At 69.0% G+C, this 43678-nt stretch carries 30 protein-coding genes and 3 pseudogenes; 19 read left to right on the top strand and 14 right to left on the bottom strand.

Annotation, left to right across the window (positions count from 1 at the left end; genetic code table 11):
• Positions 1-272 precede the first annotated feature (272 nt).
• Positions 273-1391 carry a hypothetical protein gene (locus GFH49_RS01155; protein WP_155053833.1) on the bottom strand — a complete coding sequence of 373 codons (1119 nt, stop codon included), beginning with the start codon at positions 1389-1391 and terminating at the stop codon, positions 273-275.
• A 143-nt stretch (positions 1392-1534) separates the two neighbouring features.
• Here GFH49_RS01155 and GFH49_RS01150 point away from each other — a divergent pair, with 143 nt between their 5' ends.
• Complete coding sequence (locus tag GFH49_RS01150) at positions 1535-2692, top strand: cystathionine gamma-synthase (protein WP_155053832.1); 1158 nt, start codon at positions 1535-1537, stop codon at positions 2690-2692.
• A 16-nt stretch (positions 2693-2708) separates the two neighbouring features.
• Here the strand turns inward: GFH49_RS01150 and GFH49_RS01145 are convergent, their stop codons facing one another.
• The 3 genes from GFH49_RS01145 to GFH49_RS01135 all read right to left on the bottom strand — a co-directional run bounded on the left by GFH49_RS01145 (position 2709) and on the right by GFH49_RS01135 (position 4150).
• Positions 2709-2957 (bottom strand): hypothetical protein, encoded by a 249-nt coding sequence (locus GFH49_RS01145; RefSeq protein ID WP_155053831.1) that lies wholly within the window; start codon positions 2955-2957, stop codon positions 2709-2711.
• A complete protein-coding gene (locus GFH49_RS01140; RefSeq protein WP_155053830.1) occupies positions 2954-3457 on the bottom strand; it encodes a sigma factor-like helix-turn-helix DNA-binding protein in 504 nt (167 codons plus the stop codon). The genes GFH49_RS01145 and GFH49_RS01140 overlap by 4 nt, the downstream gene beginning before the upstream one ends.
• Before the next feature lie 168 nt (positions 3458-3625).
• Positions 3626-4150 (bottom strand): MarR family winged helix-turn-helix transcriptional regulator, encoded by a 525-nt coding sequence (locus GFH49_RS01135; RefSeq protein WP_155053829.1) that lies wholly within the window; start codon positions 4148-4150, stop codon positions 3626-3628.
• Positions 4151-4294: 144 nt separating this feature from the next.
• On the opposite strand from GFH49_RS01135, the gene ilvA reads away from it, so the two are divergent.
• The 3 genes from ilvA (at position 4295) to GFH49_RS01120 (ending at position 7583) form a co-directional block, all read left to right on the top strand.
• Positions 4295-5524, top strand: coding sequence for a threonine ammonia-lyase (gene ilvA / locus GFH49_RS01130; RefSeq protein WP_155053828.1), 1230 nt, complete (start codon positions 4295-4297; stop codon positions 5522-5524).
• A gap of 194 nt (positions 5525-5718) precedes the next feature.
• Positions 5719-6729 (top strand): efflux ABC transporter ATPase subunit, DrrA-related, encoded by a 1011-nt coding sequence (locus GFH49_RS01125; RefSeq protein ID WP_155053827.1) that lies wholly within the window; start codon positions 5719-5721, stop codon positions 6727-6729.
• Positions 6726-7583: an ABC transporter permease gene (locus GFH49_RS01120; protein ID WP_155053826.1), complete on the top strand. Its 858-nt coding sequence runs from the start codon at positions 6726-6728 to the stop codon at positions 7581-7583. The genes GFH49_RS01125 and GFH49_RS01120 overlap by 4 nt, the downstream gene beginning before the upstream one ends.
• Positions 7584-7755: 172 nt before the next feature.
• On the opposite strand, the gene greA is transcribed toward GFH49_RS01120, so the two are convergent.
• Entirely contained in the window at positions 7756-8256 is a 501-nt protein-coding gene (gene greA / locus GFH49_RS01115) for a transcription elongation factor GreA (protein ID WP_155053825.1), read from the bottom strand.
• Between the two features lie 168 nt (positions 8257-8424).
• Positions 8425-8823 carry a DUF4307 domain-containing protein gene (locus GFH49_RS01110; RefSeq protein ID WP_155053824.1) on the bottom strand — a complete coding sequence of 133 codons (399 nt, stop codon included), beginning with the start codon at positions 8821-8823 and terminating at the stop codon, positions 8425-8427.
• Between the two features lie 171 nt (positions 8824-8994).
• Here GFH49_RS01110 and mca point away from each other — a divergent pair, with 171 nt between their 5' ends.
• A complete protein-coding gene (mca, locus tag GFH49_RS01105; protein ID WP_196217818.1) occupies positions 8995-9855 on the top strand; it encodes a mycothiol conjugate amidase Mca in 861 nt (286 codons plus the stop codon).
• Positions 9848-10114, top strand: coding sequence for a hypothetical protein (locus GFH49_RS01100; protein WP_196217815.1), 267 nt, complete (start codon positions 9848-9850; stop codon positions 10112-10114). Before mca ends, GFH49_RS01100 begins: the two co-directional genes overlap by 8 nt.
• A 64-nt stretch (positions 10115-10178) precedes the next feature.
• On the opposite strand, the gene GFH49_RS01095 is transcribed toward GFH49_RS01100, so the two are convergent.
• Complete coding sequence (locus GFH49_RS01095; RefSeq protein ID WP_155053821.1) at positions 10179-13379, bottom strand: ATP-binding protein; 3201 nt, start codon at positions 13377-13379, stop codon at positions 10179-10181.
• Between the two features lie 135 nt (positions 13380-13514).
• On the opposite strand from GFH49_RS01095, the pseudogene GFH49_RS01090 reads away from it, so the two are divergent.
• The 7 genes and pseudogenes from GFH49_RS01090 to GFH49_RS01060 all read left to right on the top strand — a co-directional run.
• Positions 13515-14315, top strand: a pseudogene (locus GFH49_RS01090) (thioredoxin domain-containing protein); the annotation flags it as partial.
• Positions 14316-14368: 53 nt separating this feature from the next.
• Positions 14369-16030 carry a recombinase family protein gene (locus tag GFH49_RS01085; protein ID WP_155053820.1) on the top strand — a complete coding sequence of 554 codons (1662 nt, stop codon included), beginning with the start codon at positions 14369-14371 and terminating at the stop codon, positions 16028-16030.
• A gap of 411 nt (positions 16031-16441) precedes the next feature.
• Positions 16442-16705, top strand: coding sequence for a hypothetical protein (locus GFH49_RS01080; RefSeq protein WP_155053819.1), 264 nt, complete (start codon positions 16442-16444; stop codon positions 16703-16705).
• Positions 16686-17207, top strand: coding sequence for a DUF6879 family protein (locus GFH49_RS01075; RefSeq protein ID WP_155053818.1), 522 nt, complete (start codon positions 16686-16688; stop codon positions 17205-17207). The genes GFH49_RS01080 and GFH49_RS01075 overlap by 20 nt, the downstream gene beginning before the upstream one ends.
• Positions 17208-17210: 3 nt before the next feature.
• Positions 17211-18065: a helix-turn-helix domain-containing protein gene (locus tag GFH49_RS01070; protein WP_155053817.1), complete on the top strand. Its 855-nt coding sequence runs from the start codon at positions 17211-17213 to the stop codon at positions 18063-18065.
• Positions 18066-18355: 290 nt separating this feature from the next.
• Positions 18356-18601 (top strand): DUF7848 domain-containing protein, encoded by a 246-nt coding sequence (locus GFH49_RS01065; RefSeq protein WP_155053816.1) that lies wholly within the window; start codon positions 18356-18358, stop codon positions 18599-18601.
• Positions 18602-18702: 101 nt separating this feature from the next.
• Positions 18703-20742 carry a thioredoxin domain-containing protein gene (locus GFH49_RS01060; protein ID WP_196217814.1) on the top strand — a complete coding sequence of 680 codons (2040 nt, stop codon included), beginning with the start codon at positions 18703-18705 and terminating at the stop codon, positions 20740-20742.
• Positions 20743-20896: 154 nt separating this feature from the next.
• On the opposite strand, the gene GFH49_RS01055 is transcribed toward GFH49_RS01060, so the two are convergent.
• The 3 genes and pseudogenes from GFH49_RS01055 to trhA form a co-directional block, all read right to left on the bottom strand.
• Positions 20897-21628 (bottom strand): Mut7-C RNAse domain-containing protein, encoded by a 732-nt coding sequence (locus GFH49_RS01055; RefSeq protein ID WP_155053814.1) that lies wholly within the window; start codon positions 21626-21628, stop codon positions 20897-20899.
• A gap of 202 nt (positions 21629-21830) precedes the next feature.
• Positions 21831-22545: pseudogene (locus GFH49_RS01050) on the bottom strand (MFS transporter); the annotation flags it as partial.
• A gap of 58 nt (positions 22546-22603) precedes the next feature.
• On the bottom strand, positions 22604-23317 hold the full coding sequence (trhA, locus tag GFH49_RS01045) for a PAQR family membrane homeostasis protein TrhA (RefSeq protein WP_155053813.1): 714 nt from the start codon (positions 23315-23317) through the stop codon (positions 22604-22606).
• Positions 23318-23749: 432 nt separating this feature from the next.
• On the opposite strand from trhA, the gene GFH49_RS01040 reads away from it, so the two are divergent.
• On the top strand, positions 23750-25573 hold the full coding sequence (locus GFH49_RS01040; RefSeq protein ID WP_155053812.1) for a phosphoenolpyruvate carboxykinase (GTP): 1824 nt from the start codon (positions 23750-23752) through the stop codon (positions 25571-25573).
• Between the two features lie 119 nt (positions 25574-25692).
• On the opposite strand, the pseudogene GFH49_RS39700 reads toward GFH49_RS01040, so the two are convergent.
• The 3 genes and pseudogenes from GFH49_RS39700 to GFH49_RS01025 form a co-directional block, all read right to left on the bottom strand.
• Positions 25693-25845: pseudogene (locus tag GFH49_RS39700) on the bottom strand (toxic anion resistance protein); the annotation flags it as partial.
• A 190-nt stretch (positions 25846-26035) separates the two neighbouring features.
• Positions 26036-26458: an SCO4983 family protein gene (locus tag GFH49_RS01030; protein WP_155053811.1), complete on the bottom strand. Its 423-nt coding sequence runs from the start codon at positions 26456-26458 to the stop codon at positions 26036-26038.
• 101 nt (positions 26459-26559) lie between these two features.
• A complete protein-coding gene (locus GFH49_RS01025; RefSeq protein ID WP_155053810.1) occupies positions 26560-27771 on the bottom strand; it encodes a pyridoxal phosphate-dependent aminotransferase in 1212 nt (403 codons plus the stop codon).
• Between the two features lie 126 nt (positions 27772-27897).
• Here GFH49_RS01025 and GFH49_RS01020 point away from each other — a divergent pair, with 126 nt between their 5' ends.
• On the top strand, positions 27898-28548 hold the full coding sequence (locus tag GFH49_RS01020) for a hypothetical protein (RefSeq protein ID WP_230396097.1): 651 nt from the start codon (positions 27898-27900) through the stop codon (positions 28546-28548).
• Positions 28549-28559: 11 nt separating this feature from the next.
• Here the strand turns inward: GFH49_RS01020 and GFH49_RS01015 are convergent, their stop codons facing one another.
• Positions 28560-30551: a glycosyltransferase family 2 protein gene (locus tag GFH49_RS01015; RefSeq protein WP_155053809.1), complete on the bottom strand. Its 1992-nt coding sequence runs from the start codon at positions 30549-30551 to the stop codon at positions 28560-28562.
• A gap of 395 nt (positions 30552-30946) precedes the next feature.
• On the opposite strand from GFH49_RS01015, the gene GFH49_RS01010 reads away from it, so the two are divergent.
• From GFH49_RS01010 to GFH49_RS00995, 4 genes are all read left to right on the top strand, one after another.
• Complete coding sequence (locus GFH49_RS01010; RefSeq protein WP_155053808.1) at positions 30947-32449, top strand: FG-GAP repeat domain-containing protein; 1503 nt, start codon at positions 30947-30949, stop codon at positions 32447-32449.
• Positions 32446-36126 (top strand): LamG-like jellyroll fold domain-containing protein, encoded by a 3681-nt coding sequence (locus GFH49_RS01005; RefSeq protein ID WP_230396096.1) that lies wholly within the window; start codon positions 32446-32448, stop codon positions 36124-36126. The genes GFH49_RS01010 and GFH49_RS01005 overlap by 4 nt, the downstream gene beginning before the upstream one ends.
• A gap of 86 nt (positions 36127-36212) precedes the next feature.
• Positions 36213-43100: a polymorphic toxin-type HINT domain-containing protein gene (locus GFH49_RS01000; protein WP_155053807.1), complete on the top strand. Its 6888-nt coding sequence runs from the start codon at positions 36213-36215 to the stop codon at positions 43098-43100.
• Complete coding sequence (locus GFH49_RS00995; RefSeq protein WP_155053806.1) at positions 43057-43467, top strand: hypothetical protein; 411 nt, start codon at positions 43057-43059, stop codon at positions 43465-43467. The genes GFH49_RS01000 and GFH49_RS00995 overlap by 44 nt, the downstream gene beginning before the upstream one ends.
• Positions 43468-43678: the final 211 nt, after the last annotated feature.

Genomic DNA, 43678 nt, shown 5'->3' with positions numbered 1-43678 from the left:
GTGCCGGGCCCTCCGGGAATTCCGTGCCGGGCCCTCCGGGAATTCCGTGCCGGGCCCTCCGGGGTTCCGTGTTGGGCCCGTCCGGGGTCCGTGTTGGGCCCGTCCGGGTTCCGTGTTGGGCCCGTCCGGGGTCCGTGTTGGGCCCGTCCGGGGTCCGTGTTGGGCCCGTCCGGGGTTCCGTGCCCGGCCCCGCCGGGGTTCCGTGCTGGCTCGGCCGGGGTTCCGTACCGGCCCTGCCGGGAATTCCGTGTCGGGCCCGCCCGGGAATTCCGTCAGTGCCGCAGTGTCGCCGGGCTGCCGCCGTTCGCCTCGTATCCCGCCACCGCCAGCGCGCGGTACACCGCGAACTCGGCCGCCGGGTCGGTGGAGAGGGTCCAGGGCAGGGCGCCCACGTGGCCGTCGACGTGTATGAGCTGGTTCATGGCCTCGGCCCAGCGCTCGGAGCGGACCAGGAAGAAGACCAGGAGATGGCGGACGTGGGCCAGCATCGGGTCGTCGGGGCGGGCCGCGTGGACGGCGAAGAGCGCGCCGTGGACCGCCTTCGTCACGACCTCGCTCTGGTAGAAGCCGCTGACCAGGTTCACCTCGGGGAGGTGCTCGAAGACCGCGAAGAGCGGCATCGCGGCGAGGAGCGATCCTTGCGGCGCCCGGGCCGCAGCCGCCTCCGCGAAGGACATCGCCAGCTCGCGCGAGCCGTGCCACTTCTCGCACCAGTAGTGCAGGGCGGCGAGGTGCGCCCCCATGTGGGCCGGCGCGCGGTCCAGGATCTTCAGCCAGAGCTGCTCGAACTCCGCCCGCGGGTAAGCCAGTCCACGGGCCACCGACAACTCGACGATGTACGGGACCGGGTCACCGGGAGCCAGCAGTGCGGCCGCGCCGCACGCCGCCTTCGCCTCCTCCATGATGATCCGGAACTCGTCGGTGCCGGGCGTCGACGTCCGCCACGCCTGTTGCGTCAGGAACTCCGCCTGGACCGCCGCGCCGCCCGCGTCCTTGGGGTTTTCGGCCCGCCACACCCGCAGCCACTGCCCGCCCGGCGTCTCGCCGACCCCGCCCGGCCGCTGGGCGAGCTCCAGCGACGCGGCGCCCGCGAAGGCCTGCACGCGCTGCCAGCGCCGCTCGCCCTCCGCCTCCGTGCCCGCGAGGAGCTGCGCTGCCGCCCGGTAGTCCTGAGTTCGCTGCACGAGGTCCAGGACGTCCAGCAGGTCCTGGTCGGGGCCGGGCATACGGATGTCCAGCTCCTCCTGCAACACGAACCCGTAGTCCGCGGGGTCCGCCGCGTCCGGGTGGCCCGGCGCGACCTGTTCGATCATGCCGCGCCTGCGCCGCAGGAAGGGCAGCAGCACGAAGCCGAGCAGGACCAGCGACATCAGGACCCAGAGAATCTCCATGCCTCCAGCGTTCCAGACGCCGCCGACAATTGGCCAACGTGGTTTCCGGCCCTGTGGAAAACCCCGCGATGCCCCCGCACCCGGTGCCTGCGAACGCCCGCTCACCCCGCACCCGCCCGGCGGGCCCACTACGCTCGGTGCCCATGAGCGACAGGCACATCAGTCAGCACTTCGAGACCCTCGCGATCCACGCGGGCAACACCGCCGATCCCCTCACCGGCGCGGTCGTCCCGCCGATCTACCAGGTCTCGACCTACAAGCAGGACGGCGTGGGCGGCCTGCGCGGCGGCTACGAGTACAGCCGCAGCGCCAACCCGACCAGGACCGCCCTGGAAGAGAACCTCGCCGCGCTGGAGGGCGGCCGCCGAGGCCTCGCGTTCGCGTCCGGACTGGCGGCCGAGGACTGCCTGTTGCGTACGCTGCTCAGCCCCGGCGACCACGTGGTCATCCCCGACGACGCGTACGGCGGCACGTTCCGCCTCTTCGCGAAGGTCGCCACCCGGTGGGGGGTGGAGTGGTCGGTCGCCGACACCAGCGACCCGGCCGCCGTACGAGCCGCGATCACCCCCAAGACCAAGGCCGTGTGGGTGGAGACCCCCTCCAACCCGCTGCTCGGCATCACCGACATCGCCGCCGTCGCCCAGATCGCCCACGACGCGGGCGCCCGGCTCGTCGTCGACAACACCTTCGCCACGCCCTACCTTCAGCAGCCGCTGTCCCTCGGCGCCGACGTCGTGGTGCACTCGCTGACCAAGTACATGGGCGGCCACTCGGACGTCGTAGGCGGTGCGCTGATCGTCGGTGACACCGACCTGGGGGACGAGCTGGCGTTCCACCAGAACGCGATGGGCGCGGTCGCCGGTCCCTTCGACTCCTGGCTGGTGCTGCGCGGCGCCAAGACGCTGCCGGTGCGCATGGACCGGCACAGCGAGAACGCCGCCAAGGTCGCCGAGATGCTGACCCGGCACGCGCGCGTGACGCGCGTCCTCTACCCGGGCCTGGAGGACCACCCCGGTCACGAGGTCGCCGCCAAGCAGATGCGGGCGTTCGGCGGCATGGTCTCCTTCCAGGTCGAGGGCGGGGAGGAGGCGGCCGTCGAGGTCTGCAACCGCGCCACGGTGTTCACGCTCGGCGAGTCGCTGGGCGGCGTCGAGTCGCTGATCGAGCACCCGGGCCGGATGACGCACGCGTCCGTCGCCGGCTCGGCACTGGAGGTCCCCGCCGACCTCGTACGCCTCTCCGTGGGCATCGAGAACGCCGACGACCTCCTGGACGACCTCCAGCAGGCGCTGGGCCGGTAGACCAGGTCAGACCAGGTCACCAGCCCGTGAGCGGTGGAGTCGTCTCCGACGGCGGCTCCACCCATGGGCGGGCCGTCAGGGCCCACACCAGGAAGGCCACCGACGCCGCGAACAGCAGCAGCCACAGCATCCGGCGGGCCGCTGTCCTGCGGCGCACCAGGCGGTCGCCGCGGCGCACCACATCCGCATGGAGGTCGGGCGGCACGGGCGGCGGGGTCTGCTCCAGGAGCTGCCGTACGCGCGCTTCACGATCGGGTCGGCTCATGACGGCGCCACCTTCGCCCCCACGACGGCCGGTGCCGGCCCCCGCGGCGGATGCAGCAGGGTCGTCGTGGCGCGGTTGCAGATGGCGCGGACCCGCTCCGTGGACAGGCCGAGCAGCGCCGCCGTCTGCTCCTCGGCGACCCCCTCGTACAGCCTGAGCACCAGGATCAGCCGCTCCTGCGGCGAGAGCCGGGCCAGCGGGCTGCCGGGCTGCGGGCGGGCGCGGCCGAGTCCGCCGTACCGGTGCCAGGCGTCGCGGGCGAAACGGGTGGCCAGGTACTGGCGGGTGCGGTCGTACGGGTCCTCGCCGCGCAGCCGGTTCCAGGACGCGTAGGTGTGGGCGAGGGCCAGGGTGAGCAGGCGTCGCGCGCGCGGGTTGTCGCCCGGGGCCTCCGCCGTCAGGAGCGTGGCGGCATGCAGCAGCCGCCCTGCCGCGCCCGCCACGAACGCCTCGAACTCCCGGGCCCGGCGGGCGCCCTGGGACGCCTGCCGACTGCGCACCACGCCTCCTGCCCCTGAGGTGATGACAGGGTCCGGGCCGCGTACGGCGGACGAAGCCGGGTACGACGACTGGCCCCGGTCTCATATGAGGCCAGGCGCGGCCCCACGGTCAAGACCCGGGCGGCACGCGCGCGTGCGTCGTGGTGCGGCAGCAGGTGCGTACGCGGCTCAGGAGGCCGTCGGCGGCTCGGCGCCCGGCAGGTCCTGTGCGGCCATGCGCGCGGAGAGCGCGGTGTTGAAGCGTGTGAGCAGCTCGCAGAACGCCTCACGCTCCTCCGGTGCCCAGTCGTGTGTCAGCTCGGCCATCAGCTGACGTCGCGACGAGCGCACTTCCTCCAGCCGCGACAGCCCGCGCGGGGACAACTGGAGCACCACGGCCCGCCCGTCCTCCGGATGCGAGGTGCGCTTGACGAGACCGGTGTCCACGAGCGGGGCGACCTGTCGGGTGACCGTGGACGAGTCGATCCCCATGCTCGCGGCGAGCGCCTTGACGCCCATCGGGCCTTCCTTGTCGAGGCGGTTGAGCAGCAGGTATGCGGCGCGGTCCATGGAGTTGCGCACCTGCCCGACGCCGCCGAGCCGGGTCTGTTCGGCACGGCGGGCGAACACCGCCACCTCGTGCTGCAGCGCGTCGAGAAGACCGCTGTCACCGATGGTCGTCATGTCCATCGACGTTTCAGGTGCTGTGGGCATGGCCGGGGGCTCACTTCATGAAGGGGTGCTGGGTTGGGGGACAGGGTACGCGGCCGGGAGGCGGGCCGTACCGGCGCTGCGTAAACCGGTCTCGGAGGTTGGTCACAGCGGCGTCCGGCGGCTGTGAACTGCGATGCTTGAGTCATGAGCTACAGCACGGCCGACGCCCTGCGGCCGGTCACCCTCGACGACGTACGCGGCGCCCAGAAGATGCTCACCGGCGTGGCGCGGATGACCGCGATGGAGGGCAGCAGGCACCTGACCCAGCTGGTCGGCGCTCCGGTGCACTTCAAGTGCGAGAACCTCCAGCGCACCGGGTCGTTCAAACTGCGCGGCGCGTACGTCCGTATCGCCGGACTGCTGCCGGAGGAGCGGGCCGCCGGTGTCGTCGCCGCGAGTGCGGGCAACCACGCGCAGGGTGTCGCCCTGGCGTCCTCGCTCCTCGGCGTGGGCTCGACGGTGTTCATGCCGAAGGGCGCCCCGCTGCCGAAGATCAGCGCCACCCGGGAGTACGGCGCCGAGGTGCGGCTGCACGGTCAGGTCGTCGACGAGACGCTGGCCGCCGCTCAGCGGCACGCGGCCGAGACGGGCGCGGTGTTCATCCACCCCTTCGACCACGCGGACATCATCGCGGGCCAGGGCACGGTCGGGCTGGAGATCCTGGAGCAGTGCCCCGAGGTGCGCACCATCGTCGTCGGGATCGGCGGCGGTGGGCTCGCGGCCGGTATCGCGGTCGCGGTGAAGGCGCTCCGGCCCGACGTACGGATCGTGGGTGTGCAGGCGGCGGGCGCGGCGGCGTATCCGCCCTCGCTGGCGGCCGGGCGGCCGGTGGCGGTGCAAAACCCGGTGACGATGGCCGACGGCATCAAGGTGGGGCGGCCCGGCGACGTGCCGTTCGGCATCATCGGAAATCTGGTGGACGAAGTCCGCACGGTCACCGAGGATGAACTCGCCACCGCGCTGCTGCTGTGCCTGGAGCGGGCCAAGCTGGTCGTCGAGCCGGCCGGGGCCAGCCCGGTCGCGGCGCTGCTGAGCGATCCCGGGGCCTTCGAGGGCCCGGTCGTCGCGGTGCTGTCCGGGGGGAATGTGGACCCGCTGCTGCTGCAGCGCGTGCTGCGGCACGGCATGGCGGCGCAGGGCCGCTACCTGGCCGTACGGCTGCGGTTGACGGACCGGCCGGGGGCGCTGGCGACGCTGCTGGGGGTGTTGTCAGTGGTGGACGCTAACGTCCTCGATGTGAGCCACGCACGGACCGATCCACGGCTCGGGCTCACGGAGGCGGAGGTCGAACTGCATTTGGAGACGAAGGGCACGGCGCACTGCACCGAGGTCGGCCAGGCCCTGCGTGAGGCGGGCTACACGGTCATCGACTGAGGTCGGAGCGTTCGCTCACTCGTCCGAGTCAATCCTCTTGAGAGACGCGATACATCGCGTTATGGTGTGTCTCGGGTCACTCGCCGGTGCCTGTCAGTCATCCATCAGGCCGAACAAAAGGCGTGAACCTGGTCTTCTCGAAGAACTCGAACTGACGATTTCCTGACCTGTCCCCAACGACGTGGAGAACTCACATGCCAGGCGCCATCTATGCCGAAGGCCTGGTGAAGACCTTCGGTGACGTAAGGGCACTGGACGGCGTCGACCTCGATGTCCCCGAGGGCACGGTGCTGGGCCTGCTCGGGCCGAACGGCGCGGGCAAGACGACGACCGTCCGCTGTCTGACGACCCTGCTGCGACCCGACAGCGGCTCGGCGGTCGTCGCGGGCATCGACGTGCTCAGGCACCCGGACGCCGTACGCCGCTCGATCGGCCTGTCCGGCCAGTTCGCGGCGGTCGACGAATACCTGACCGGCCGCGAGAACCTCCAGATGGTCGGCCAGCTCTACCAGATGAAGGCCCGGGCCGCGAAGGTCCGGGCCGCCGAACTGCTTGAGCAGTTCAACCTCGCGGACGCTGCCGACCGGACCGCGAAGACCTACTCCGGAGGCATGCGCCGCCGGCTCGACCTCGCGGCCGCCCTGGTCGTCTCGCCGCCCGTGATGTTCATGGACGAGCCGACGACCGGCCTCGACCCGCGCAACCGCCAGCAGCTGTGGGAGGTCATCAAGCAGCTCGTCTCCGGCGGTACGACACTGCTGCTGACCACCCAGTATCTGGAGGAGGCCGACCACCTCGCGCATGACATCGCGGTGGTCGACCACGGGCGGGTCATCGCCACCGGCACCTCCGACCAGCTCAAGGCCCGCACCGGCGGCGAGCGCGTCGAGGTGGTGGTGCACGAGCGCGAGGACATTCAGGCCGCCGTGGCGGTGCTGAGCGGCTTCGGAAAGGGCGACACCACGGTCGAGGAGCACATGCGCAAGCTCACCGTCCCCGTGACCGGTGGAGCCAAGCTGCTGGCCGAGGTGATCCGCGAGCTGGACACTCGCGGCATCGAGATCGACGACATCGGCCTGCGCCGCCCGACCCTCGACGACGTCTTCCTGTCCCTCACCGGACACGTGGCGGAGGCCGAGGACGAGGAGAACGGCGCGCAGGCGGACACCCAAGGACACCAGCGCAGCAAGGAGGCCGCTAAGTGAGCGCCGTCACCGACACCGTCCGGGTGGCACCGGCCACGAACGCGGTCAGCCAGTCCCTGCGGGACTCGATGGTCGTTGCGAAACGCAACCTGATTCGCATGTCCCGAATCCCCGAGATGATCATTTATGGGCTGATTCAGCCGATTATGTTCGTGGTGCTGTTCACGTACGTCTTCGGCGGCTCCATGCAGATCGGCGGCAGCACCAGCGCCACCGACTACAAGAACTTCCTGATGGCCGGCATCTTCGCGCAGACCGTCACATTCGCCACCGCCAGCTCCGGCGCGGGCATCGCCGACGATATGCACAAGGGCCTCATCGACCGCTTCCGCTCCCTGCCGATGGCGCGCGGCGCGGTGCTGACCGGGCGCACGCTCGCGGACCTCGTGCAGACCGCCCTGACCCTGGTCGTCCTCGCCGTGGTCGCCGTGCTGGTCGGCTGGCGCGTCGGGTCGGACGGCGACACAAACGTGGGCAAGGTACTCGCCGCCTTCGGCCTGCTGCTCCTGCTCGGCTACGCGTTCACCTGGATCGGCGCCCTGATCGGCATGTCGGTCAAAACGCCCGAGGCTGCCACGTCCAGCGGACTGATCTGGCTCTTCCCGGTCACCTTCATCTCGAACGCGTTCGTCGACACCAGCAATATGACCCCCTGGCTGCGACACGTCGCCGACTGGAACCCATTCAGCGCCACGGTCCAGGCCAGCCGTGAGTTGTTCGGCAACCCCGGGGTCTCCCCGTCGGACGCCTGGCCCATGCAGCACCCGGTGTGGGCCTCGCTGATCTACTCGGTCCTGATCATCGTCGTCTTCCGGACCCTGGCGGTGCGCAAGTACCGCTCGGCCACGGCCTGAGGCAGACGGGATGAATCCGGCCGGGCATGACGACGAACCCGTCGGGATGACGAGACCCATGACGGTGAACCCGTCGGTATGACGAGACCTCGCCGGGCAAGACGAGGCCCCCGGTGCCACAGGGCAGCCGGGGGCTCGTCGGAAATCCGGTCCTGAGGGTGATCCGGCCGGGTCAGCCGTTGTACGGCTCGGCCTTGAGGATCTTCACGGAGGCCTTCTTGCCGTTCGGCAGCTCGTACTCCGCGTCCTCGCCGACCTTGTGGCCGATCACACCGGAACCCAGCGGGGACTGCGGGGAGTACGTCTCGATGTCGGCGCTGGCGTATTCACGTGAGGCGAGCAGGAAGCTGAGCGTGTCGTCCTCGTCGCCGTCGAAGGCGATCGTCACGACCATGCCGGGCGCCACCGCACCGTCCGCCGAGGCCGGTGCCTCGCCGACCTTGGCGTTCTCCAGGAGCTGGGTCAGCTGGCGCACGCGGAGCTCCTGCTTGCCCTGCTCCTCCTTGGCCGCGTGGTACCCGCCGTTCTCACGCAGGTCGCCCTCCTCGCGCGCGGCCGCGATCTTGGCGGCGATCTCCGTGCGCGCAGGACCAGACAGGTACTCCAGCTCTGCCTTGAGCTGGTTGTACGCCTCCTGGGTCAGCCAGGTGACGTTCTCGCTGGTCTGGGTCACAGGTGCTCCTCGTCGGTACTGGGAATACAAAGCATCGCCCTACCCAGAAGAATGTTCCTTCACGGATGGGCGAAACCACGAGCCTAACAATTCAGCGGCGGAAGGGGGAGGACATAAGCCATCAGATTCACGTCAACGCAGGTCAGCCGCTACGTATTCCGGCTGACGTCAGTCGGCGTGGCAGCCCAGCAGCTCCGCCGTGGTGCCCGGCGAGGTGGTGCGGAGCGTGACGACCTTGTCGATGCGTGTGGCGTCCCCGTCGAAGTGGAAGTCCTTCCGGCCGACCTCGGCGCCGTTCTCCGCCTGGGAGCGCACCGTGCAGTAGCCGCTGGCGCCGGCGTCCTTGCGGACCTCCAGATGCACCTGCACCGTGTTCTTCGTGTGCTCGAACTCGATCACTTCAGCGCTGATCTTGTTCTGGCCGATGTAGTAGTAGGCGAAATACCCGATCACGGCGACCAGCACCGCCCCGAGCACGATGGCGGCGATCCTCAGCCTGCTGTCGGCACGCTCGTCCGAGGAGCGGCCGTAACGGCCCTCGGGCAGCCGCGTGCTCGCCGTACTCATGATCGTCCTCTCCGGCAGGGGACGGGACAAGAGTCCCGCACGGGGCGCCGGGACAGGGCCCCGGAATTTTTCGCCCCCCGATTCGGTCACTATAGAAGCCGCCGATCGCGCCTCACACACAGGGCGCCGACATGACTTGAGGATTGAGTCTTGACTGACCAGTTGCGACTGATGGCCGTCCACGCCCACCCCGACGACGAGTCGAGCAAGGGCGCGGCCACCATGGCGAAGTACGTGTCCGAGGGGGTGGACGTGCTGGTCGTGACCTGCACGGGCGGGGAGCGCGGCTCCATCCTCAATCCGAAGCTCCAGGGGGACAAGTACATCGAGGAGCACATCCACGAGGTACGCAAGAAGGAGATGGACGAGGCCCGCGAGATCCTCGGCGTGAAGCAGGAGTGGCTCGGCTTCGTCGACTCCGGCCTGCCCGAGGGCGACCCGCTGCCGCCCCTCCCCGAGGGCTGCTTCGCCCTGGAGGACGTCGACAAGGCGGCCGGTGAGCTGGTGAAGCAGATCCGTCGCTTCCGTCCGCAGGTCATCACGACGTACGACGAGAACGGCGGCTATCCGCACCCCGACCACATCATGACCTACAAGATCTCGATGGTGGCGTTCGAGGATGCGGCGGACACCGAGAAGTACCCGGAGCAGGAGTTCGGACCGGCGTACCAGCCGCTGAAGCTCTACTACAACCAGGGCTTCAACCGCCCCCGCACCGAGGCCCTGCACCAGGCCATGCTCGACCGCGGCATGGAGTCCCCATACGGGGACTGGCTCAAGCGCTGGGACGAGTTCGGTATGAAGCAGCGCACGATCACCACGCACGTCCCGTGCGGCGACTTCTTCGAGATCCGTGACAAGGCGCTGATCGCGCACGCCACGCAGATCGATCCCGACGGCGGCTGGTTCAAGGTGCCGCTGGAGTTCCAGAAGGAGGTCTGGCCGACGGAGGAGTACGAGCTGGCGAAGTCCCTCGTCGATACCTCCCTCCCCGAGGACGACCTCTTCGCGGGCATCCGCGACAATGCCTGACATGAGCGCAAGCGCAAGCCTGGCAATGACACAGCTCGCCACCTTCGCCGCCCAGGAGGTGGACGAGGACAGGGTCACACCCGGCGTCCTCGGGTTCATCGTCTTCGCGGCGATGGCGGTGGCGGTGTGGGCCCTGATGAAGTCCATGAACCGCCACATGGGCAAGGTCGACTTCAAGGAGTCGGAGGAGGCGGGGGCCCCGGGGGCCTCCCCGGAGAGCGCCGCCTCCTCGGGGTCCAAGGCCAAGCAGCAGGGCTGAGGTCACGAGCGGGGAGGGCTCCGCTGGAGTGGCGCCCCACGAGGGCACGCCCTGGCGGGGCGCCTTACTGGGGCGCTGCCACGGACACCCCCATCACCTCCCGCGCGTGCCTGCCCGGCACCATGCCCAGCCGCCAGGCCTGCCAGCCCGCTTCGAGGTTCACACCCCGCTCCAGCAGCAGGGCGTACGCCTCGACGTAGTCGTCGAGCTTCTCGTCCCGCGCGGTATGCCCCGACCGCGACAACTGCGCCAGCTCCTCCTGAGCCACCGCGGTGCCGATCTCGACACCCCCTGGGGCGGCGTACGGCAGCAGCGTGCAGCGCAGGAAGCGGGCCCAGTCCTCGCCGCGGCGGTCGCCGTACGACGTGAACAGACCCGCCGCCTCGTCGCACAGGGCCAGCGCCTGCTGGGTACGGGTGTTGCCCGCGTCCACCACCGCCAGCTCCAGGCAGGTCCACGCCTCCCCGTGTGCCACGCCGATGCGCTGGAAGTCGGCGCGGGCGTCCACCAGCAGCTGACGGGCGAACCCCGAGTTCCTGAGCGACCCGGTCTGCGCGGCCCGCTGATCCCGGGTGGCCCGCGCCGAGTGGTGCCGGGCGCAGGCGAGCCCGTACACGTCCCGCATCCGGGAGAACATCGTCCGGGAGCGCTCCAGTTCGCGGACCGCGAGGTCCAGGTTGCCGGTCTCCTCCAGGGCCTGGCCGAGGTAGTACACCGACCAGGCCTCGCCCCGGGCGTCCTCGTTGTCCCGGTGCCGGGCCGCCGCCTGGCGGAGACGGTCCACCGCCTGCGACGGGTCGCCGGCGACGAGACGGGCGCGGGCCAGCTGGGTCAGGGCCCAGGCCTCGCCGCGGGCGTCGCGGGTGCGGCCGTAGAGATCCAGGGCCGTGCGCAGTTCCGACTCCGCGCGCGGTACGTCGCCCATGCGCAGCGCCAGCTGGCCGAGCTGGAAGTGGGCCCACGCCTCGCCGTGCACCGACTCGCCGGCGCGGTGCAGGACGAGGGATTCGTTCAGCAGCTCCATGGCCTGGGACAGATGTGCCCGGTCCCGTTCCACCGCCGCCAGCGCGTGCATCGTCCACGCCCGGTCCGTCGCCAGTTCGGGAGAGGCCTGGAGATCCAGGGCCTCCTGGAGCTTGGCCGCGGCCTCGATGAGGTTGCCCTGGTGGTGCAGGGTGATGCCCAGGGAGCACAGGGCGCGGGCCGCGCCCGCGTCGTGATGCGCCTCCATGTACAGGTCGACGACTGAGGCGAGGGTGGTGCGCGCCTTGTCGAGTTCGCCCAGATGACGGGCCGCGATACCCGTACGCCACTGCACCGAGCGGACCAGCAGGCCCTGGTCGACAGCCTGTGCCAGCTCGCTGATCTCGCCCAGGCGGTAGAGGTCGCCGCGCAGCAGGCAGTAGTCGCACAGGGCGCCCAGCAGATTGAGCACCGCGGCCTGGTTGACGCCCTCCGCGTGCCGCAGCGCCGCCGTGATGAAGCTCGACTCGTCGTCCAGCCAGCGCAGCGCCTCGTCGAGGGAGGTGAAACCGTGCGGGCTGAAACGGTCCGAGCGGGTCGACATGTTGCCGTCGACCAGGCGCAGCACCGAGTCGGCGAGGTCGGCGTAGTTCGCGATCAGCCGTTCCTGTGCCGCCGTGCGCTCCGCGGGTTCCTCCTCGTCCAGGAGCCGGGCATGGGCGAAGGCGCGGACCAGGTCGTGCAGGCGGTAGCGGTTGCCGCGTACATGGTCGATGAGGCCCGCGTCGGAGAGCGTGACCAGGTGCCGGGTCGCCTCCGCCTCGTCCGTGGCCAGCAGCGCCGCGGCCGCCGCCGCGCCCAGCGAGGCCCGGCCCGCCAGCGCCAGCCGGCGCAGCAGCCGGCGTGCCGTCTCGGGCTGGTCGGTGTAGCGCAGCCACAGCACGCGCTCGACCGGTTCCACCGGGCCGTACGCCCCCAGGTCCGCCGCCAGCCGGCGCGGTGAGCGCGGGCCGAGCGAGGAGCCCGCGATCCGCAGCGCGAGCGGCAGCCCGCCGCACAACTCCCGGACTTCGTCGGTGGCTTCGGCGTCGTACGGACCCGACGCGTCCTGCGCCGTCGCGCCCAGCAATTCCTCCGCGCCCGCCGCGTCCAGCGCCTCCACCGGCAGCTGATGCACCCAGGCCGGAAGGTCCGCGGGCAGGTCGAGGGAGGTGCGGGCGGTGACCAGGACCAGGCTGTCGGAGCGTTCCGGGACCAGCGTGCGGACCTGTTCGGCGTCCGAGGCGTCATCGAGTACGACGGTGACGGGCAGGCCCGTCAGATGCTGGTGGTACAGCTCGGTCAGCCGCTTGAGGTGCTGGTCGGCTGAGGAGCGCTCGCGGAACAGCAGCTGCTCGCGCGGGGCGCCGAGACGATTGAGGAGGTGCAGCAGGGCGTCCCGGGTGGACAGCGGGGGCTCCTCCCGGCTGTCGCCCCGCAGATCCACCACGCACGCCCCGCGGAACTGGTCCTTCAGGTCGTGTGCCGCGCGGATGGCGAGGGCGGTGCGGCCGCTGCCGGGCGTCCCGTACAGCACGACCACCGTCGGCCGGGTCTGCGTACTCGCGCGAGCCGCCTGCACCCACTGCCGGATCCGCGCCATCTCCGCCCGCCGCCCGGCGAACGGGCCCTCCGGCTCCGGCAGTTGACCGAAGGACTGCTCCAGCACGCTCCGCCCGCGCGCCGCCGCGCTCTTGTCCGTGCCGCGCAGCTGCGGCCCCTTCTTCTTCGGGCCCGTGGACGCGGTGATCACCCGCTGCTGATCGAGCCACGGGCGGATACCGCGCACCTCCAGCGCCGTCAGCCACTGCAGCCGCAGCTGCTCGGGCCCGCCGGGCTGAGCGACCTCACCGGCGCGACGATGGGCGGCGGGCAGATGCGACCCGGCGACCTTCACGACGGTGGCCGCCGCGCCGACGACCCCCACGGCCACGCCCGCGCCCACCGCGGTCCCCGTGTCGGTGCCGAGCGCCAGGTCGGCCACCGCGGCGGCGACCGCGGCGACCCCGGCCACCATCAGCGGCGTACCGCCGCCCTCCCGCGCGTACCGCTGGCCGAACCCGATCTGCCCGGCCTCCGCCTCGTCCAGCGCACGCGTATAGGCCTCGTACTCCTCCGCGGCCTTCTGCGCCATGGCATCCAGCGCCGCACGCGCCCGCGTCAGCAGCACCTGACCATCGGTACGACCACCCGACCGCCGTACCTCTTCCTCCACGGCCCTGGCCAACAGCCGCTCGGCTTCCGCCCGATGGCTGTCCCGCATGTCATGTCCCCCTCCGACAGCAATGGTTCGTGACCAAGTGTGCTGCGGACCGGGCTCCCTGGGGAGGGGGCCGGGAGATCAAGCTCAGGTTGTGTGCTGTCCGGCGTTCCCCGGGTACTGCGGCAGGATGGAGGTATGCCCAACCGACTGGCCCAAGAGACGTCCCCCTACCTCCTCCAGCACGCCGAGAACCCCGTCGACTGGCGGCCCTGGTCGGCCGAGGCCTTCGACGAGGCCAGGAAGAGCGGCAAACCGGTCCTGCTGAGTGTCGGCTACAGCAGCTGCCACTGGTGCCATGTCATGGCGCACGAGTCCTTCGAGGACCAGACCACCGCCGACTATCTCAATGCCCATTTCGTCAACATCAAGGTCGACCGCGAGGAACGCCCCGACGTGGACGCCGTCTACATGGAGGCGGTCCAGGCGGCCACGGGGCAGGGCGGGTGGCCCATGACCGTGTTTCTCACGCCGGATGCGGAGCCGTTCTACTTCGGAACCTACTTCCCGCCGGCGCCGCGGCACGGGATGCCGTCGTTCCGGCAGGTGCTGGAGGGGGTGCGCGGCGCGTGGGCGGACCGGCGGGAGGAGGTGGCCGAGGTCGCGGGGAAGATCGTGCGGGATCTCGCCGGGCGGGAGATTTCCTACGGCGGCCCTGAGGCGCCGGGGGAGGAGGAGCTCGCGCAGGCGCTGCTCGGGCTGACGCGGGAGTACGACGCCGGGCGCGGCGGGTTCGGCGGTGCGCCGAAGTTTCCGCCCTCCATGGTCATCGAGTTCCTGCTGCGGCATTCGGCCCGCACCGGGTCGGAGGGCGCGCTGCAGATGGCCGCCGACACCTGCGAGCGGATGGCCCGGGGCGGGATCTATGACCAGCTCGGCGGGGGCTTCGCCCGGTACTCCGTGGACCGTGAGTGGGTCGTGCCCCACTTCGAGAAAGTGGCTGCCTAAGGTCCATCACTTCCGTACCATTTCCCCTGAGAACAGAGGGGGTTGTGGTGCGCGAGGATCACGCGACGCTCGTCGGGTTGGGGCTCGGCCCTGAGGAACTGGAGACCCTGGGATTGGACAAGCCTGCTACGGCGGAACCGTCCGGCCTCATGGATGCCTACCTGCGGCGGAGTAACAAAAAGGAAGACCTGGCCACGCTGCGGGGGCATCTGCGAGACGTGGTGCGCTGGGCGCAGGCGAACGGGCTTCAGATCCGGCACGTCTGGTTTGAACAACTCTCGGCCTCCAAGACCTACGTGCGGCGCAGGGAGTTCGAGAAGGCCACACAAGCGATCATGGACGGCAAGTCCAAGACGCTCGGCGTGTGGAAGACGGACCGCTTCGACCGGCGCGGCATGGGGGCGGTGGGCCGGATGCTCGACGAGTTCGACCGTCGGCAATCGCGGCTCGTTTCCGTTTCCGAGGGGCTGGACTCATCACAGGGCGGCCGCATGGTCTTCGCGATCCTGAGCGAACGCGCCAGGGAGGAAGCGAAGGACATAGCGAAGCGCGTGAAGATCGGCCATGACTCGCACAAGGCGGAAGGTCGAAGAGGAACGGGCAGGCCACCGTTCGGGCTCTACAGCGCCCCTGGAAGCGGCAAGGTCGAACCCCATCCCGACGAGTACGGCACAGCTCGCAGGCTGGCGGATCTCTTGCTCGACAAGAAGACGACCAAGGACACGGCCCACCAACTCAATGAGGAGGGGTACCGGACCCGGAGCGGTGCCACCTGGTCGCCCACGGCGGTGAGCAAGCTGGCTCAGTCCCCTCTCTTCGCGGGCATGGTCCCGGTCCGGCGGCGCAAGACGGACGAGCACGGCAACCCCTTGGACAGTTGGGAAGGGTACGGCGAGCCCCTGCGCAACGAGAAGGGCGAAGTCGTCATGTGTGGCAAGGGGGTTGTGACGCCCGGCGAGTGGTTCAAGATCAAGGCCCTCATCGCAGAACGGACCGATGACCGGTGGGCGAAGGGGAAGCCGGAAGCGAAGTACCTGGGGACGGGAAGCTACCGATGCGGGCGGCTGCGGGACAAGAAGGGCACGGGCGAGCTTGAACCGTGTGGCGGCTCGATGAGCCATCGTGGCGGACGCTACCGGTGCGAGGTCCGGCAGACGCGGGGCAAGTCGATCTGCGAGGGAGTGGTGACACTCGCCGACCGCATCGACCACGCGGTCGGACAGGCTTGGATCCACCACATCACAGCCCTTGAGCCCGGTGACCCGGTGGTCATCGAGATAGCCCGCCGGTGGCTCGCCTTCGCGGACCCCGAAACGCAGGCGAAGAAGGACGAGGCCCAGAAGGCCCTTGAGGCGGCCCAGCGTCGCGTGAAGAAGCTCGAAGACGACTTCTACGTGTACGGGAAGATGGACGAAGAGCGCTTCGAGGAACTGAGCGAAGGGCAGCGCGCCGTCATCGAGAGCACCACCGCGACGCTTGAGGCGTTGGACGCGGAGGCAGACCTATCGCCGCTTACCCAGGTTGCCACCCTGCGTGAGGCATGGGACGCGGCGGACATGGCGGACAAGCGGATGCTCCTGAAGTGCGCCCTTGGAAAGAAGGGCATCACGGTCAAGCCCGCCGCACGGCAGGGGGATCACACCCCGATCTTGGAACGGCTTGAGTTCGACTGGCTTTCGAAGAAGGACACAGCGACCGAGAAGTGAGTTCGGAGCAAGGCTGGGCCTTCGGGCCCGGCCATGCTCTCTTCTCCGGTAGGCAATCTGCTCACCAGTCTCCGAGTGAGGGCGTCTACGCCTCTCAAGACCCGGTTAGGAGGGTGTCAGGTGTCGCGAGCGAAGAGCCCAGCCCAGCGAACGGCAACCCGAACGGAGCGGCTACTCCGGACCCTGCCCCCGTGGTCTACGAGGGGCGTGCCCCTCGCGGCACATTCCGGCCGTCATGGGCATGGTCTGCTGTCCAGGGCACCTCCGACCCCTGCCCCCGACGGCTGCCCGCGCTGGGTGGTCGTCGGGGGCTTTCCCTGTTGGCCGAACAGGCGGTCTTGACCGGCTCGCCCTGGCGGCTGAAGGTCAAGCAATCGGCCGCAATCGGATCGACACAGGGAGAGGGCAGGCATGAAGCTCAGGTTCCTCGGGATCATCCCGAACACGCCCGTGGACGACTCGCCGACCATTTGGTTGGACGAGGAGACGGGAGACTTGCTGATCCAGTCCTACAGGGCCACCGAGGATGAGGTGAAGGCGTGTCAGGAGATCGGCTCCATCCCCGGTCACAGCACGGACGTGCCGGATCACGAGACGATCATTCGGCTCCCCGCCGTGATGCTGAAGTACATCCCGCGACCGGAGGACGGCAACGGTGAAGTACCCCGTACGTGAAGGGATCTCCAAGGCGCGGCACTCGGCCGTACACCTGGAGATGCGCGACAGCTACACGCCGGACGATCCGGAGTTTGACCGCTGGCGTGATGGCCACAGGTACAACAGCGACCCGGCCAAGCTGCCGGACTGGTGGGGCACCTGGCGTGACCTAGTGCAGGAGACGACAGCGCGCGGGGTCGTCATGCGGCGGGCCCGGATCGTTTCGGAGCCGGTCACGGACTACATCAGGTATGAGCACGACATGACGTTCGCCAATGTCGCGGCGGGGGAGCTGGTTCGCTGGCTCCCTCGGCGTCGGGCCGCTGACATCCCCTTGCCGGGTACTGACCTTTGGATGTTCGACAGCGAGGCCGTGTTGTTCACGTACTTCTCTGGCGTCGGGGAAGTCGTTGACCGGGAGTGGCGGACAGAACCGGAAGTCGTTCAACTTGTCGCGTCTGCCTTCGAGATGGTGTGGGAGCGGGCAACGCCCCACGGGGAGTACAAGCCGGTCCACTGAGTCATGCCTCAATCAGCATCATCTAGTGTCCAGCAAGCCCGGCAACTCCTTGCCGACCGCCTACGCGAGTTGGTCAAGGATGCCGGGCTTGACGGCAAAGACCTGGCCGCGCTGTGCGGCTGGCACCCGTCCAAGGTGTCTCGGATCTCGACAGCCAAGATGCAGCCCAGCGAGGACGACATTCGCGTGTGGTGCGCAGCTTGCGGCGCTCAGGACCAGACGGAGGACCTGATTGCCTCTCTACGGGCCGTTGAGGGCATGTGGGTCTCCTGGCGTCGGATGGAGCGCGCCGGCCTACGACGGGCGCAAGAGTCCGTGCGGCCACTGTTCGAGCGCACCCGTTGGTTTCGGGCCTACTCCTCCTGGCTCGTGCCCGGCCTGATCCAGACGTATGGCTACACCGAAGCTGTCTTGCGTGCTGTCCAGCGACGCCGGGTGCCAGTCGATGATGTGGCCGACGCTGTGGCCGTCCGCATGGAACGACAGCGAGTGCTCACCGAGGGGCAACGCCGGTTCGCGTTCCTGGTGGAGGAGTCCGTGTTGAGGAACGGCTACGGCGACGCCGACACCCAAGCGGAACAGCTAGAGCGCCTGCGCTCCCTCGCTGAGGGCGAGTTGCCCAACGTGACCTTGGGTGTGGTCCCGGCGCGGCTTGAGCGGGCACGTATGCCCGTTGAAGGGTTCTGGATCTACGACAAGGCGCAAGTGAGCGTTGAGCTTGTGTCTGGCTACCTCACGATCACTCAGCCCAGTGAGGTGAAGGCGTACGCCGACACGTTCGCCACGCTGGCCGACATGGCCGCTTACGGCGACAAGGCCCGTGCGCTGCTGGCCAAGGCGCGTGACTCCCTCGCGTAGTTGGCTCGCAATCGTGTGCAATCGCCTGTGAGTTGGGGTTCCGGTCTTCCTAGCGTGTTGGGTATCGGACCACGTGAGGGGACACCAGCGATGGCGAGTAGCACCAGCGATACCGACGCACGCAGGGACGAGTACGCGACGTTCGCCCCGACCGGCGAGACGTGCCCTGAGTGCGACCAGCCGATCGGACCTCTTGAAATCTGCCGCCGGGGCACCGCGGAACGGCACTCTGGTCCGCCCGCCGTGGTCTACCGGCACACCAAGTGTGCCGAGAAGTACCGGCGGCGCTGATGTCCCGCGCTGTCTACCGCTACGTGGCCCACACGATCCAGCACGCGCCTGAGGGCGGCATTACGGCGGAACTGTTCTGCACGTCCATCGGGTGCGGCGAGTCGTCCGGGCCGCAGGGTGATCCCGAGACCCCCCAAGACTGGGCGCTGAGGCATACGGGCCTGTACCCCGGCCACAACCTCTTCCGACGTGAGTACACCGACCATGCGCGCGTGACCCGCGCTGACCCGACCCCGGCCCGCTGAGCGACGGCGAGCAAGACAGTCCAGCGGTTCGGCCCGGCCCTGTTCGTACGCTGCCCCGTGGCGCATGGGCGGGGCGGTGGCGGGTGCGCAAGGATGGGGGTATGCCCAACCGACTCGCGCAGGCCACATCCCCGTACCTCCTCCAGCACGCGGACAACCCCGTTGACTGGTGGCCCTGGGAGACCGACGCGTTCGAAGAAGCCCGGCGGCGTGATGTCCCCGTGTTCTTGAGCGTCGGCTACAGCGCGTGCCACTGGTGTCACGTCATGGCGCACGAGTCCTTTGAGGATGACGACACCGCTGCGTACATGAACGAGCACTTTGTGTCCGTGAAGGTGGATCGCGAGGAGCGGCCGGACGTGGACGCTGTCTACATGGAGGCCGTTCAGGCCGCCACTGGGCAGGGCGGCTGGCCCATGTCCGTGTTCATGACCCCAGACGGGGAGCCGTTCTACTTCGGCACTTACTTCCCGCCCGACGCTCGCCATGGCATGGCGTCCTTCCGCCAGGTGCTCGAAGGCGTGCACAACGCATGGACGAGCCGGAGGGACGAGGTGGGGGAAGTCGCGGGGAAGATCACTCGGGACCTTGCCGCGCGGGAGCTGAGCACCGGGGATGCCGGGACGCCCACCGAGGAGACTCAGGCCCTGGCGCTCCTCCAGTTGACCCGGGATATCGATCCCGCGAGCGGGTGGTTCAAGGGAGACACCAAGTTCCCGCCGTCGATGGTGATCGAGTTCCTGTTGCGCCACCACGCGCGGGCCGGCTCCGTAGCCGCGCTGGAAATGGCGGAAGGGCTGTGCGGTGCGATGGCGCGTTCGAGCCTGTACGACCAGGTGGGAGGCGGGTTCCATCGGTACGTGCTCACACCTCGGGCTGGTGGACCTTTGGTACCCCACTTCGAGAAGATGCTGTACGACAACGCCCTGCTCTGCCGCGTCTACGCCCATCTCTGGCGCGCTACCGGCTCCGAGTTCGCCCGGCGCGTCGCCCTCGAAACCGCCGACTTCATGGTGCGTGAACTCCGTACCGGCGAAGGCGGGTTCGCCTCCGCGCTGGACGCCGACAGTGACGACGGGAGCGGGAGGCATGTCGAGGGGGCGTACTACGTCTGGACGCCGGAGCAGTTGCGCGATGTGCTCGGTGACGATGCCGAGCGGGCCGCCCACTACTTCGGCGTGACCGCCGAGGGCACCTTCGAGCAGGGCGCCTCGGTGCTTCAACTCCCGCAGCACGAGGGCGTGTTCGGCGCCGAGCAGGTGGAGTCCGTCAAGCGGCGGCTGCTGGCCGCCCGGGACGCCCGTCCCGCCCCCGGCCGTGACGACAAGGTGGTCGCCGCCTGGAACGGGCTCGCGATCGCCGCGCTCGCCGAGACCGGCGCGTACTTCGACCGTCCCGATCTGGTCGAGGCGGCGGTCGGCGCCGCCGATCTCCTCGTACGGCTGCATCTGGACGACCGTGCGCAGCTCGCCCGTACCAGCAAGGACGGGCAGGCCGGGGCGAATGCGGGGGTGCTGGAGGACTATGCGGACGTGGCTGAGGGGTTCCTCGCGCTCGCGTCCGTCACGGGGGAAGGGGTGTGGCTGGAGTTCGCCGGGTTCCTGCTCGATCATGTCCTCGCCCGGTTCGTCGACGAGGAGTCCGGCGCCCTCTACGACACCGCCTCCGACGCCGAGCGGCTGATCCGCCGTCCGCAGGATCCGACCGACAATGCCGCTCCCTCCGGCTGGACCGCCGCCGCCGGTGCCCTGCTGAGCTATGCCGCGCAGACCGGTGCCGAGCCCCATCGCACGGCCGCCGAGCGGGCGTTGGGGGTCGTGAAGGCGCTGGGGCCGCGGGTGCCGCGGTTCATCGGGTGGGGGCTCGCCGTCGCCGAGGCGCTGCTCGACGGGCCGAAGGAGGTCGCGATCGTGGGGCCGTCCCTTGACGACAAGGCGACACAGGCCTTGCACCGTACGGCACTTCTCGGCACCGCCCCGGGCGCCGTCGTCGCCGTGGGGACCCCGGACAGCGATGAACTCCCGCTGCTGGCCGGCCGGCCGCTCGTCCAGGGTGAACCGGCGGCGTACGTCTGCCGCAACTTCACGTGTGACGCCCCGACGACCGACCCGGAGCGGTTGCGCACCGCACTGCACGGCTGACGCAGCGGCAGAGCGGCGGATGTGGGTCTGCCTGTGTTGCGCGGGTGTTCGGTGTGCCCCGCTGGTCGACGATGCGTCAGGAGCGCCCCCGGAGGGGCGCGGGGAACTGCGCGACCAGTCACAGACGGCCCGCGGCTTCCTCACAGCCCTTCCGTCAACCGTGCTGCGAGCGCAGCGCCACCGCGCGTTCCACGATCTGCTCCAGCTGGTCGTGGTGCGCGCCCTTCCAGTACGCCCGCCCGCACTCCTCGCACCGGGCGAAGACGTCGTACGACCGATGCGTGCCGTGCTGCAGCTGGTCCGCGACCTCGGCCTTGGTGGCCTCCTGCAGCAGGCCGTTGCAGGCGGTGCACCGGGTCCAGGGCCGCAGCTCGGGGCGGAACCGGTCGAGGATGTCGGGGAGTTGTTCGGCGGGGCGGGTGCTGTAGACGAACGCGCCGGCCCACAGCTCGCGGCGCCGCAGCAGACCCCGGTCACGGCTCAGCATGACCCGCTTCTCGGCGGCCGAGCGCGCGGCCAGCGCGGGGTCGCCGATGTCCGTCGACTCGTACGCCGTGTCCACGCCGAGCAGACGGAGCCGGCGCGCGAGGGTGCCGAGATGGACGTCGAGGAGGAAGCGCAGGGGAGCGCCGGGGACCTGCTGGGGGCGTTCGACGGGCAGGACCTCCACCGAGTCGCCGGCCTTCGGGACGTACGACACCGGCACCGCACGCCCGTCCACGAGGAGTGCACCGACCTCGGTCAGCGGGACGCCGAGGGACTCGACGACGTGGCCGAGGGTGGAGACGCCGTCGGTACCGAGCGGGGTGGCGCCGCGGCGTCGGGCGTGCGGGACGAAGACGGCCAGTCCGGGGGCGAATCCGACCTGGATCTCGGGACCGTTCACCTGGCCAGGATGGCACGGCCGGGGGATCGGGCCTCAGGCGTTTTTCGTGGGGAGGCCGTGCTCGATGGCGTTCAGGGTGCGGTCGAGAAGGTCGTGGAGGTCGTCCTTGCGGCCACGGGCGGCGTCGGCACTTCCTCGGCGCCGGGGGTGCCGGGCAGGAACGCGGCGGCCGGCAGAGCCGATACGAGGGCGACGATCCCGCAATGTCGAGCACCGGCCGCTCCGCCCGCCGCTCGCGCACCACCAGACCGGCGATGAGCAGCAGGGCCGCGCCGGACATGCCCAGCTCCAGAGGGTCGCCCCAGCCGCGCGTCGGGGCCTCGGTGATCGCGTGGATGAGGGCGCCGAGCCCGGCCGCGGTGAGCGCGGTGGAGACTGCGTCGACCTTGGGGGAGGAGGGGTGCCGGGTCTCCGGGAGCAGGAAGACGCAGGCGGCGATGCCGATCGCGGCCATCGGGACGTTGACGAGGAAGACCGAGCCCCACCAGAAGTGGTCGAGCAGCCAGCCGCCGATGATCGGCCCGAGCGGCAGGCCGAGCGCGGACGCGGCGGACATGATGCCGACGTCCCTGGTGCGCTCCTGCGGCGCGGGCAGCACGGACAGCGCGAACAGCGCGAGCGGCGTGACCAGCGCGGCGCCCACGCCCATCACCGCCCCGCGCGATGATCACGGCGTCGATGTCGTCGACCAGCGCGCCGGCCAGTGACCCGGCCAGGAAGATCCCCAGCCCGGTGATCAGCATCAGCCGCCGCCCGAACCGGTCGCCGAGCATTCCGGCGGGGAGCATCAGCGCCGCGAAGACGACCACGTACGCGTCCGCCATCCACTGTTGCTCACCGGTGCCGGCGCCGAGGTCGGCGGCCGTCGTGGGCGGCGCCACGTTCAGGATCGTCGTGTCGAAGCCGAGCGTGAGCATGCGAACAAGAAGGCCGCGGCTCGGAAGCCGCGGCCATCGCGATGAACGTCCCGAAGGGCTACGCGTGCTGGTACGCCACCATCGAGATCCCCACGTAGTGCACGACGAACGCCGCCAGCGTGAAGGAGTGGAACACCTCGTGGAAGCCGAACCACCGCGGTGACGGGTTGGGGCGCTTGATGCCGTAGATCACGCCGCCCGCGCTGTAGAGGACCCCGCCCACGATCACCAGGACCAGTACGGCGATACCGCCGGTGCGCAGGAAGTCCGGGAGGTAGAAGACCGCCGCCCAGCCCATCGCGATGTAGCAGGGCGTGTAGAGCCAGCGCGGGGCGCCGACCCAGAACACCCGGAAGAGGATGCCCGCGAGCGCGGCCGCCCAGATGCCCCACAGCAGCCACTGGCCCTTGGCGCCGGGGAGCAGCAGCAGCGTCAGCGGGGTGTAGGTGCCCGCGATGATCAGGAAGATGTTGGCGTGATCCAGTCGGCGCAGGATGCCGTCCATGCGGGGGCTCCAGTCGCCCCGGTGGTACAGCGCGCTGACGCCGAACAGCAGGCAGGCCGTGAGGACGTAGATCCCGCAGGCGACGCGGCCCCGGGGGGATTCGGCGAGCGCGGTGAGCACCAGACCCGCTATGAGCGCGGCCGGAAACATGCCGAGATGCAGCCAACCCCGTAGCTTGGGTTTGATCGGGTGCGGCAGTGCGAGCGCATGGGGACGACTGCCGGTGACCGGCGGGTCCAGGGGCGCGTCGGAGGCGGACGCAGTCATGAGCGGCATCGTACCTACGCAACCGTAAGTTACATATCAGTCTGCCCGGATGACCGGTGCGGAGTGGCCATCGTCTCACGGGAGTTGGCGCCTCCCGTCTTCGACAAGGGCGCATGGCCACGCAAAGAGACCGTCTGCTGAACCCAGCGTGCACACAACCTGCACGCAAAGCGATGGTTCCAAGCGTGGCGATGCTCACTTCGCTCACCTGTGACGCCCTCTGGACAGATGGGCGCTACCGTCGGATGATCAAATGAGTGCGGTCGGCACCGGATGAGCGCAAGGCAGCCCGCTGAGATGCATGGGAAGCATGAGATGCATGAGATGCATGAGATGCATGAGATGCATGAGATGCGCGGGACTGCATGGGAAGCATCCGGGTCGCAGCCCCCACGGGGCCTCCAACCAAAAATCCCTCACCTAGGAGCAATCGTGGCGCGCGACATCGCGGCTCCCCCCGTCGTTCCCACCAACCACAAGGAACTGGTCTCGTGGGTGAACGAGATCGCTGAACTGACGCAGCCGGACAGCGTGGTCTGGTGTGACGGATCCGAAGCCGAGTACGAGCGACTGTGCGAGGAGCTCGTGGCCAAGGGCACGTTCAAGAAGCTCGACCCGATCAAGCGCCCCAACTCGTACTACGCGGCCTCCGACCCGACCGATGTCGCCCGGGTCGAGGACCGCACCTTCATCTGCTCCGAGCAGGCAGCGGACGCGGGCCCGACCAACCACTGGAAGGCCCCCGCCGAGATGCGGGACATCTTCGCCGGTGAGAAGGGCCTGTTCCGCGGTTCCATGCGCGGCCGGACCATGTACGTCGTGCCCTTCTGCATGGGTCCGCTCGGCTCGCCGCTGTCCGCGATCGGTGTCGAGATCACCGATTCGGCGTACGTCGCCGTCTCCATGCGCACGATGACCCGCATGGGGCAGCCGGTCCTCGACGAGCTGGGCTCCGAGGGCTTCTTCGTGAAGGCCGTCCACTCGCTGGGCGCCCCGCTGGCCGAGGGGGAGGCGGACGTGGCCTGGCCGTGCAACCAGACCAAGTACATCTCCCACTTCCCGGAGTCCCGCGAGATCTGGTCCTACGGTTCCGGCTACGGCGGCAACGCCCTGCTCGGCAAGAAGTGCTACGCCCTGCGCATCGCCTCCGTCATGGCCCGCGACGAGGGCTGGCTCGCCGAGCACATGCTGATCCTGAAGCTCACCCCGCCGCAGGGCCCGTCCAAGTACGTCGCCGCCGCGTTCCCGAGCGCCTGCGGCAAGACCAACCTCGCCATGCTGGAGCCGACGGTCTCCGGCTGGACGGTCGAGACGATCGGCGACGACATCGCGTGGATGCGGTTCGGTGAGGACGGCCGGCTGTACGCCATCAACCCCGAGGCCGGTTTCTTCGGCGTCGCGCCCGGCACCGGTGAGCACACCAACGCCAACGCGATGAAGACGCTGTGGGGCAACTCCGTCTTCACGAACGTCGCCCTCACCGACGACAACGACATCTGGTGGGAGGGCATGACGGAGGAGACCCCGGCCCACCTCACGGACTGGAAGGGCAACGACTGGACGCCGGGGTCCGAGACGCCCGCCGCCCACCCCAATGCCCGCTTCACCGTCCCCGCCGCGCAGTGCCCGATCATCGCGCCCGAGTGGGAGGACCCCAAGGGCGTGCCGATCTCCGCGATACTCTTCGGCGGGCGGCGTGCCACCGCCGTACCCCTCGTGACCGAGTCCTTCGACTGGAACCACGGTGTGTTCCTGGGCGCGAACGTGGCCTCCGAGAAGACCGCCGCCGCCGAGGGCAAGGTCGGTGAGCTGCGCCGCGACCCGTTCGCCATGCTGCCGTTCTGCGGTTACAACATGGGCGACTACATGGGTCACTGGGTCGATGTCGCCAAGGACAAGGACCCGGCGAAGCTCCCGAAGATCTACTACGTCAACTGGTTCCGCAAGAACGACGAGGGCAAGTTCGTCTGGCCCGGCTTCGGGGAGAACAGCCGCGTCCTGAAGTGGATCGTGGAGCGGCTGGAGGGCAGGGCCGAGGGTGTCGAGACGCCCATCGGCATCCTTCCGGCGAAGGGCGCGCTGGACACGGACGGCCTCGAACTGGCCGACGAGGAGCTGGACTTCCTGCTCACCGTCGACAAGGAGGTCTGGCGCGAGGAGGCGGCGCTGGTCCCCGAGCACCTGGAGACCTTCGGTGAGCACACGCCGGAGGAACTGTGGGACGAGTACCGGGCGCTGGTGCGGCGCCTGGGGTGATCCCGCCGTGAAGGCCGCGCACAATGGGGTGCGCGGCCTTCGCCGGGGACCCCCATCGCGGCGGAGCCGCACATCGACACAGCCGTGCGTCCTCTGAGGTGGCACGCCGCCGCCGGCCAGCACACCGCGAGCTGGGCGAGCAGGTCCTGCTGCTTCTGCCGGACGGGGAAGAGCACATCGGCACGGAGACTGCCGGCCTGCTGCGGATCGGTCACTTCCACCCCGCCGGTGTGCTGCTCGACGGCGGTGTCCAGCGCCTCGGTGAGGACGACACCCGCAGCCGCCCACCACCGGGCGTCCCACGGTCCCTCGGTCCCACGGCGAATCGCACCCCGCCCATGGCACTTGAACAACCCGGCGAGCCAACAACCCCGGCTCAAGCCAACGCAGTGCCATGGCGCCCGGTCCGCGCGTCGCTGCGGGTGCACGCGGACCGGGGCCGTTCGGGGGACCCGGTGAGGGTCAGCCGGCGGGGCTCAGCTCCGGCTCCTCCACCAGACGGGCGGCGTGCGCGTCCATCCGCTCGGCCGCCAGGATGGCCGCACCCGTGTCGGCGCGGGCCGCGGCGACGACCAGTGCGCGGCCGGCGAGCGCGTGCGCCCGCTCGTGCAGCGTCGTGACCTGGCGTCGGGCGCCGGAGGAGACCGCACGGACCGGCGGCCTGCCTCCCCGCAGCCGGGCCACCTGCTCCACGAGCCGTTCGGCAGCCGCGGTCAGATCGCCGGACGGCGTCTGCGCCCGCAGTTCGTCGGTGATCGCGAGGAGCGCGGCGAGATGGCCGGCGAGCTGGATGTCCAGCTCCTCCTCGCGGGACCGGTGGGGGAAGTCCGAGGAGGCGCCGGCCATCGAGTTGTGGACCGACTTGGTGCGGATCGGTTCGTACATGGGATGGCCTCCTGTGCTCTGACAGAAGTCATCCTAGCTTAGATTTCGTCTAAAGTTGCGCACTTCGCAGAACCGGACCGTACGCCCACGCGGCGTGACCGTCAGGTCTGGCTGTAGCCGTCCAGGAAGTTCCCGATCCGTCCCACCGCATCCCGCAGATCCCCGACCGTCGGCAGCGTCACCACCCGGAAGTGGTCCTGCTCGGGCCAGTTGAAGCCGGTGCCCTGGACGACCATGATCTTCTCGCGCCGGAGCAGGTCAAGCACCATCCGCCGGTCGTCCTTGACCTTGAACGCCTTGGGGTCGAGCCGTGGGAACAGATACAGCGCCCCCTTCGGCTTCACGCACGTCACCCCCGGAATCTGCGTCAGCAGCTCATACGCCACATCCCGCTGCTCGCGCAGCCGCCCGCCCGGCAGCACCAGGTCGTTGATGGTCTGCCGCCCGCTCAGCGCGGCGACCACACCGTGCTGCCCCGGCATGTTCGCGCACAGCCGCATGTTCGCCAGGATCGTCAGACCCTCGATATAGGAGTCGGCGTGTGCGCGCGGACCTGAGATCGACATCCAGCCGACCCGGTAGCCGGCCACCCGGTACGCCTTCGACATGCCGTTGAAGGTGAGGGTCAGCAGATCCGGGGCCACGGCCGCGGTCGGCGTGTGCGTGGCATCGTCGTAGAGGATCTTGTCGTAGATCTCGTCGGAGCAGATCAGCAGATTGTGCCGGCGGGCGATGTCGGTCAGGCCCTTGAGCATGGCCTCGTCGTAGACCGCGCCCGTCGGGTTGTTCGGGTTGATGATCACGAGCGCCTTGGTGCGGTCGGTGACCTTCCGTTCCACGTCCGCGAGGTCGGGCATCCAGTCGGACTGCTCGTCGCAGCGGTAGTGCACGGCCGTACCGCCCGACAGCGACACCGCCGCCGTCCACAGCGGATAGTCGGGCGCGGGCACGAGCACCTCGTCCCCGTCGTCCAGCAGCCCCTGCATCGCCATCACGATCAGCTCGGAGACGCCGTTGCCGATGAAGACGTGCTCGACGTCCGTCTCGATGCCGAGGGTCTGGTTGTGCATCACGACGGCCCGGCGTGCGGCGAGCAGCCCCTTCGCGTCGCCGTACCCATGTGCCGTGGACACATTCCGGAGGATGTCCTCCAGGATCTCGGGCGGACACTCGAAGCCGAAAGCAGCCGGATTGCCGGTGTTCAGCTTGAGGATCCGATGCCCGGCCGCCTCAAGCCGCATCGCCTCTTCAAGCACCGGCCCCCGGATCTCGTAACAGACGTTGGCGAGCTTGGTCGACTGGATCACCTGCATGTCAGGGAGCTTACGGCCCGGTAACGCGGTCCGGGCCGTGTTTTCCGCCACGTGAGACGCGGTGGTTTGGGCTGTTATCGCCGGTAGCTGTCCCAGGGGTCACATGCGTCCCTAGAATCCACGGTCATGTCCAGGCCATCGGAGTACGGCAGCGCGCAGAGCGCCCATCCGGAGGGCGGGGACCTTCAGGGCCCGCCGAACGTGTACCACCCGCAGGAACCGGCGACCCCGGCGTACGACGGGTACGCCGACCCGGCTGCCGCGCACGGGTGGCAGGACACCGCCTACGACGAGACCGCCCAGTTGCCTCCGGTGGCGGACGGCGTGTCCGCGACCCGGTCGGGTCACCGCGGCCGGCACCGGCCGCTCGGCCTCCGCTCGCGCCGCGTGCTGGTCGCCGCCGGTGCGGCAGGCGTCGTCTCCGCGGCTGCCGTGATCGCCGCGTTCTCCTTCTCCGGGTCGGGCGGGACGCAGGGCAAGCCGGAGCGGACAGGTCCCACGGCCGATGACTCCGCGGCGCCCACGGACACGGAGTCCTCCCCGGGGACGCTCGCAGACCGGCCGGGATCCTCGGCCGCGCCCGCCTCCCCGGCTACGAGCGCTCCACCAAGCCCCACCGCGACCGCGGACGCCACCGACGGCACGCGGGAACCGTCGGCCTCCGCCACGAGCACGCCTCCCACAAACCCCACCCCCACGAGCACCTCGGCCACCGCCCCCGGCAACTCCGACGAGCATCCGGGGCAGGGACAGGGCAGCACCAAGAAACCCAGGTAGCGACCGCGCGCTCAGGACCTGACTCGCCGGGCCACCGCGCGCACGAGGTCGGTCCTCGCGACCTCCAGGGCGAAGGCCTCGCCGGCGGCAGGGGCGGGCTTGGCGTACCAGGGCAGGGCGCGACGGCGCCACTTGGCCGGGGGAAGGTTCCTGGGCAGGCCCGGGAGGGGCAGCGACCAGGAGCCGAGCCGGAGAGCGCCGTGCCAGACGCCGGCGCTGAGTTCGGTGACGGGCACGCGTACGACGAAGCCGTCGCCGCTCACCGAGACCGGGAAGGCGGCGCTGCCGCCCCGCCCGTCGTCCAGGGTCACGGTGAGGGCGCCCTCCGGAACGGCGGCGAGCTTGCAGCGACCGGTGAACTGCAGTTCCGTAGGCGCCTCGGGGGCCCACCGGACCTCGTCCTGAAGGCTGAGACGGTCCAGCACTTCGTGCTTGCGCTCACCGATGTCCAGCGTGAGGTTGCCGTGCGGGCTGGTGGTGTAGAGAGTGACGGCACGTATGCCCTCGGCGGTCTCCACGACGTGCGTTGTGGACTTGCCGGATATGCCGGCGGCCCGCTTGCTGCCGACCCGGACCTCGCGGGTGATGCCCTGGGCGCCGATGGCGAGCGAGATGTCCCACAGCCCGTCGTCGAGCGGCCCGCCGTCGGCGGCGGTGGTGATGTCGACCACGGCTTCGAATCCGGCCTTGTCGTACGTGTACCGGCCCTCGTCCTCGTGCGCACCGACGCCGGGCGACCCGGTGTGCGTGACGGGCAGCCGGAACTCCGTCCCGCTGTCGCGCTCACGCAGGACGAGTCCGGTGGTGACGTCGTGGGTCTCGATGCGGTGGAGGTAGCCGTGCCCGGCGAGGTGCAGCGTGGTGCCGTGCACTTCGGCCCGGCTGACGTGGTGGCGTACGCCGAGTTGGTCGGTGACGTCGTAGCAGTTGTCGGGGACGGCGTGGGCGGGGTCGCGGAGGAAGGGGTAGCGGGCGAGGGCCCGGCCTTGGTCGACGACGACCGGGGTGGACACCTTGCTCTGGGCCAGTTCCTCCTCGAACCGCACAAGTTCGAGGAGTTCGTCGAGCATCCGATGGCGTATGAGATGCAGCCGCAGCCGGGCCATCGCGGAGAGCCGGTCGTTCAACCCCGCATGCCAGAGCGGGGCGATGATCTCGGCGAGGCGGGCGAGGGCTTTCTCCTGCTGTGGCTGGGTTTCGCACACCAGGTGGTCGAGGAATTGCTGCACTTCAACGGTCAGATGCCGGTGTGCCAGGTGATCGCGGCCCGGACCGGGCGGCACGTTCTCCAGGATCATGTCGACCACGCGGGGCAGGAACTTCAGCCGGGGCTCGGTGCCCCCCGTCCGCAGGGTGATGTTGCCGTCGTCCTCCCGTCGCACCCAGTACAGGCAGTCGTAATCGGCCAGGACGGAGACGCCGGCCGCGTGGAGGTAGGCGGGGCCCACAAAAAGCTGGTCCTCGCCGATGGACAGATCGGTGGGGAACCGCAGGCTGTGACGCTCCAGCAGCTCCCGGCGGAACAGTTTCATCGGGCTGAGCGTCCAGTACACACGGGATGAGAAGACGTCGGTCTTCGGCTGGTTCCGCTGGAACATCGAGGCAGGCGCCCCCCGCCCGCCGACGCCGACCATCTTGCCGAGCACGATGTCGGTGTCGTTCTTCTCGGCCATCGCCACCATGCGCTCCAGAGCCTCGGGCCCCAGATGGTCGTCGGCATCGAGGAAGAAGACGAATGTGCCTTGAGCATGATCGAGACCGGCATTGCGGGGTGCTGAAGGGCCGCCGGAATTCTCCTGGTGGATGATGCGCAGGAAGTCCGGATAGAGGTCGGAAATGCGGTCGAGTTCCTTTTCCGTGTCGTCAGTTGATCCGTCGTTTATGACAATGAGTTCAATCGCATCCCGGCCGATGCTCTGTTCGGCGACAGAGGTAATGCACCGCGTTAGATACGGCATGGCGTTGTACGCGGCGATAATCACCGAAACCGCAGGGCCAGTCATTTCTCGCGTTCTCCAGGTGCTGCAGTGGCAAATGAGGTGTGAAGATACCATGACCTGTTCACGGCTATGCCGAGAACAGGTCATGAAGTACCAGCTCGGAGGGGTGAGTCGGGTCACTTGACACATGAGTCAGACTGTCCACTTTGACGTTAATGTTGGATTTCTCTCTATTGTGAAGCTGATGGCGAAGTGGGTAAGTGCCTTCATGTTTGCCTTGTGTAATCGGGTGGGGCGGTGGGGTTGACACCGTTTATCTCGGCCGTATTTAGTCTGCGCTTATAAATTCAGCAGGGTGGGCTGGGGAGGTCCGTCCGAGGTGTGATCGAGGGGTGGGGTGTGCGCACGCGTGCACGACTGACCAGGGCGCTGGCTGTGTCACAGTGAGTTCCTTAATCGTGACGGCGGGTGTCGTGTCGCTGGAGGCACCTCAGGCCGTCGCCGCCACCTGCACAGGCGGTACGGCGAGCGACTTCAACGGCGACGGCGTCGTCGACACCGTCATCGCCGACCCGAAAGCCACCGTGAACGGGGCCAAGGGTGCCGGACTGGTGCGGGTGGTGCTCGGCGGCAGCAAGGGAGTCTTCGAGATATCCCAGGCGACGGGCGGTATGCCTGCGACGCCAGAGCCCGGTGACGGCTTCGGCGCCTCACGGACTTCCTATGACGCCGACGGGGACGGCTGTACCGACCTGGTCGTCGGCACCCCGTACGAGGACGTTGCCAACGCGGACGGAACCCAACGGGTCGACGCCGGGGCCATATACGTCATCCACGGCACGCCCACCGGCATCGGCGCGGGCTCCTTGATCGAGGGGTACTCCCAGGCGGGGCTCGACTCGTCGACGTCCACCGAGGCCTATGACTGGTTCGGTTACGCGGTGACGGCCGGCACAACCTCGAACGGCTCGCCCTACCTCGTGGTCGGCGTACCCGGCGAGAACGTCACCGTGGACGGCAAGACGTACGCCGATGCGGGTTGCATCGAGTATGTGCAGGGCGCGACCAAGGTCCCCGTGAGTCAGCGCGACCCGGGCGTGCCCGGCGTCGTCGAAGCACACGACCGGTTCGGCTACTCGCTAGCGGGGACGAACCGTTACTTCGCGGTCGGTACGCCGGGCGAGGCGATCGGCGACGAGGAGTTCGCGGGCGGTGTCACAGTCTTCAGCCACACCCTGTCCGGCGGACTGCCCACCCCCCTTGTGGGCCTCGACCAGGACAGCACGGGGATCACCGGCGTCGCCGAGAAGGGCGACGGCTTCGGTACCTCGGTCTCCATGACCGGCTACCGGCCGAGCAGCCAGACGTACAACTCGGATGTGCTGCTGGCCGTCGGTACCCCGGGTGAGGACATCGGGACGACGGCGGACGCGGGCGGCGCCGCGGTCGTCCGGGTGCAGCCGTCCGGCACGTACACGCAGATCACGGCCATCGACGCCGGGGTCACAGACGTGGGCGGTGATCCGGTCGCAGGAGACTTCATGGGCCAGCGGGTCACGATCGCCAACACCGACACCAGCGTCGTCACCAGCGCCGCCACCGTGCGCCTGGCCGTCGGCATCCCCGGCAAGGACGCCCCAACCGTGAAGGACGCCGGCGCCGTCCAGATCTTCCGTCCGCTGGACGCGGCCGTCGGCGCGGCCGACAAGCTCCTCACCCGCGGCTCGGGCCTGCCCGGCACCGCCACCGCTCGCGACTACGCCGGCATCGCTCTGACCTCCGGCTCCGTGAACCTTTACCTCGGAGTGCCCTACAGCAAGGCGTCCGACTCCGCCAAGGGAGCCCTCTACGTTCTGCCGTGGACCGACATCGACGGAACGACCAGCACCGGAACCAAGACCTACCTGCCCGGCTCGGGCGGGCTGCCCGATGAGGGCGTGTCGTTCGGAGTGGTCGGATGAGCAGCGGCGCTGGAACAAGGAAGTACTGGGCGAGGAAGCAGGGGGCGATGAACGGCCACAGCAGCGGAAGGCGCCGCACGCTCGCCGTCGCCACGGCCCTGGCGGCCCTGCTGGCGACCGGCATGACCGGTGCACCCGCAGGCGAGCAGACATCGGCCGCGCCTGCCGAGGCCGGCGACAGCCAGGCCCTCACTCAGGAGCAAGCGCGGATCACGGCCGCGAAGTCGGGCAAGCCGGTGGAGATCCTGAGCCTGCGCGACGAGCGCAGCACCACCGTTGCCAACCCCGACGGCACCTTCACGACCACCGAATACGTCCAGCCGATCCGCACCCGCAAGAACGGCAAGTGGACGGACATCGACGCCACGCTCGTGCAGCAGAAGAACGGCACGTACGCCCCCAAGGCCACACTCACCGCGATGTCGTTCTCCGGCGGTGGTGACACCACTTTCGCCGAGATCGAGAAGGACGGGCGCACGCTCTCCCTCGACTGGCCGGAGAAGCTTCCCGAACCGAGGCTTGACGGCTCGACCGCCACGTACGCGAACGTCCTGCCGGGGGTCGACCTCAAGGTGACTGCGAGCGCCGAGGGCTTTTCGCACATCCTGGTGGTCAAGAGCGCGAAGGCGGCGGCCAACCCGAAGCTGGCCGAGCTCGAACTGCCCCTCGAATCCTCGTCGTTGACGCTGAAGGAGAACGCAAGTGGCGGGCTGGCCGCCACTGACACCGGTTCCGGCGGGACCGTGTTCGAGGCGCCCCAGCCGGTGATGTGGGACTCCGGCGGCGAGACGGCCACCGAGCCGACGGCCGGGGAGATCACCGAGACGCCTCCCGAGGGTTCTCAGATCGCCGATGTCGCCGTGGACGTCACGTCCGACACCATGACCCTCACCCCTGACGCGGACCTGCTCACCGATGAGGGCACCGTCTACCCGGTCTACATCGACCCGGTGGTCAAGACCGCGAACCGCACCGGCTGGACCATGGTGTCCTCGGAGAACTCGACCGCTGAGTTCTGGAAGTTCAACGACGACGAGGGTGTGGGCCGGTGCCCCTCTGACGTGTCGTACCGCTGCGCCAGCAGCAACGACGTCAAGCGGCAGTTCTTCGCGATCCCGACGGGAACCTTCGAAGGCAAGGACATCGTCAGCGCCGAGTTCGCCGTGACGCTGGTGCACACCTACAGCAGCTCCGCGCGCGAGGTCCAGCTCGCTCGCGTGAACAGCACCGGCGCCAGCGCGATCAGCTCCTCGACGAACTGGACCAATCAGCCGTCCTCCAAGGAGACGATCGCCTCCAAGTCGCCCACGGACACTGCGGGTTCGTGCACCTCGACCAACCAGAACGTGCGCTTCGGTGTGACGAGCACCGTCCAGAAGGCGGCGGACAACGGCTGGGGCACCACCACGTTCCGGCTGAAGGCGGGCAGTGAGTCCGACACCTCGTACTGGAAGCGCTTCTGCGGCAACGCGCACCTCGAAGTCACATACAACCGGCCGCCGCTGGTGCCTGACCAGGACGACCTGCAGATGAAGCCGGGCGGTGCGTGCGAGTACGGCAGCGCCACCGAGCACTATGTGACCGAGGCACCGCGTGTCTCGGCCGTGATCAGGGACTACGACCACGGCGACACCGGTGCCAACTCCGAGACGCTCCAAGCCCAGTTCAAGGTCTGGTGGAACGACGGTTCGGGCAATACGGTCACGCACTACGCGACGACGGCCAAGAAGAGCACGGTCGACTCCAGCTGGAGCGATCAGACCGGCGTGGCCACGTTCTTCTACACCATCGGCAGCGACATATCGGGCGACGGCCAGCCGGGCTTCTCCATCCCGCAGAACACCACCATCGCCTGGGCGGTCCAGGGCTTCGACCAGCAGTCGTACGGTCCCTGGTCCACCGATGGCGGCCAGACCCGCTGCGAGTTCATCTACGACACGAGCAAGCCCAAGTCCGCCGCGGTCAGCTCGGCCGAATACCCGGACGACGAGACCTGGCACGCGGGTGTCGGCGACTACGGCAGCTTCACCATGGACTCGCCGTCCACCGACGTGACGCAGTACTCGTACTACTTCACCGGTCCGCAGGCCGACAACACGAAGAAGACGGTGGCTGCCGACTCGACCGGCGGCCCGGCGACCATCCGCTGGATGCCGCCGAGCGAGGGCACGTACACCCTGCACGTCACCGCGATCGACGGCGCGGGCAACCCGCAGAAGACGCCGACCAGCCATGTCTTCCTGGTGAGCGACGGTCGTGCGCCTGTCGCCGCGTGGACCCTCGGTGACGCCCAGGGCTCCTCGACTGCGACTGGCAGCGCAGACGCGACGAACGCCACCGCCGGCTCCGGCGTGACGTTCGGAGTCCAGGGCCCGCTCGGCTCCACCGACACCGCCGCTTCCTTCGACGGCACCGCCAACGCCTACCTTGAGGCCGTCGACGACACCGACCCCGCGCCGGACAAGTTCCCCGTCGACACCAGCGGCACCTTCTCGGTGAGCGCCTGGGTCATGCTGCCCTCGCTGCCCACGGAGAATGTCACCGTCGTCAGCCAGGACGGGACGGCAGAGCCGGGCTTCGAACTCGGCTACGACGTCGACACTGCCTCGTGGACGTTCCGCATCCCGGTCAGCGACATGGAGTCGCTCGGCACCTGGAAGGTCTCGGGCGCGGCGGCTGTCGCCGGCAGCTGGACGCATCTCATCGGGGTGTACGACGCCGAGCTGGGCAAGATGATGCTGTATGTCAACGGTGTACTCGTCGCCGACGACGTCCAGGCCCGCCACACGGCATGGAACGCAACCGGGGCTGTGCAGATCGGACGCAAGCTCTCTCTGGAGGGTTATGTCGGCCATCTGAAGGGCAGTGTCGCCGACGTCAAGTTCCACGATCGGGTGGTCCCGCCCACCGAGGGGCAGCAACTCGGCGGCATCACGCCGCATCAACTCGCGTACTGGCAGCTGGACCAGGCGTCGGCCGGTATCTCGCCGGAGACGGCTGGCGGCATCGGGCTGGCCCTGGGCGGAGGCGCCTCCCTCTACGTGCCCGACGAGACCTGCGACCCGGCGGCCGACCCGGACTGCGTGCCCCCTGCCCAACCGCTGTGGGGCGACGGCCACCTGGCACTGAACGGCACCGATTCCTACGCGACCCGCGCTACCGCCGGTCCGCTCACCGCACAGGACAGCTTCACGCTCACCGCACGCGCCCGGCTCGCCGCCGTGAACCCGGACGTGGACGAGACGGTGCTGTCCCTGTCCGGTACGAGCGGGACCGCCATCAAGGTCAAGTACCAGGCGTCCAGTGGTCGTTGGCAGCTTGTGGTGACCGACGCCGACTCGGCGGCCCCGGTGACCACCTCCGTCCTCGACACCGCGGACCCGCCGAGTTCCGAGGGCGACGGCGATCATTTGGCGCTCGTCTACAACGCGGTCTTCGGCGAGGCGGTCCTGTACGTCAACGGTACGGCGGTGGCCGAAGCGGCCTGGGACAACACGTGGGACTTCGGTACGACCCGCCTGCAGATCGGCCGCACGCTGACGGGCACCACCGCGAGCGAGTACTTCTCCGGTGCCGTTGACGAAGTCCGGATGTACCAGGGGCCGCTGGACGCCTCCTGGGTGGCGCAAGTGGCGGTCATGCCGCCCGGCGCGAGTATCGACGAGACGTCGGCCTAGCGCTCCGACACCACGGGCGGGCGGCCCTCGGGCCGCCCGCCGCCCCCACGCCTTCCCCATCACCTCCCCCGCCTCCTGGAGATGTCATGTCCTCGCCCTCCTGGTTCCGGTCGCCCAGACCGGCCCGGCGCGTCGGCCGCCGCCGCGTGGCGCTGGTCCTGGGGCTGGCCCTGTCCATCGGCCTGCTCCCGCAGTACACGCCCACTGCCGCGGCCGACCGTGGCCTGACCAGGCCGGAGACCCAGACGAACCTGGACGACCCGGTCCGCGGCAAGAACGCCCAGCCCAAGGCCTTCAAGAAGACCGACGAGGCCAGGAAGGCCGCCGTCCGGGACGTCGACGAGACGCACTGGCCCAAGGCGGGCAGCGCCGAGGTCGAGCTGTCCGGCACAGCGGTCAAGGCGAAGGACCTGCCGGTGACGGCCAAGGCGGCAGGGGGCGAGCGGGGTGCGGCCTCCCTGCGCGTCGAGGTGCTGAGCCACGAGAAGGCTGAGGCGGCGGGCCTCGACGGCGTCCTGCTCACCGTTGCCCGTACCGACGGCGAGACGTCCAAGGGCGCCGCCCGCGTCACCCTCGACTACTCCGACTTCGCGGGCGCCTACGGCGGCGGCTACGGCTCCCGCCTGCGCCTCGTCCAGTACCCGGCGTGCGTCCTGACAACGCCGAAGAAGAAGGGCTGCTCGACACCGACGTACCTGAAGAGCAGCAACAACGCGGAGCGGCAGACGCTGACGGCGACTGTGAACGCCGCCGGAGACACCGCCGGTCCAAGCACGCAGTTCTATGAGGCGGCCACCGACACGTCCTCCGCCACCGTCCTCGCCGCCACCGCCGGCAGCAGCGGCGACAACGGCGACTACAAGGCGACGAGCCTCAGCCCGTCCTCCCAGTGGGGCGTGGACACCTCGTCGGGCGCCTTCACCTGGAACTACCCGGTGACCGCTCCGCCGGTGCCCGGAGGCCTCAAGCCTTCCGTTGGCCTGAGCTACAACTCCCAGTCGATCGACGGCCAGACGGCGGCCACGAACAACCAGGGCTCGTGGGTCGGCCAGGGCTTCACCTACGAGCCCGGCTACATCGAACGCAGCTACAAGCCGTGCGCCGACGACGGCCACGACGCCACCATCGGCGACCAGTGCTGGGCGTTCGACAACGCCACGCTCTCCCTCGCCGGCGGCACGTCCGGCGAGCTCATCAAGGACGACACCACCGGCAAGTGGCGGATCAGCAACGACGACAACTCCAAGGTCGAGCGACTGACCGGCACCACCAACGGTGACAACAACGGCGAGCACTGGAAGATCACCACCGCCGACGGCACCCAGTACTACTTCGGTCTGAACCGGCTGCCCGGCTACGCCGCCGGCAACGAGGAGACCGACTCCACCTGGACCGTCCCGGTCTACGGAGACGACTCGGGCGAGCCCTGTTACAACGCCACGTTCGCCGACGCCTACTGCACACAGGCCTGGCGCTGGAACCTCGACCACGTAGTGGACCCGCACGGCAGCGTGATGTCGTTCTACTACGGCAAGGAGACGAACTACTACACGCAGGGCCTGAAGACCGCCGAGAACGGCAAGCCCTACATCCGCGGCGGCTACCTCAAGCGCATCGACTACGGCCAGCGCGCGGACACCGTGTACTCCACCAAGCCGGCCGCCCAGGTCGTCTTCACCACCGCCGAGCGCTGCGTCGGCGACTTGACGGACTGCTCCCCCGGAGCGCTGACGGACGCCACGGCCGCCGACTGGCCCGACGTCCCCTGGGACCAGAACTGCAAGGCTGACACCAAGTGCCCCGGCCAGAACTCGCCGACGTTCTGGACCCGCAAGAAGCTGACGAAGATCACCACGCAGATCCGCACCGGTGACGCGACCTACTCGCCGGTCGACGAGTGGAGCCTCACCCACGTCCTCACCGACAACGGCGACGGCTCCAAGTCGCTGTGGCTCAGCCGCATCGCGCACACAGGCAAGGCCGGCACGGACGTCTCGGTGCCCTCCGTCGAGCTGTACGGCACGCAGCTGCCCAACCGTGTCGACGAGACCGGCGACAACCTCCAGCCGTTCTACCGCTTCCGCCTCTCCGCGGTGAAGAACGAGACCGGCGGCGTGCTCAACGTCAACTACGCCGACCGGCAGTGCACCACCGCCGGCCTCCCGGCCGAGGACTCCTCCAAGCTGCGCTGCTTCCCGGTCAAGTGGAACCCGCCCGGCGCGGCCGCCCCGATCCTCGACTGGTTCCACAAGTACGTCGTCGACTCGGTCATCGAGACCGACCTCACCGGCGGCAACGCCGACCAGGTCACCAAGTACACCTACATCGGCGACGCCGGCTGGCGGAAGACCAAGCCCGACGGCATCACCAAGGCCGAGTACCGCACCTGGGGCGACTGGCGCGGCTACGGCAGGGTGCGGGTCGAGACCTCCGACGGCACCAACTCCGCCTCCAACACCAAGACCGAGCACGTTTTCTTCCGCGGCCTGGACGGGGACGTGGACAAGAACGGCACCACCCGCTCCGCGACGGTCACCGATTCCAACGGGGTCACCTACGAGGACTCCGACTGGAAGGCGGGCTCCGAGCTCGAGACGCTCACCTACAACGGCTCCGCCATCACCCAGAAGTCGGTGACGGTGCCGTGGACCGCGGTGACCGCCACCCAGACCGAGGACTGGGATACGCGCAGGGCCCGTTATGTGAATACGGGAACCACCAACACCTACACCGCGCTGACCGGGGGTACTTGGCGCAACACCAGGTCTGTCACGACGTATGACGCCGCCACGGGTCGCGCCACGCAGGTCAACGATCTCGGTGAGATCGGCGTCGCGGACAACCAGTGCACCCGCACCGAGTACGCGGACAACGCGAGCCTGAACATGTACGCGTACGTGTCGCGGGTGGAGAAGGTGGCGGTCGACTGCTCCACCACGCCCAACCGGGCCACCCAGGTCCTCTCCGACGACCTGACCTACTACGACGGCGCCGGCGTGCTCGGCACGGCTCCCACCAAGGGTGACGTGACCACCACCAAGCGGTTGTCCGCACACGACGGCACCACGGCGACGTACCAGACGACCGCCGTGACGACGTACGACGACTACGGCCGCCCGCTCGTGGTGAAGGACGCGGAGACGGCGTCGTCCTCGACGACGTACACCTCGTCCATCACGTACACGGACACCTACGGCCTGGCGACGAAGTCGACGGTCACCAACCGGCTCGGTTGGACCATGTCGACGGAGTACGCGCCCCAGTGGGGCCTGACCAGCGCGAAGGTGGAGCAGAACGGCAGGCGGACGGACTTCGCCTACGACGGCCTGGGCCGCCTGATCTCGGTCTGGCTGCCGGACCGGCCGAAGGCCTCCAGCTTCAGCCCCTCCCTCAAGTACGAGTACCTCGTGCGGGGCGACACCGCCCCGACGGCCGTCCGCACGCAGAAGATCGAGAGCGACGGGACGTCGTACGGCAGCGAGTGGTCCCTGTACGACGGCCTGCTCAGGCCCCGCCAGGAACAGACGGAAGGACCGGGCGGCGGCCGCATGGTCGCGGACACCCGGTACGACGGTTCCAACCGGGTGGTGCAGGTCAACGACACCTACTACGCCTCCGACGCCCCCTCCTCGACGCTCTTCCAGCCGGTCAATGCTGACCTCGACGCCCAGACGGTGACCGAGTACGACGGCGCGAGCCGGGTCACCGCCTCGATCTTCAAGGTGCAGGGGACGGAGAAGTACCGCACGACGTACGCGTACGACGGCGACCGGGTCACGACCACCCCGCCGACGGGTGGCGTGAAGTCCACGGTCGTGAGCGACGCCCGGGACCGTGCGGTGACCCGGATCGAGTACCCGGTCGGCGGGGCCGCGGTCACCACCATGTACGGCTACACGCCCGCGGGCCTGCTGTCGAAGGTGACCGACGACGCCGGGAATGTGTGGTCGTACAAGTACGACCAGCTGGGCCGCCAGAAGGAGTCGGTCGACCCCGACACGGGCACGTCCTCGTTCACCTACGACGTGCTGGACCGCCAGACCTCGGTCACCCTCAACGGGGACAAGACCTCGACGAAATACGACGAGCTGGGCCGTGCGGTCTCGACCTGGCAGGGCGAGCCCGACACCGGCACCAAGCTGTCCGTGACCAAGTACGACACGGTGGCCAAGGGTGAGTTGTACGGCACCTACACGTACAAGAACGGGGCGGTCTACGCGTCGGTGACCTACCCGGCCCTCGACGCGAACAACGACTACAAGCCCACCTCGACGAAGTACTTCCTGTCCACGACGGCGGAACCGCAACTGGGCGGCACTTACGAATACACCACCCAGTACAACCGTGACGTCACGGTTCAGGGGCAGGGCCTGCCGGCGGCCGGCGACCTGCCGGCGGAGGCACTGTCGTACACGTACGACGAACTGCAGCGGCCGGTCGGCGTGCGCACCTCGATCGGCGCCGGCAGCTACGTGACGGACGCCACGTACTCGCCGACGTCCAACCTGGAGCAGATCGAGCTGTCCACAGGGGCGACGGCCGCCCGGAAGACCTGGCTGACGAACAGGTATGAGCCGGGTACCGACCGCCTCCTCAACTCCCGTGTGGACGTGGAGGGTGCTACCAGCGTCGCCTACGACGCGGACTACACGTACGACGCGGCCGGCAACATCCTCTCCATCGCGGACACCCCGAGCGGGGGCACGAAGGACGTCCAGTGCTTCGCCTACGACGGCCTGCGCCGGGTGACGAGCGCATGGACCTCGTCGGCGGCGACGAGCGGGGCCTCGGGCACGGGCGCGGCGGAGACCGCCTGTTCCCCCGGCGCCTCGTCCTCGACGGTCGGCGGCGTGTCCCCGTACTGGACGGAGTACGGCTACGACGCGATCGGCAACCGCACCAGCGAGACGCGACACGGTCTGAACGGGGCGGCGACGTCCACGAGGACGTACACCTACGGCCAAGGCTCCGGCCCGAACGGGACGGACTCCGGCCCGCACACGGTCTCCTCGGTCGTGGAGAACACCGCGGCGACGAGCACGACCCCGGAGGTCACCTCCCAGAACACGTACACCTACGACGCCTCCGGCAACACCCGGACCCGGGTCCTGGACGGCGACACCCAGTCGCTGGAGTGGGACAAGCGCGGCGAGCTGACCAAGGTCACCAACGCCGACGGAGCGGTGACGTCGTACACGTACGACGCCGTCTCGGGTGAGCGCATCCTGCGGGACACACCGGACGAGAAGACGTTCTACATGCCGGGCATGGAACTCCACCTGGACAAGTCCACGTCCACGGTGAAGGCGACCCGGTACTACTCCTTCAACGGCGTGACGGTCGCGATGCGGGAGGCGGACGGCGTCCACTTCCTGCTCTCGGACCACCAGGGCACCGCAGAACTCGCCGTCGACCCGACGACGGGCACCACCACGCGGCGCCGCACGGACCCGTTCGGACTCGCCCGTGACGACGCGATGTCGTCTCCGGCCGGCTGGGTCAACGACAAGGGCTTCGTGGGCGGCACCATCCAGGAGTCCACGGGCCTGACGACGCTCGGCGCACGCGAGTACGACGCGGACACGGGCCGCTTCATCTCGGCCGACCCGATCATCGACTTCAACGACCCGCAGCAGATCAACGGCTACGCCTACAGCAGCAACAACCCCGTCACCACGAGTGACCCGACCGGGCTGTTCCCCATCCTGATACCCGGCGCGATCATGGTCGGCAGGACAGGCAACTCCGGCGATGGTGACTCCGGCGGTGGTGACTCCGGCGGCAGCACCACCAAGTCACCGGCCAAGGCCAAGGCGGACGAGGCCCGGGCGCAGGAGGACGCGGCCAAGAAGCGTGCGGTCGCCATCGCCAAGGAACTCGGCGCGATCATTGCCGACGAGCTGGGGATCACCGACGCGCTGGATTGCTTCACCACCGGGGCTCTCGGCTCGTGTGGAGCCACGGCGGCCAATGTCGTCACGTCGCTGATCAGCGGCGGGCCTCTCGGCCGGCTCGTCGCGAAGTACGGATGGCGTCTCGACAAGGCCGCCGCTGTGGGCAAGCGGATCGTCGGACTGGGCAAGAAGCTGTGGGACGGCTTCAAGGACTGGCGGAAGAGCAAGAAGGCCGCTGACAAAGCGGCGGAGGCAGCTGAGGAGTGCAACAGCTTCACGCCGGACACCAAGGTGCTGATGGCCGACGGGACCGCGAAGGACTTTAAGGACGTCGATATCGGCGACAAGGTCCTGGCTACGGATCCGGAGACCGGCGAGACCAGCGTCGAGACGGTCACGGCCGAGATCAAGGGCCAGGGGCTGAAGCACCTCGTCAAGGTGACGATCGACGTCGATGGCAAGAAGGGCGCCAAGACCGCCTCGGTCACGGCTACCGACGGACACCCCTTCTGGGTCCCCTCACTCGGCGAGTGGGTCGACGCGACAGACCTGACGTCGGGGGAATGGCTCACGACGAGCGCCGGCACGCGCGTTCAGATCACCGCGATCAAGCGGTGGACGGCTTCGTCGGCCACGGTGCACAACCTCACCGTCAGCGATCTGCACACGTACTATGTGCTGGCGGGGCGGACTCCGGTCCTCGTTCACAACAGCGGAGCGGGCCCTGACCCCACCTCTTTCTCGAACCTGATTCCGGCAGATACGCCGGAGTGGTTCAAGCCGATTGCTCCTGGCACCGTTCTCTCTCGCTCGGGTAACTATGCATACGTGGTGACCGGCGACGGCGAGCTCGTCATTGGGAAGCGAACGGCTGGTCATGTGAGCCTCGCCCAGGGGAGGGACGTGCTGGCTGCCGGAGAGTTCAAGACCAAGGGTGGTCAAGTCGTGTACCTCGACAATAAGTCTGGCCATTATCAGCCTTACGGTGCTCACGCCCAGAAGGCGGCAGTGGATGCCTTCAACAAGAATGGACTTGGTGCTGATGGGAAGTACATTGAGGCGTGGCGGCCTAGCTGCTGATCCGGTCGCGGAGTTCATGCAGGTCGTCCAGAGGGTCCTAGCCACGGCAGAGGAGACCTGCGGCGCCGAAGAACTCGAGCCGGGACTGGAGCGTGCTCTCGCGATCCTGCAGGGGAATCCTGAATTGAGAGGGCAATTCGAGAGTCGCCTGATCGCTCTGATCGATTCCCCTCAGGAAGGTGTCGTTGAAATTGTTTCTTTCCTGATGCATGTGCTGCGTTGGGAGGCTGTCCGAGAGGCGGTCGAAGAAAGGATCAGACACCCCCGAGGGGACGTCAGCCATCTTCGGTTGCACGAGGCCATGCTGGATGCCTTCTCCGATTCCTGGCGCGACCGTGATCTCTTTACGAGATTCTCTGGGGCGTGAGGCCGTAGCCCTGCAGTGCGTGAGCGGGTAAGTCGCGAACGCAAAGATGAAGCCCCGTCAGGTGCGTCCTGGCGGGGCTTCTGCGGTTGGTGACGGCAGTAGTTGACGGCAACGTCAGTGGACGGTGGCTCCGCACAGCGGCGGGTCGTCGCCGTCGTCGCGGGTCGACTCGTCGTTGGCGGGGCCGTCAAGGGCGGTGCTGAGGGTGTTG

Origin of the sequence: Streptomyces blattellae, from assembly GCF_009709555.1 — a bacterium.
In the GTDB taxonomy this organism is placed as follows: domain Bacteria; phylum Actinomycetota; class Actinomycetes; order Streptomycetales; family Streptomycetaceae; genus Streptomyces; species Streptomyces blattellae.
This window is presented reverse-complemented; position numbering and strand designations above follow the sequence as displayed.

What these genes read in the sequence shown, in the direction of transcription:
- GFH49_RS01110 (WP_155053824.1), bottom strand. Translation starts at nt 8,823, where the DNA reads ATGAGTACGGCGAGCACGCGGCTGCCCGAGGGCCGTTACGGCCGCTCC.
- GFH49_RS01060 (WP_196217814.1), top strand. Translation starts at nt 18,703, where the DNA reads ATGCCCAACCGACTCGCGCAGGCCACATCCCCGTACCTCCTCCAGCAC.
- GFH49_RS01100 (WP_196217815.1), top strand. Translation starts at nt 9,848, where the DNA reads ATGCCTGACATGAGCGCAAGCGCAAGCCTGGCAATGACACAGCTCGCC.
- ilvA (WP_155053828.1), top strand. Translation starts at nt 4,295, where the DNA reads ATGAGCTACAGCACGGCCGACGCCCTGCGGCCGGTCACCCTCGACGAC.
- GFH49_RS01155 (WP_155053833.1), bottom strand. Translation starts at nt 1,391, where the DNA reads ATGGAGATTCTCTGGGTCCTGATGTCGCTGGTCCTGCTCGGCTTCGTG.
- GFH49_RS01000 (WP_155053807.1), top strand. Translation starts at nt 36,213, where the DNA reads ATGTCCTCGCCCTCCTGGTTCCGGTCGCCCAGACCGGCCCGGCGCGTC.
- GFH49_RS01015 (WP_155053809.1), bottom strand. Translation starts at nt 30,551, where the DNA reads ATGACTGGCCCTGCGGTTTCGGTGATTATCGCCGCGTACAACGCCATG.
- GFH49_RS01065 (WP_155053816.1), top strand. Translation starts at nt 18,356, where the DNA reads ATGTCCCGCGCTGTCTACCGCTACGTGGCCCACACGATCCAGCACGCG.
- GFH49_RS01125 (WP_155053827.1), top strand. Translation starts at nt 5,719, where the DNA reads ATGCCAGGCGCCATCTATGCCGAAGGCCTGGTGAAGACCTTCGGTGAC.
- GFH49_RS01005 (WP_230396096.1), top strand. Translation starts at nt 32,446, where the DNA reads ATGAGCAGCGGCGCTGGAACAAGGAAGTACTGGGCGAGGAAGCAGGGG.
- GFH49_RS01080 (WP_155053819.1), top strand. Translation starts at nt 16,442, where the DNA reads ATGAAGCTCAGGTTCCTCGGGATCATCCCGAACACGCCCGTGGACGAC.
- trhA (WP_155053813.1), bottom strand. Translation starts at nt 23,317, where the DNA reads ATGACTGCGTCCGCCTCCGACGCGCCCCTGGACCCGCCGGTCACCGGC.
- mca (WP_196217818.1), top strand. Translation starts at nt 8,995, where the DNA reads ATGGCCGTCCACGCCCACCCCGACGACGAGTCGAGCAAGGGCGCGGCC.
- GFH49_RS01095 (WP_155053821.1), bottom strand. Translation starts at nt 13,379, where the DNA reads ATGCGGGACAGCCATCGGGCGGAAGCCGAGCGGCTGTTGGCCAGGGCC.
- GFH49_RS01070 (WP_155053817.1), top strand. Translation starts at nt 17,211, where the DNA reads ATGCCTCAATCAGCATCATCTAGTGTCCAGCAAGCCCGGCAACTCCTT.
- GFH49_RS01020 (WP_230396097.1), top strand. Translation starts at nt 27,898, where the DNA reads ATGTCCAGGCCATCGGAGTACGGCAGCGCGCAGAGCGCCCATCCGGAG.
- GFH49_RS01145 (WP_155053831.1), bottom strand. Translation starts at nt 2,957, where the DNA reads ATGAGCCGACCCGATCGTGAAGCGCGCGTACGGCAGCTCCTGGAGCAG.
- GFH49_RS01150 (WP_155053832.1), top strand. Translation starts at nt 1,535, where the DNA reads ATGAGCGACAGGCACATCAGTCAGCACTTCGAGACCCTCGCGATCCAC.
- GFH49_RS01025 (WP_155053810.1), bottom strand. Translation starts at nt 27,771, where the DNA reads ATGCAGGTGATCCAGTCGACCAAGCTCGCCAACGTCTGTTACGAGATC.
- GFH49_RS01135 (WP_155053829.1), bottom strand. Translation starts at nt 4,150, where the DNA reads ATGCCCACAGCACCTGAAACGTCGATGGACATGACGACCATCGGTGAC.
- GFH49_RS01030 (WP_155053811.1), bottom strand. Translation starts at nt 26,458, where the DNA reads ATGTACGAACCGATCCGCACCAAGTCGGTCCACAACTCGATGGCCGGC.